This window comes from Maribacter cobaltidurans (assembly GCF_002269385.1).
In the GTDB taxonomy this organism is placed as follows: Bacteria; Bacteroidota; Bacteroidia; order Flavobacteriales; family Flavobacteriaceae; genus Maribacter; species Maribacter cobaltidurans.
In genome coordinates this window covers 2206137-2263498 of record NZ_CP022957.1, presented here as the reverse complement: position 1 = coordinate 2263498, position 57362 = coordinate 2206137, and the positions used below count along the sequence as shown (strand labels likewise).

The 57362-nt window shown below is 39.1% G+C and carries 59 protein-coding genes (2 of these 59 cut by a window edge); 23 read left to right on the top strand and 36 right to left on the bottom strand.

What is annotated here, in order from left to right:
* Positions 1 to 366, bottom strand: partial view of an SLC13 family permease gene (locus tag CJ263_RS10000; protein ID WP_094997133.1) — the 5' end (the start) only. 1104 nt of this gene lie to the left of the window's left edge; only the first 366 of its 1470 coding nucleotides appear in the window; its start codon is at positions 364 to 366; its stop codon lies beyond the left edge, outside the window.
* Between the two features lie 14 nt (positions 367 to 380).
* Positions 381 to 770 carry a DUF423 domain-containing protein gene (locus CJ263_RS09995; RefSeq protein ID WP_094997132.1) on the bottom strand — a complete coding sequence of 130 codons (390 nt, stop codon included), beginning with the start codon at positions 768 to 770 and terminating at the stop codon, positions 381 to 383.
* A 160-nt stretch (positions 771 to 930) separates the two neighbouring features.
* Between CJ263_RS09995 and CJ263_RS09990 the strand changes: the two genes are divergently transcribed.
* Together CJ263_RS09990 and CJ263_RS09985 are read left to right on the top strand one after the other, a co-directional pair.
* Positions 931 to 2304: a saccharopine dehydrogenase family protein gene (locus tag CJ263_RS09990; RefSeq protein WP_094997131.1), complete on the top strand. Its 1374-nt coding sequence runs from the start codon at positions 931 to 933 to the stop codon at positions 2302 to 2304.
* A 52-nt stretch (positions 2305 to 2356) separates the two neighbouring features.
* Positions 2357 to 2827 (top strand): Lrp/AsnC ligand binding domain-containing protein, encoded by a 471-nt coding sequence (locus tag CJ263_RS09985; protein WP_094997130.1) that lies wholly within the window; start codon positions 2357 to 2359, stop codon positions 2825 to 2827.
* A gap of 51 nt (positions 2828 to 2878) precedes the next feature.
* Here the strand turns inward: CJ263_RS09985 and CJ263_RS09980 are convergent, their stop codons facing one another.
* The 3 genes from CJ263_RS09980 to CJ263_RS09970 all read right to left on the bottom strand — a co-directional run bounded on the left by CJ263_RS09980 (position 2879) and on the right by CJ263_RS09970 (position 8413).
* On the bottom strand, positions 2879 to 3574 hold the full coding sequence (locus CJ263_RS09980; RefSeq protein WP_094997129.1) for a zinc metallopeptidase: 696 nt from the start codon (positions 3572 to 3574) through the stop codon (positions 2879 to 2881).
* 145 nt (positions 3575 to 3719) lie between these two features.
* Positions 3720 to 4820 (bottom strand): alanine dehydrogenase, encoded by a 1101-nt coding sequence (gene ald / locus CJ263_RS09975; RefSeq protein WP_094997128.1) that lies wholly within the window; start codon positions 4818 to 4820, stop codon positions 3720 to 3722.
* 386 nt (positions 4821 to 5206) lie between these two features.
* Positions 5207 to 8413: a leucine--tRNA ligase gene (locus CJ263_RS09970; protein ID WP_094997127.1), complete on the bottom strand. Its 3207-nt coding sequence runs from the start codon at positions 8411 to 8413 to the stop codon at positions 5207 to 5209.
* A 98-nt stretch (positions 8414 to 8511) separates the two neighbouring features.
* Here CJ263_RS09970 and CJ263_RS09965 point away from each other — a divergent pair, with 98 nt between their 5' ends.
* From CJ263_RS09965 to CJ263_RS09940, 6 genes are all read left to right on the top strand, one after another.
* Complete coding sequence (locus CJ263_RS09965) at positions 8512 to 10482, top strand: T9SS type B sorting domain-containing protein (RefSeq protein ID WP_094997126.1); 1971 nt, start codon at positions 8512 to 8514, stop codon at positions 10480 to 10482.
* A 151-nt stretch (positions 10483 to 10633) separates the two neighbouring features.
* On the top strand, positions 10634 to 11512 hold the full coding sequence (locus CJ263_RS09960) for a cell division protein FtsX (protein ID WP_094997125.1): 879 nt from the start codon (positions 10634 to 10636) through the stop codon (positions 11510 to 11512).
* A 9-nt stretch (positions 11513 to 11521) separates the two neighbouring features.
* Positions 11522 to 11785 carry a DUF3098 domain-containing protein gene (locus CJ263_RS09955; RefSeq protein ID WP_094997124.1) on the top strand — a complete coding sequence of 88 codons (264 nt, stop codon included), beginning with the start codon at positions 11522 to 11524 and terminating at the stop codon, positions 11783 to 11785.
* A gap of 1 nt (position 11786) precedes the next feature.
* Positions 11787 to 12584, top strand: a complete 798-nt coding sequence (locus tag CJ263_RS09950) for an undecaprenyl-diphosphate phosphatase (RefSeq protein ID WP_094997123.1) — start codon at positions 11787 to 11789, stop codon at positions 12582 to 12584.
* 18 nt (positions 12585 to 12602) lie between these two features.
* Positions 12603 to 13304 (top strand): tRNA pseudouridine(55) synthase TruB, encoded by a 702-nt coding sequence (truB, locus tag CJ263_RS09945; RefSeq protein WP_094997122.1) that lies wholly within the window; start codon positions 12603 to 12605, stop codon positions 13302 to 13304.
* 77 nt (positions 13305 to 13381) lie between these two features.
* Positions 13382 to 14107, top strand: coding sequence for a hypothetical protein (locus CJ263_RS09940; RefSeq protein WP_094997121.1), 726 nt, complete (start codon positions 13382 to 13384; stop codon positions 14105 to 14107).
* Here the strand turns inward: CJ263_RS09940 and CJ263_RS09935 are convergent.
* From CJ263_RS09935 to CJ263_RS09905, 7 genes are all read right to left on the bottom strand, one after another.
* Positions 14090 to 14701 (bottom strand): thioredoxin family protein, encoded by a 612-nt coding sequence (locus CJ263_RS09935; protein ID WP_094997120.1) that lies wholly within the window; start codon positions 14699 to 14701, stop codon positions 14090 to 14092. The genes CJ263_RS09940 and CJ263_RS09935 overlap by 18 nt on opposite strands.
* A gap of 131 nt (positions 14702 to 14832) precedes the next feature.
* Complete coding sequence (locus CJ263_RS09930; RefSeq protein ID WP_094997119.1) at positions 14833 to 15201, bottom strand: hypothetical protein; 369 nt, start codon at positions 15199 to 15201, stop codon at positions 14833 to 14835.
* Positions 15202 to 15306: 105 nt separating this feature from the next.
* A complete protein-coding gene (locus CJ263_RS09925; protein WP_094997118.1) occupies positions 15307 to 16188 on the bottom strand; it encodes a YitT family protein in 882 nt (293 codons plus the stop codon).
* 20 nt (positions 16189 to 16208) lie between these two features.
* Entirely contained in the window at positions 16209 to 17615 is a 1407-nt protein-coding gene (locus tag CJ263_RS09920) for a TolC family protein (RefSeq protein WP_094997117.1), read from the bottom strand.
* 2 nt (positions 17616 to 17617) lie between these two features.
* Positions 17618 to 18970: an HlyD family secretion protein gene (locus tag CJ263_RS09915; RefSeq protein WP_094999204.1), complete on the bottom strand. Its 1353-nt coding sequence runs from the start codon at positions 18968 to 18970 to the stop codon at positions 17618 to 17620.
* A 4-nt stretch (positions 18971 to 18974) separates the two neighbouring features.
* On the bottom strand, positions 18975 to 20648 hold the full coding sequence (locus CJ263_RS09910; protein ID WP_094997116.1) for a peptidase domain-containing ABC transporter: 1674 nt from the start codon (positions 20646 to 20648) through the stop codon (positions 18975 to 18977).
* Positions 20641 to 21327, bottom strand: a complete 687-nt coding sequence (locus CJ263_RS09905) for a TetR/AcrR family transcriptional regulator (RefSeq protein ID WP_094997115.1) — start codon at positions 21325 to 21327, stop codon at positions 20641 to 20643. Before CJ263_RS09905 ends, CJ263_RS09910 begins: the two co-directional genes overlap by 8 nt.
* Positions 21328 to 21572: 245 nt before the next feature.
* Between CJ263_RS09905 and CJ263_RS09900 the strand changes: the two genes are divergently transcribed.
* The 4 genes from CJ263_RS09900 (at position 21573) to CJ263_RS09885 (ending at position 23876) form a co-directional block, all read left to right on the top strand.
* A complete protein-coding gene (locus tag CJ263_RS09900; protein WP_094997114.1) occupies positions 21573 to 21950 on the top strand; it encodes a hypothetical protein in 378 nt (125 codons plus the stop codon).
* A 106-nt stretch (positions 21951 to 22056) separates the two neighbouring features.
* Positions 22057 to 22629: a DNA-3-methyladenine glycosylase I gene (locus CJ263_RS09895; RefSeq protein ID WP_373288301.1), complete on the top strand. Its 573-nt coding sequence runs from the start codon at positions 22057 to 22059 to the stop codon at positions 22627 to 22629.
* Entirely contained in the window at positions 22616 to 23197 is a 582-nt protein-coding gene (locus CJ263_RS09890) for a hypothetical protein (protein WP_094997112.1), read from the top strand. The genes CJ263_RS09895 and CJ263_RS09890 overlap by 14 nt, the downstream gene beginning before the upstream one ends.
* Positions 23184 to 23876, top strand: coding sequence for a DUF2490 domain-containing protein (locus tag CJ263_RS09885; protein WP_229702403.1), 693 nt, complete (start codon positions 23184 to 23186; stop codon positions 23874 to 23876). The genes CJ263_RS09890 and CJ263_RS09885 overlap by 14 nt, the downstream gene beginning before the upstream one ends.
* On the opposite strand, the gene aat is transcribed toward CJ263_RS09885, so the two are convergent.
* On the bottom strand, positions 23865 to 24521 hold the full coding sequence (aat, locus tag CJ263_RS09880) for a leucyl/phenylalanyl-tRNA--protein transferase (RefSeq protein ID WP_373288300.1): 657 nt from the start codon (positions 24519 to 24521) through the stop codon (positions 23865 to 23867). The two genes, CJ263_RS09885 and aat, sit on opposite strands and share 12 nt — an antisense overlap.
* A 115-nt stretch (positions 24522 to 24636) precedes the next feature.
* Complete coding sequence (locus CJ263_RS09875) at positions 24637 to 25011, bottom strand: DUF3127 domain-containing protein (RefSeq protein WP_094997110.1); 375 nt, start codon at positions 25009 to 25011, stop codon at positions 24637 to 24639.
* 124 nt (positions 25012 to 25135) lie between these two features.
* Here CJ263_RS09875 and CJ263_RS09870 point away from each other — a divergent pair, with 124 nt between their 5' ends.
* A complete protein-coding gene (locus CJ263_RS09870) occupies positions 25136 to 26284 on the top strand; it encodes a sensor histidine kinase (RefSeq protein ID WP_094997109.1) in 1149 nt (382 codons plus the stop codon).
* 2 nt (positions 26285 to 26286) lie between these two features.
* Entirely contained in the window at positions 26287 to 26643 is a 357-nt protein-coding gene (locus tag CJ263_RS09865) for a flagellar basal body-associated FliL family protein (protein ID WP_094997108.1), read from the top strand.
* Here CJ263_RS09865 and CJ263_RS09860 read toward each other — a convergent pair.
* The 3 genes from CJ263_RS09860 to greA form a co-directional block, all read right to left on the bottom strand.
* Positions 26633 to 27022: an HIT family protein gene (locus CJ263_RS09860; RefSeq protein ID WP_094997107.1), complete on the bottom strand. Its 390-nt coding sequence runs from the start codon at positions 27020 to 27022 to the stop codon at positions 26633 to 26635. The two genes, CJ263_RS09865 and CJ263_RS09860, sit on opposite strands and share 11 nt — an antisense overlap.
* A gap of 254 nt (positions 27023 to 27276) precedes the next feature.
* Positions 27277 to 29106, bottom strand: a complete 1830-nt coding sequence (locus CJ263_RS09855; protein WP_094997106.1) for an HNH endonuclease — start codon at positions 29104 to 29106, stop codon at positions 27277 to 27279.
* 382 nt (positions 29107 to 29488) lie between these two features.
* Complete coding sequence (gene greA, locus CJ263_RS09850) at positions 29489 to 29965, bottom strand: transcription elongation factor GreA (RefSeq protein ID WP_094997105.1); 477 nt, start codon at positions 29963 to 29965, stop codon at positions 29489 to 29491.
* 133 nt (positions 29966 to 30098) lie between these two features.
* Here greA and CJ263_RS09845 point away from each other — a divergent pair, with 133 nt between their 5' ends.
* Positions 30099 to 30536 carry a Rieske (2Fe-2S) protein gene (locus CJ263_RS09845; protein WP_188669438.1) on the top strand — a complete coding sequence of 146 codons (438 nt, stop codon included), beginning with the start codon at positions 30099 to 30101 and terminating at the stop codon, positions 30534 to 30536.
* Positions 30537 to 30591: 55 nt separating this feature from the next.
* Here the strand turns inward: CJ263_RS09845 and CJ263_RS09840 are convergent, their stop codons facing one another.
* On the bottom strand, positions 30592 to 32766 hold the full coding sequence (locus tag CJ263_RS09840) for a TonB-dependent receptor (protein WP_094997104.1): 2175 nt from the start codon (positions 32764 to 32766) through the stop codon (positions 30592 to 30594).
* A gap of 725 nt (positions 32767 to 33491) precedes the next feature.
* Here CJ263_RS09840 and CJ263_RS09835 point away from each other — a divergent pair.
* Positions 33492 to 35921, top strand: a complete 2430-nt coding sequence (locus CJ263_RS09835) for a hybrid sensor histidine kinase/response regulator (protein WP_094997103.1) — start codon at positions 33492 to 33494, stop codon at positions 35919 to 35921.
* Here CJ263_RS09835 and CJ263_RS09830 read toward each other — a convergent pair.
* The 9 genes from CJ263_RS09830 to CJ263_RS09790 all read right to left on the bottom strand — a co-directional run bounded on the left by CJ263_RS09830 (position 35918) and on the right by CJ263_RS09790 (position 42644).
* Positions 35918 to 37288, bottom strand: coding sequence for a sigma-54-dependent transcriptional regulator (locus CJ263_RS09830; protein WP_308423224.1), 1371 nt, complete (start codon positions 37286 to 37288; stop codon positions 35918 to 35920). The genes CJ263_RS09835 and CJ263_RS09830 overlap by 4 nt on opposite strands.
* Before the next feature lie 182 nt (positions 37289 to 37470).
* Positions 37471 to 37773 (bottom strand): hypothetical protein, encoded by a 303-nt coding sequence (locus CJ263_RS09825; RefSeq protein WP_094999200.1) that lies wholly within the window; start codon positions 37771 to 37773, stop codon positions 37471 to 37473.
* 289 nt (positions 37774 to 38062) lie between these two features.
* Positions 38063 to 38371 (bottom strand): hypothetical protein, encoded by a 309-nt coding sequence (locus tag CJ263_RS09820; protein ID WP_158657126.1) that lies wholly within the window; start codon positions 38369 to 38371, stop codon positions 38063 to 38065.
* A gap of 146 nt (positions 38372 to 38517) precedes the next feature.
* Positions 38518 to 38820: a hypothetical protein gene (locus CJ263_RS09815; protein ID WP_094997101.1), complete on the bottom strand. Its 303-nt coding sequence runs from the start codon at positions 38818 to 38820 to the stop codon at positions 38518 to 38520.
* Between the two features lie 203 nt (positions 38821 to 39023).
* Positions 39024 to 40562 (bottom strand): DUF4301 family protein, encoded by a 1539-nt coding sequence (locus CJ263_RS09810; protein ID WP_094997100.1) that lies wholly within the window; start codon positions 40560 to 40562, stop codon positions 39024 to 39026.
* On the bottom strand, positions 40559 to 41122 hold the full coding sequence (locus CJ263_RS09805) for an AAA family ATPase (protein ID WP_094997099.1): 564 nt from the start codon (positions 41120 to 41122) through the stop codon (positions 40559 to 40561). The genes CJ263_RS09810 and CJ263_RS09805 overlap by 4 nt, the downstream gene beginning before the upstream one ends.
* Positions 41083 to 41715: a nicotinamide riboside transporter PnuC gene (gene pnuC / locus CJ263_RS09800; RefSeq protein WP_188669437.1), complete on the bottom strand. Its 633-nt coding sequence runs from the start codon at positions 41713 to 41715 to the stop codon at positions 41083 to 41085. Before pnuC ends, CJ263_RS09805 begins: the two co-directional genes overlap by 40 nt.
* Positions 41699 to 41959: a hypothetical protein gene (locus CJ263_RS09795; RefSeq protein WP_094999199.1), complete on the bottom strand. Its 261-nt coding sequence runs from the start codon at positions 41957 to 41959 to the stop codon at positions 41699 to 41701. The genes pnuC and CJ263_RS09795 overlap by 17 nt, the downstream gene beginning before the upstream one ends.
* A 43-nt stretch (positions 41960 to 42002) precedes the next feature.
* A complete protein-coding gene (locus CJ263_RS09790) occupies positions 42003 to 42644 on the bottom strand; it encodes a 4'-phosphopantetheinyl transferase family protein (protein WP_094997098.1) in 642 nt (213 codons plus the stop codon).
* A gap of 79 nt (positions 42645 to 42723) precedes the next feature.
* Between CJ263_RS09790 and ahcY the strand changes: the two genes are divergently transcribed.
* The 4 genes from ahcY (at position 42724) to CJ263_RS09770 (ending at position 46806) form a co-directional block, all read left to right on the top strand.
* Positions 42724 to 44040, top strand: a complete 1317-nt coding sequence (gene ahcY, locus CJ263_RS09785) for an adenosylhomocysteinase (RefSeq protein WP_094997097.1) — start codon at positions 42724 to 42726, stop codon at positions 44038 to 44040.
* Between the two features lie 152 nt (positions 44041 to 44192).
* Positions 44193 to 45488: a M20/M25/M40 family metallo-hydrolase gene (locus CJ263_RS09780; protein WP_094997096.1), complete on the top strand. Its 1296-nt coding sequence runs from the start codon at positions 44193 to 44195 to the stop codon at positions 45486 to 45488.
* 14 nt (positions 45489 to 45502) lie between these two features.
* On the top strand, positions 45503 to 46024 hold the full coding sequence (locus tag CJ263_RS09775; RefSeq protein WP_094997095.1) for a 5' nucleotidase, NT5C type: 522 nt from the start codon (positions 45503 to 45505) through the stop codon (positions 46022 to 46024).
* Positions 46024 to 46806 (top strand): hypothetical protein, encoded by a 783-nt coding sequence (locus CJ263_RS09770; RefSeq protein ID WP_094997094.1) that lies wholly within the window; start codon positions 46024 to 46026, stop codon positions 46804 to 46806. Before CJ263_RS09775 ends, CJ263_RS09770 begins: the two co-directional genes overlap by 1 nt.
* Before the next feature lie 155 nt (positions 46807 to 46961).
* Here CJ263_RS09770 and rpmA read toward each other — a convergent pair whose 3' ends face one another.
* The 3 genes from rpmA to CJ263_RS09755 form a co-directional block, all read right to left on the bottom strand.
* The gene (rpmA, locus tag CJ263_RS09765) at positions 46962 to 47222 is read right to left on the bottom strand and encodes a 50S ribosomal protein L27 (RefSeq protein WP_094997093.1); all 261 of its coding nucleotides are present in this window, start codon (positions 47220 to 47222) and stop codon (positions 46962 to 46964) included.
* A gap of 42 nt (positions 47223 to 47264) precedes the next feature.
* Positions 47265 to 47966, bottom strand: a complete 702-nt coding sequence (rplU, locus tag CJ263_RS09760; RefSeq protein ID WP_094997092.1) for a 50S ribosomal protein L21 — start codon at positions 47964 to 47966, stop codon at positions 47265 to 47267.
* A 98-nt stretch (positions 47967 to 48064) separates the two neighbouring features.
* Positions 48065 to 48520, bottom strand: coding sequence for a DUF4199 domain-containing protein (locus CJ263_RS09755; RefSeq protein ID WP_094997091.1), 456 nt, complete (start codon positions 48518 to 48520; stop codon positions 48065 to 48067).
* 169 nt (positions 48521 to 48689) lie between these two features.
* Between CJ263_RS09755 and CJ263_RS09750 the strand changes: the two genes are divergently transcribed.
* The 3 genes from CJ263_RS09750 (at position 48690) to CJ263_RS09740 (ending at position 52676) form a co-directional block, all read left to right on the top strand.
* Positions 48690 to 50012, top strand: a complete 1323-nt coding sequence (locus tag CJ263_RS09750; RefSeq protein WP_094997090.1) for a M16 family metallopeptidase — start codon at positions 48690 to 48692, stop codon at positions 50010 to 50012.
* 7 nt (positions 50013 to 50019) lie between these two features.
* The gene (locus CJ263_RS09745; protein WP_094997089.1) at positions 50020 to 52092 is read left to right on the top strand and encodes a M16 family metallopeptidase; all 2073 of its coding nucleotides are present in this window, start codon (positions 50020 to 50022) and stop codon (positions 52090 to 52092) included.
* A gap of 161 nt (positions 52093 to 52253) precedes the next feature.
* Complete coding sequence (locus CJ263_RS09740; protein WP_094997088.1) at positions 52254 to 52676, top strand: hypothetical protein; 423 nt, start codon at positions 52254 to 52256, stop codon at positions 52674 to 52676.
* On the opposite strand, the gene CJ263_RS09735 is transcribed toward CJ263_RS09740, so the two are convergent.
* The 6 genes in view from CJ263_RS09735 to mutY are tightly spaced (at most 25 nt apart) and all read right to left on the bottom strand, a layout consistent with a single transcriptional unit that may run on beyond the window.
* Positions 52669 to 53808 carry an MBL fold metallo-hydrolase gene (locus CJ263_RS09735; RefSeq protein ID WP_308423223.1) on the bottom strand — a complete coding sequence of 380 codons (1140 nt, stop codon included), beginning with the start codon at positions 53806 to 53808 and terminating at the stop codon, positions 52669 to 52671. The two genes, CJ263_RS09740 and CJ263_RS09735, sit on opposite strands and share 8 nt — an antisense overlap.
* A complete protein-coding gene (locus CJ263_RS09730; RefSeq protein WP_094997086.1) occupies positions 53808 to 54755 on the bottom strand; it encodes a pyridoxal-phosphate dependent enzyme in 948 nt (315 codons plus the stop codon). Before CJ263_RS09730 ends, CJ263_RS09735 begins: the two co-directional genes overlap by 1 nt.
* A gap of 12 nt (positions 54756 to 54767) precedes the next feature.
* The gene (gene gldD / locus CJ263_RS09725; RefSeq protein WP_094997085.1) at positions 54768 to 55322 is read right to left on the bottom strand and encodes a gliding motility lipoprotein GldD; all 555 of its coding nucleotides are present in this window, start codon (positions 55320 to 55322) and stop codon (positions 54768 to 54770) included.
* The gene (locus CJ263_RS09720) at positions 55312 to 56640 is read right to left on the bottom strand and encodes a gliding motility-associated protein GldE (RefSeq protein WP_229702402.1); all 1329 of its coding nucleotides are present in this window, start codon (positions 56638 to 56640) and stop codon (positions 55312 to 55314) included. The genes gldD and CJ263_RS09720 overlap by 11 nt, the downstream gene beginning before the upstream one ends.
* Before the next feature lie 23 nt (positions 56641 to 56663).
* Positions 56664 to 57128, bottom strand: a complete 465-nt coding sequence (locus CJ263_RS09715) for a single-stranded DNA-binding protein (RefSeq protein WP_094997083.1) — start codon at positions 57126 to 57128, stop codon at positions 56664 to 56666.
* A gap of 25 nt (positions 57129 to 57153) precedes the next feature.
* Positions 57154 to 57362: the final stretch of an A/G-specific adenine glycosylase gene (mutY, locus tag CJ263_RS09710; protein WP_094997082.1), read on the bottom strand. The gene runs 841 nt beyond the window's last position; only the last 209 of its 1050 coding nucleotides appear in the window; its start codon lies off the right edge, out of view; it ends in the stop codon at positions 57154 to 57156.

Sequence of the window (57362 nt, the reverse complement as noted above, 5' to 3'; positions counted from 1 at the left end):
AATAATTTTTCGGATATCGGCACCGATCAAATGAATTATGTTCAGGGCGATTCTTTTGTGCAGGTTCCATTTTTCAATGGCTATGGCGATGACGAACCCCCCCATGTACAGGAATACGTACTTATGCCCAAAAGACCCAGAAGTGGCAGAAAGGTCCAACCCCCCGGAGAGCGGAAAAAGCACAATTGGCAAAAGTGCCGTCACAGCAATGGGAATCGCCTCTGTTATCCACCAGATGGCAATCCATGCGGTTGATGCCAAGACAGCGTTTGCTTCTTTTGACAATCCTTCTGGATGAAAAAAAAGAAGAATCAATACAAAGGAAAGAGGCCCTAATATAAGTCCCAATAGTTTTGCCTTATTCATACCTTACAAGGAGTTTAATTTAATTTGGACCTATACAATTGATATCCTAGATATCCCCACGCCGCAAGCAACAACGAACCACCAATAGGGGTAATAAACCCGATTGACTTAAAGTCAAAGGTGGTGATACTGTTCAAGGCCAAAAAATAAATAGAAAAAGAAAAAAAGACCACTCCGGTCAGAACCAATCTATAAACAATTCGTTGTGTCCTTTCTGAGATACCCGGTAAGATTCCTAAAATAAACAGGAAAAAAGCATGGTACATTTGGTAACGAACACCCGTTTCAAAAGTGCTCACAGCATCAGGTTCTACCAATTTCTCCAATCCATGTGCTCCGAAAGCACCTAAGGCAACCGCCAAAAAACCAAGAACGGAAGCGGTAATCATAATTCTTTTCCTCATATGCTCTTATATCAAAATAAATTCATTTTTAATTTCAATTTACACATTTGTTTTACAATCATTCAAAGTTGATTTTATAACTTTATCGATATATATTTTTATATATATAACATATTGATACTTTAGTAAACTGAATTTAAACCAAAAGTAACTAATAAGCATGGTGCGCAAAATTTTGATTGTCGGGGCAGGAAAATCCACTTCTTTTTTGCTGGATTATTTATTGGAAAAATCAGAAACTGAAAATATAAAGATTACCATTGGCGACCTGGATACCTCTGCCATTTCTGAAAACATCAAGTCGCACCTCAATTGTTCCGTAATTGCTTTGGACATCTTTAAGGACAATGAAAGGATATCCGCCATACAAGAAGCGGATTTGGTCATTTCCATGCTACCCGCCAGATTCCACATCAAAATTGCAGAAGATTGCCTTACCTATAAAAAACACTTGGTAACCGCATCATACATAAGTCCGGAACTCAATAAATTAAATGAAAAAGTTAAAGAAAGCGGTTTGGTATTTATGAACGAAATTGGTCTGGACCCTGGCATTGACCACATGAGCGCCATGCAGGTAATTGACCGTATACGAGAACAAGGGGGTAAAATTTTGTTGTTCGAATCCTTCTGCGGTGGACTGGTAGCGCCAGAGTACGATAACAATCTATGGAATTACAAATTCACCTGGAACCCTCGTAATGTAGTACTTGCGGGACAGGGTGGTACGGCCAAGTTCATTCAAGAGGGCACATATAAATATATTCCATATCACAAACTGTTTCGTAGGACCGAATTTTTTGAGGTGGAGGGTTACGGTAAATTTGAAGGATACGCTAATAGGGATTCTTTAAATTACAGGGAAGCCTATAGTCTACAGGATGCCTTGACCATCTACAGGGGAACCATGAGGCGTGTGGGTTTTTCAAAGGCTTGGAATATTTTTGTCCAATTGGGAGCTACGGATGACACCTATACCATTGAAAGTTCAGAAGATATGACCTATAGAGAATTCATAAATCTCTTTCTTCCCTACTCTCCAACAGACTCCGTGGAACTGAAATTAAGACACTATTTAAAAATAGACCAGGACGATAGTACATGGGAAAAACTCGTGGAACTCAACCTTTTCGATAATTCGAAAAAAATTGGAATTCCCAATGCCACTCCGGCTCAAGCACTCCAAAAAATATTGGAAGACCAATGGACCTTGAAGGATAAGGAAAAGGATATGATCGTGATGTACCATAAGTTTGGTTATGAGCTCAAGGGCGAAAAAAAACAAATCGACTCCAAACTGGTGGTTATTGGTGAGGACCGTGTCCATACGGCCATGGCAAAGACCGTAGGTTTACCCGTTGCAATAGCCGCATTAAAGATTTTAAACGGGAAAATCACTACACCTGGGGTCCAAATTCCTATTGCCAAAGAAGTCTACGAACCCATTCTAAAAGAACTTGAAACCTTGGGCGTCAATTTTAAGGAATACGAAGTCCCTTATTTGGGATATAACCCTGATTCCGTAGCAAGTTAATCACATATTCAAGGTATTTATGTAATTTTGATTTCAATTTGAAATCGTATTCATGAAGTCGGATAATAAAATTGCCAAGATAGACGGTATTGACAAAAAAATACTAAGGTTTTTGATGGAGGATGCTAGAAAACCGGTACTGGAAATTGCCCGAAGCATCGGTATTTCCGGGGCGGCCATACACCAAAGGTTACGTAAGCTGGAAGCTTCGGGACTTTTAGCCGGTTCCAAGTTCATTATCAACCCCAGGGCCATGGGCTATACTACTATGGCGTATATCGGTATTTATCTGGACAAGGCCATGAGCAATCCGGCCGCGGTGAAACAATTGGAAAAAATTCCAGAAGTATTGGAATGTCACTACACTACAGGGAATTGGTCGATTCTAATTAAAATTCTCTGCAAGGACAACGAACATTTGATGCATGTGCTCAACAAGGAAATCCAACAAATTGAGGGAGTTTCCAGAACAGAAACCTTTATTTCATTGGCCCAACAAATAGACAGACAGATAACCATATAAAAAAAGGCCATCCCGTTTTGGGAAGGCCTTTTTAAACTTTCATATTATCGGTTAATCGCGTCCACCAAAAACCTGAAGTCCCCAATAGACCAATGTAGCCAAAGAACCGATAGCAGCTACCAAATAGGTTCTGGCCGCCCATTTCAAAGCATCTTCAGAGCCTTTGTATTCGGACGGTGTAAGCATATTTTTGTTCTTTAACCAGGCCAAGGCACGATTACTGGCGTCATATTCAACAGGTAGGGTAATGAAGCTAAACAGCGTCGCCATTCCCATCATGATCAAACCAGCTACGGCCACCCAATATCCAAATCCTACACCTGCTGCAGCCCCTAGCATCAATCCTCCAAAAACGACCCATGTAGACATTCCTGATGTTACACTGACTACGGGAACCAATTTAGATCGCATGGTCAACCACTCATAGGCCTGAGCATGTTGCACGGCATGACCACATTCATGGGCCGCCACTGCAGCGGCAGCAGCGTTGCGTTGACTGTACACGCCTTCACTCAGATTTACGGTTTTATTCTTAGGGTTGTAATGGTCGCTCAACATTCCAGGAGTGGAAACCACTTTTACATCACGGATGCCATGGTCCGCCAACATTTTTTCGGCAATCTCGGCCCCGCTCATGCCATTTTGTAAATGTACCTTGGAGTAATGCTTAAATTTACTTTTTAAGCGGCTGCTAACTAGCCAACTGACCAAAGCAATGGCACCGATTAATATATAATATCCCATCATAACGTTTCAATTTTTAGTTTCAATAAATATACATAAGATTCCTATTGAATGCGGAATCATCTATTGAAAAGCAAAAACCCCGCCAAACCCAATAAATGATATTATTGCGCCTGATGGGGCTTTTTTAAACTGACATTTTGTACCGTTATGCGAAAACTTCCTTCCAGCCAAAGGCCTCAATAATTTCCTCGTAAACCACTTTGCCGGAAACAATATTCAAGCCTTTGTTAAGGGAAGCATCCCTTTTACAAGCCTCTTCCCAACCCAAATTGGCCAATTTTAAAGCGTAGGGCAAGGTAACATTCGTCAAGGCCATGGTAGAAGTATAAGGCACGGCCCCGGGCATGTTTGCGACGGAATAATGAACCACGTCGTCAATAATGTAAATGGGATCTTCGTGTGTGGTAGGCCTTGTAGTTTCAACGCATCCGCCCTGATCAACTGCCACATCCACGATTACGGTCCCGGGTCGCATTTCTTTCAACATATCCCTTGTAATCAAGTTAGGAGCCTTGGCACCCTTTAGCAATACACCTCCAATTATTAAATCGTGGGTCTTGATATGTTTTCTGATATTGAATTCGTTAGAAAATTCGGTTACCACATGGGGTGGCATTACGTCGTTCACATAGCGTAAACGCTTCATGTTGATATCCAAAATGGTTACGTGCGCTCCCAAACCAGCTGCCATTTTAGCAGCTTGTATACCAACAACTCCTGCTCCTAATACCAATACCTTCCCTGGCGCCACACCTGGCACACCTCCTAAAAGTACACCTCGGCCTTTGACAGGCTTTTCCAAATATTTTGCTCCTTGCTGAATGGCCATTCTTCCCGCAACTTCAGACATTGGGGTGAGTAACGGCAAGGTACCCTCTTCATCCTCAACGGTTTCATAGGCGATGCAAATGGCCTTTTGTTTGATCATGGCTTTGGTCAACGCTTCGCTGGAAGCAAAGTGAAAATAGGTAAACAGGATTTGTCCTTCCTGTATGAGGTCGTATTCTTCTTCTATAGGTTCCTTGACCTTTACAATCATCTCGCTCATGGCGTATACCTGTCCAATGGTATCCAGAATAACCGCACCGGCCTGTTGATAATCCTTATTGAAAAAACCGCTACCTTCCCCTGCTTCGGACTGTACATACACTGTATGGTTGTTCTTTACCAATTCAAAAACTCCGGCCGGTGTCATACCAACCCTGCTTTCGTTGTTCTTAATCTCCTTTGGAATACCCACTATCATAATGGTCAATTTTTAAATTACGGGGTAAAGGTGCGATAATTTTAATTTTTAAGGAATAAATATTCGATAAAAGGAGGGGTTAATTCAATTAAAGTCTATTTTTTGACAACATACCCCATTAAATTTAGGGGGGTATGTTTAAAATAATTTGTTTTTAAAACAAAATACCCTCCAAATTCAATAGAAAGATTGAAGAAGGAGAGTATGATATTAAAAAATCTACTGCGGCCCATTTCAATTATAACATACTGCCTCCTCGAGCACAATAGAGAGGTAACCCGATTTTTCCAATATAAAATTAGGTCTCGAATTGAAGTTTATCTAGGGCGTAGTCGAAAGACTCGACCTAACAAAAACTAATATACTTCGCTCTACTTAAAAGCGCGCTACCCTACGATGTTCACAATTTTACCAGGGACCACAATGACCTTTTTGGGCGTTCTTCCCTGTAATTGTTGTTGGGTTTTTTCATGGGCCATCACGGCAGCTTCAATTTCCTCCTTGGTCATCTCCATAGGCAGTTCCATTGTAAACCGCATTTTACCATTAAAGGAAATAGGATACTCCTTGCTGCTTTCTATCAGGTACTTTTCCTCAAATTTTGGGAAAGGAGCTGTAGCAATGGATGTAGTATGTCCCAATTTCTCCCAAAGCTCCTCCGCAATATGGGGAGCATATGGAGAAACCAAAATAGCCAAAGGTTCCAAAATTGCCCTGCTATTGCATTTTTGCGCGGAAAGTTCGTTGACACAAATCATAAAGGTTGATACCGAAGTATTAAAACTGAAGTTTTCGATATCCTCCTCTACTTTTTTTATGGTCTTGTGTAGGGTCTTGAAAGCCTCCCCCGACCCCTCCGAAGGAGGGGTGTCCGACACGAAGAATTCTCCATTAGGACCGGAGTGATAAAGCCTCCAAAGTTTTTTCAAGAAAGAATGTACCCCAGTAATCCCTGCCGTATTCCAAGGCTTGGATTGCTCCAGGGGCCCTAGGAACATTTCGTACAACCTTAGACTGTCCGCTCCATATTCTTCACAAATGGCATCAGGGTTGACCACGTTGTATTTGGATTTGGACATTTTTTCGACTTCACGACCGACAATATAATTTCCTTCTTCATAAAAAACTGAATTGTCGAACTCCTCTCTCCAATTGAGAAAACCTTCTTTGTTAAGCTCTTCAGAAGCATTTACCAGAGAAACATCTACATGAAGGGCTATTGGAGTTAATTCAAAAACATTCTGTGATACATTTTTATCTATACCATTAATACTTTTATAATCAGAAAATTTCTGTTCAATCCAGTTTTCAAATTCTATATAATCTTTCGTTTGTTCGACAATTTCAAACTTCTCTTTAGACAAAATCAATAGAAAATCAGGTTGAACCGGATAGGCTCTGGTTTTGTCTTCCTTCTCCAAATCTTGAGGTGTGTTGTAATGGCTAAATGAAACCCAAAAACCATATACAAAAGCACTCGTCCCGGTAATCATTCCCTGATTGATCAACTTTTTGGCAAACTCGTCCTTGGGGACCAATCCTTTATCGAACATAAACTTTTGCCAAAAACGGGAATACAACAAATGCCCCGTAGCATGTTCGCTACCGCCAATATATAGATCCACATCCTGCCAATAGTTAATGGCCTCCTGGGAAAAAATTTCCTCATCGTTATGCGAGTCCATATAGCGATTGAAATACTGGGAACTTCCGGCCCAACCCGGCATGGTGTTCAATTCTAATGGAAATACATTCTTATGATCAATACGTTCATTATTCACTACTTCCGCCTTGAGGCTATCCCAGGCCCATTCCGTAGCATTGCCCAAAGGAGGTTCCCCTGTTTCTGTTGGGAGGTACTTTTCCACTTCGGGTAAGGTAATGGGTAAATACTGCTCTTCAATCATCTGAGGCATACCATCCGCATCATAATAGACCGGGAAGGGTTCGCCCCAATACCGTTGTCTGCTAAAAACCGCATCGCGCAAACGATAATTCACCTTTCCTTTTCCCTGTCCTATTTTTTCAAGTTCAAAAATGGCGTGTTTTACCGCTTTTTTGTAGGGAAGCCCGTTCAAGAAATCGGAATTGGCGATTACGGTATTATCCTTATCGGCAAAAGCTTCCTCTGAAATATCCACCCCTTTGAATATATTGGGAATAGGAATATCAAAATGTTTCGCAAAATCATAATCCCGCTGATCACCACAGGGAACGGACATCACAGCGCCAGTTCCATAACCCGCCAACACATAATCCCCAATCCAAATGGGCACCCGCTCTTTGGTGAAGGGATGCTCAGCATAGGCGCCCGTAAAGGCACCTGTGATGGTCTTAACATCCGCCATGCGATCTCGTTCAGAACGTTTCGCCGTAGCCTCGATGTAGGCCTCAACCTCATCCTTTTGTTCAGGGGTCGTGATTTTGGACACCAGTTCATGCTCCGGTGCCAAAGTCATAAAAGAAACTCCGAAAATGGTATCGGGCCGGGTAGTGAAGACCTCTATTTCGTATGGGTGATTGAGCGGAGTCGAAATCACATTTTCGTCACTTCGGCTACGCTCAGTGACCGTATTGTTCAAAACTTTGAAAGTGACAGAAGCTCCTTCAGAACGCCCAATCCAATTGGTCTGGGAGTCTTTAAGTGGTTGCGGCCAATCGATTTTATCCAGCCCGTCCAACAAACGTTGGGCGTAGGCCGTTATCCGCATACTCCACTGGGTCATTTTCTTCCGAATCACAGGATGGCCACCACGCTCTGAAACCCCGTTTACAATTTCATCATTGGCCAAAACCGTACCCAAGGCAGGGCACCAGTTGACTTCGGTATCAGCTAAATACGTAAGTCGATATTTTAAAAGTAAGGCCTGTTTTTCCTTGGAGGAAAATGCATTCCATGTTTCCGCAGTAAAATCAGGAGTATCGTCATCACATATCGCATTCACCGTGGTATTTCCTTCTTTTTCAAAAATCTGGATCAAACTTTCTATGTCTTCTGCCTTATCTGTATCAATATTATACCAGGAATTGAACAATTGAATAAAAATCCATTGGGTCCATTTATAATAACTGGGGTCCGAAGTACGTACTTCCCGGCTCCAATCAAAGGAAAAGCCAATTTTGTCAAGTTGCCTCCTGTAACCTTTAATTATATTGTCTCTATAACCGTTATCATTAATAGACACCTTTTTTGATTTGTCTATTAATGCTACTTCTTTAATGCTTCCATCCTCATTTACGTACTTCGATAGAATATTTCCTTTCGTATCTAAACACCCTTCAATATTAATTTCTGTGGTATTTCTTGGATGCTGCCCTGTTTGGATTGCGTATTGCTCCGCCGGCAATCCAAATGAATCATAGCCTTGCGGATGCAACACATTAAATCCTTTATGTCTTTTATAGCGCGCATAGATATCACTGGCAATATATCCTAGCGGATGCCCCACGTGTAACCCCGCTCCAGAGGGATAAGGGAACATATCCAAGACATAGAATTTTTCCTTTTCGGAATCATTTTCTGCCTTAAAAGTTTGGTTTTCCGCCCAATATTTTTGCCACTTGGCCTCAATTTCGTTGAAATTGTAATTCATCATCACAGTACTAAAAGTTTGACCGGTACGGGTTGCACTTACTAAAAGTCGCCACTCTAGGCCAGAATTTCGTTAGGGCACAAAAATAGGCCTATTCGATGAAAGTTGAAAAGATAATGACGAATTACAACCTTGATTCTGTACCGCTAAAAAATGGACGCTTTCTATACCAAAACCGTATCTTTATTCCTGTGAATACAGCAAGTCCCAAATACTTACTTTGTTTTCTCCTGTTCCTTGCATTGACCTGCATAGAAGCTAAGGCACAACTGGGGTTTTGTACTGGGAGTTCCGGAGACCCTATTTTCACGGAGGACTTTGGGTTTGGTACCACTGATGGCCCTGAACTTCTGCCCGGCACCACGACCTATAATTTCACCACGGGAACTCCCAATGACGGGGACTATACCATTTCTAGCACTACCAATTATTTTGATTGGCAAAACGTGGAAGACCATACGCCAGGCGACACTAATGGAAAGGCCTTTATCGTTAATGCCAGTTTTACGGCCGGGGAGTTTTATCAAAGAGAGGTGGTAGGCCTTTGCGAAAATACCACCTATGAGTTTTCATCTTGGTTGGTAAATTTACAGCCCCAAGGAGGGTGTGAGGGAAATAGTATCCCTGTAAACGTACGGTTTCAGATATGGGATGAGACGGACACAAATCTTCTGGCTCAGGGCGATACGGGCAACATACCGGACAGAGCGTCCGCTACCTGGGAGCAATATGCCCTTGTATTTCAAACACTTCCGGGACAGACTTCCGTCATCCTTAAAATGCGAAACAACAGTAATGGCGGCTGCGGTAACGATTTGGCCATTGACGACATCGTCTTTAAATCTTGCGGCGATTCCGTCACGGTCAATACAGGCTTGGGCGAGGATAACCTAATTAGCTGCGAAAATCAAGGATCGGTTTCTGCGACTTTGGTGGCCAATCCAGACAATTCCATATTCTCGACCCATGCTTACCAATGGCAACAAAGTACGGATAACCAAAATTGGACGGATATTGCTGGTGAAACGTCCAACACCTACATTACCCCATCAATTAACACTACCCGTTTTTATCGTGTAAAGGTTGCAGAGGATCCCATAAATGTGTCCAACGACCTGTGCAATGTTCTATCCGATGTATTTGAAATCAAAATTGTAGCTGTTCCTCCTCCACCTATTAGCAATGGGGATGTTACCGTTTGCGAAAATGAAACCGCCATGTTATCCGTTCAGAGTCCGGATACATACACGGTAAATTGGTACGACGCCCCGTCTGGCGGAAACCTTCTTTTGGAAAACAGTTCTACGTTCTCCCCAACGATTGCGGGAACCTACTATGTAGAAACCAACTCCACCGAAATTACATGCCCATCCAACTCCAGAACGGCAATTACCTTGACCTTTAATCCGTTACCACAGGTCTTTGACAGCAACCAATCTTTTTGTGAAGGTGACATGGCCTTATTATCGGCAGAAATCGACAATGTAAGCTATGCCTGGAGTACCGGAGAAACCACCAAGGAAATTACCGTAAATACGCCTGGGGAGTATTCGGTAACCGTAACGGATATCAATGGCTGCTCCAACACCAGAACCATTCAATTGGAAAAGATAGATGTCCCCCAACTGGAAACCATTACTTCCGATGGACGTTCTATCAATATAAAAACCAAAAACCAAGGAGATTTTGAATACTCGTTGGATGGGATCAATTTTCAGGACAGTCCCATCTTGACGGACATAACCGGAGGACGATACACCATATCCATACGTGACAAAAATAACTGCGGTGTTATTACATCGGAATATATTCATGTGGTTGTTCCTAACTTTTTCACCCCCAATGGAGATACGTATAATGAGGTGCTACAACCCGAGGGCATAGAATTCTTTGATCAGGTAGAGTTTTCGATATTTGACAGATATGGAAAGTTATTGAAGTTCGCCAAGGGTGATAACGCTTCTTGGGATGGTAACTTTATAGGCTCGCCCATGCCAGAAGCCGATTATTGGTATCGTATTAAATTGGACACTTTGGTTCTAAAAGGACACTTTTCACTAAAGCGATGATAGTTATAGGTTTTATGATTCATTTTATCTGTTAGTTTTTATTTTAAAAATCGGTCAGATATAATTCCCTATTCAACTTCTAGTTGAGTATCACGATTTGTTATGGCTCATTTCATATTACTTTTCTATTTTTACATCACTATCGGTTACTATGAGCAAAGCATTTGAAAGATATCAAAGACGAAAATTGATTTCGTCCTATTTCTCGGTCGTATTAAGTATTGCCTTGGTACTATTTCTATTGGGTATTCTAGGGCTCTTGGTACTGAACACCAAAAAAATGGCCGATCGTTCCAAGGAACAGATTACCATATCTGTCTTCTTAAAGGAGAATGCCAAGGAAATAGAAGTGGAGCAATTGCAAAAGACCTTGGCCATGTCAGAATACACCAAATCCGCCACCTATGTTTCCAAGGAAGAGGCGGCCGCTCAACATAGTAAAGAAATTGGTGAGGATTTTGTGGACTATTTGGGTTACAATCCCCTAAAAAATTCCATTGATGTTAAATTGAACGCTGACTTTGTCACTTCAGAGAAGGTAGCGGAAATCGCCGCCACACTTGAAGAAAAAAGCTATGTGGACGAAGTGAGCTATGATCGTGTATTGGTTGGCATGGTAGCCAAAAGCGTAGAAAAAATAGGCTTTTGGATCTTGGTTGCCAGTGCCATTTTCACCGTAATTGCGGTATTGCTCATCAACAGTTCCATACGGCTTTCCATTTATTCCAAACGATTTATCATCAAGACCATGCAAATGGTAGGTGCCACCAAGAGTTTTATTCGCAAGCCATTTATCTGGCAGAACATAAAGTTGGGAATGTTGGGGGCCCTCATTGCTCTTATTGCCATAGCGGGGGTCATCTATTATGTAAACACCAATTTTCAAGATCTGGGACTTTTGGAAGACCCCTTGATACTCGTAATTCTTTTAGTAGGTGTTTTTCTTTTGGGGATGATTATTTCCTTGCTCAGCACATACTTTGCCACCCAACGTTTCTTAAATTTAAGAACAGACGAATTATATTATTAAATTTGCCCCATGAGCAAAAAGAACAAAGTTGAACAAAGCCCAAAACATGAATTTATTTTTCAAAAGAAAAATTACCTTTTCATGTTCATAGGATTGGCGTGTATGTCATTGGGCTTTATCTTGATGAGCGGCGGAGGTAGCGATGACCCTAATGTCTTTAACCCGGAAATCTTCAACTTTAGAAGGATACGGTTGGCACCTACCCTGGTTTTAATCGGACTGGGAATAGAGGTCTATGCCATTCTTTTGAATCCACATAAAAAGAAAGCATAATTTGGATATCATTGATGCAATTATTCTCGGAATAGTTCAAGGACTGACCGAGTTCCTACCCGTTTCCTCAAGCGGACATCTAGAATTGGGCAAGGCTATTTTGGGAGACAACTCCGTTCCCGAGGAAAGTTTGTTATTTACCGTGATTTTACATTTTGCTACCGCATTAAGTACCATTGTGGTCTTCAGAAAGGATATTTGGGAGATTATAAGGGGGCTATTCCAATTTAAATGGAACGAGGAAAGCCAATTCACTGTCAAGATCATCGTTTCCATGTTACCGGCCGTTTTTGTGGGCCTATTTTTTGAGAAGCAGTTGGAAGCCTTTTTTGGGGGGAATGTCATGTTCGTTGGTTTTATGTTGCTGATTACTGCGGTACTCTTATATTTTGCCGATAAAGCAAAGGATACGGGTAAAAAGGTAGGTTTTGGAAGTGCATTGATCATTGGTATCTCACAGGCCATTGCCATGCTACCAGGTATATCCCGAAGCGGGGCCACTATTTCGACTTCCGTCTTATTGGGCGTAGACAAATCAAAATCCGCACGTTTTTCCTTTTTAATGGTAGTACCTCTTATTTTTGGTAAGATTGCAAAGGACCTTATTGGAGGAGAACTCAATTTTAATGGCGAAAACAATATGGCCATGGGTGCAGGTTTTTTGGCGGCCTTCATTGCAGGATTGGTCGCTTGCACCTGGATGATACAACTTGTTCGCAAAAGCAAACTTTCTTATTTTGCTATCTATTGTCTAGTCGTTGGTTTAATCGCCATACTATTTGGTGTGACCAATTCTTAATTCACAAAAAATCTCATAATGGAAGCATTGACCAAGGATGATTTTTTGAATGGTCAAGTATTACTAATCGATAAGCCCCTAGGTTGGTCTTCTTTCCAGGCCGTGAACAAACTAAAATGGGCGATCAGAAAAAGATTCGGACTTAAAAAGATAAAAATAGGCCATGCCGGAACACTCGATCCGTTGGCCACCGGTCTTTTAATTATATGCACCGGAAAATTCACAAAAAAAATCCCGGACTATCAAGGTCAGACCAAAGAATATACGGGCACAATTACTTTGGGCAGCACTACGCCCTCCTTTGATTTGGAAACCGAAATAAGCGAATGTTTCCCTACAGCACATATTACCGAAGACCTAATCACTAGAACCACATCTCAATTTATAGGGGAAATTGAGCAGGCCCCTCCGGTCTTTTCAGCCATTAAAAAAGATGGAAAGCGCTTGTACGAGTATGCCAGGGAAGGCAAGGAGGTCTCCGTTAAAAAAAGGAAAGTGCTTATTAATTCCTTTGAAATAACCGATGTTAGACTCCCCGAAGTAGATTTTTTAATCTCCTGTAGCAAAGGAACTTATATACGTTCCATTGCCCACGATTTTGGAAAGGCCCTAGATTCGGGCGGGCATCTATCCAAGCTCAGAAGAACCAAAATAGGTGATTTTAACGTAAATATAGCCCAAGACCCTGAGGTCTTTTCGGAACGAATGTTGCAGAAATAGATAAATCGGCACAATTTTATTAATTTCCCGTTCATCGATTTGCTGTAATATTTTTAGAAAATATAGGTTATATACTCATGAATCTCAACAGACAACAATTATCTTTTTTGATTACCCTTTTTTCCATGGGTATTGTTGTCTTGGTATTATACAACATTCATCTAGGTGGCCAAGCGGATGAAGAAGATGATTATGTGGTAGAAATGGTCCTAGAGGAACCCGAGGAACTTACGGAGGAAGAGGAAAAGATTTTGGAAGAACTTGCAAAGACAGAGGCTATAAAAAGTCATATGGCATTCAATGAAACGGCCAAACCCAGCTACGGTAGTCCAGAACCTTTACAGACGTTGGAGGAAATCATGGAAGAAAGGGCGATGGAAGACAACGGCGAAATAGCCGAAAACCTCTTATCCGATGCCGATTTTGTGCAGCGTGTAAAGGAATTGGCCCAAAAAAGGGAGGAAAAGAAACAAATGTTAGGAGAAAAAGAGGCCCAAAAACAGGAATATACCAATAACCTTGCTGAAAGAAGAACCTCCGTGTCCTTCTCGTTGGTAGACAGAAATGGTTACCGTTTGCCTCCTCCTATTTATACCTGCATAGAAGGTGGGAAAGTGGTAATCAATATTGAGGTTAACAACCTTGGTCAAGTTTTGGATGCCAGTTTTAATGAAAAAAGCTCGGGAACATCCAATGGTTGTTTGGTAGACAATGCTATCGCCTATGCCTACAAAGCACAGTTCAGCACTTCCGATAAAGCTTTGCAGAAAGGCACCATTACCTACTTATTCCAAGGAAAGTAAGTTTAATAAGTCTTGCAGTATACTCTGCCCCTTATCCTTATTATACCAAATTTGAAGACTTTCCCTAAACTCCGCTGTTAGGGCTCCATGCTCTTTTTTAAAGGCATCCACCAAATGGGTCGCTTTTGTTGAACGGGGACCCCAAGTTCCTAAAACCCTTTGAGTTTCCGGTTCAAGCTGTATAAGCTTAGGAATGGACATTGCACCGTTCGTTAAAAAATGGCGCATAAGTTCCGGATGTTCATCCCTAATAACAACCTTTAACGTTATATTGGGATTAAGCTCGCTTATCTTATTCATTACGGGTAAGGCTGGTGAGGCATCCCCACACCAACTTTCAGTCAAAACCAACCAATTTACTTTTACGTAAACTGATTTTATCTTATTGATTACCTCGTCATCAAACCTTAGTGTCTTATCCCATCGCTGCATTCTCTTGGCATTCAACTTAGTATAGTTCACATAGGCTTCTGAAGTATCATTACCTGTAGACTTCCCTTCTATTGCCATGATTTTTACCAGATTTAAATATTGGTGATAAGAAATGGCATTCGATAAAGCTTGAGTCAGAGAAATTTTCGTAGTAACGTCCATATCGTTTATTTAGAAATTGATTGGTTGAAAATATATCCTATACCTTACAATCCACCTAAAGCCAATTATAAAAAAAGGCTGGTCTTTACAAAAAGTAAAGACCAGCCCCAACTAACCAAACCAAACTAAACTCAAATTCCCTTGTAGGGATTAAAATTCTTAGGCAAATAAAGGGAGGTATCAAAATCTAGAATAACCTCAACTTCCTCCTCTATCGGTTGTAACGAATCGATATCCAATTCCATTCCCATATGGGGGTCAAAATCCGGTGAAAGGTATAAATATGGATTGAACCCCAGGTCCACCTCATCTTCTACATCAATCAAGAAAAGTTCCTGTTTTTTAGAGATTTGAGAATGACTAGAAGTATTACAGTCCACTAAATCACAATTCGTTGTCATCTTATTATTTTCGGTTTTAAAGCTATGACCAGATTCCCTAGCATGAACCATGGAAAAAGTTACACCTAAAATCAGCAATAAATAGAAATTCTTCTTCATAAAAAATTATGTATTAATTCCCGACAAAGATAATCTCTAAGAAAAAAAATAAATCATATACTTTGTTAATTGGGTGTTAAACTTTCTTTTTTAATAGTATTACTATCATTTTATGCTTCGCTTCTTAATCATACCCCCTCGAGTATCGTTGATCTTACTCATTACCACAAATGCTTTTGGGTCTATCTTATTGATTTCTATATTAAGTCGGCGAATTTCTAATCGTGTTATAACCGTATAAATTACATCATATTCGGTATGTTCACCATGTCTTCCATAACCTCCTTTTGCCTTGTAAAGTGTTAATCCTCGACCCAACTTTTCTATAATCATGGACCTTATTTCCTCGCTTTCGTCGGAAACAATCGTCACCCCGGTATATTCCTCAATACCCTCGATTACAAAGTCCAATGTTTTGGATGCAGACAAATACGTCAACATGGAATATAATGCCGTTTCAATGGATAAAAGATATGCTGCTCCCAAGAAGACCAAAATATTTATTAGGATAATAATGTCCCCAATTGTGGTTCCCAGTTTTCTGCTCAAATAAATAGCCAACACCTCGGTACCATCCAATACACCTCCCCCTCTAACGGAAAGACCGATACCCGCACCCAAGAAAAACCCACCAAAAACGGAAACCAATAACTTATCTTTTGTAATCTCCGGGAAATCGACAAAGACCAATACAAGTGCCAAACCAAGAATAGCTATAGCGGTTTTTAAAGCGAACAATTTGCCTATAACCTTGTATCCAAGTACTATAAATGGAATATTCACCATTATGATGAGTAGGTACAACGGTACTTTCGCGGTCTCCGCAATAAGTAAAGATATTCCCGTGGCTCCGCCATCAATAAATTTATTTGGCAGCAGAAAACTTTCTAAACCAAAGGCAGCCAAGAAAATTCCAGAAACCATGAAAAAGGTGTCCAAGATAATCAGCTTAATGTCCACAGACCTTTCATTCTTGTCTTTCTTCATAATCTCCCCATTATTTGATTTTATAAATTTTCCGGGTTCACGGCAAGACTATTAAAAAGCTTTGCCTTGGCCGTATAATATTTGTTCTGGACGGCATTCTGCTTCAATATTGCATCTATGAGTTTGCTTTCCCTGGAATTGATAAGGAAGAGGGAACTTTCGCCAAAACTGAATTTTCGTTCCTCGGCGGTCAACATGCTCTGATAGTTTGTAACAATATCCCGAATCAATTGGTTCTGATTTTCAAAAGAATCCAATTCATTATAGATAGCCGTTACCTTATTTTGAATAGCAACCTCTGCATTGTCAAATTCCAGCTGGGCGTCCATCAATTTTATTTTTGCCAATTTCAAATCCCCTCTTTCCTTCCTTAAGAACAACGGCAACTGAAAGGTGACTCCTCCCTTATAATACTCCGTTTGAAAGGAATTTATAAATTCCGGAGTTTCTGTAAGCAAATTATACTCAACATCGATGGTAGGAAGAAGTTTGTTCGTCTTTAGCCTTTTATCCACAATGAGTCCGTCCACCTTAAAACCAAGACTTTTCAGCTTTGGATGGTTTTCCAAGGAGAAACTGTCCAAAGGTTTGCCCAATATTTCAAAGGTTTGATCTATCTCCATATCCAGATTTTCCTCTGGAACTACATTGGGTTGCAAATTCACCGGAATATTCTCACCTAACCATAGGAAATTGGATAGTTCCATGGATTTGTTTACCAGATTAACCCTTGCCTGTTCCAATTCAAGGGCCCGGTTTTGAACGGCAATTTTGGCCTCTACGGTATCTATAGCTGCTATATCTCCTGCCAAGGCACTTGTACGAATTCCCACAAAGCGTGTTTGCGCATTTTCTAGGAAATCCGAATACACCTTACTATTTCTATACGCCTGTAACCAATCGAAATAGGCCAAGGAAGCATCAAATAAAATCTGGTTTACCAATAAATCCCGGTCGGCCTTACTCTGTTCCCTAAAGAACTTGGCTCTTTTTAGCGTCGCCATGCGTTCATTGATCCAAGAACCCCGCCCCAAAGACAAAGATACCCCTGCACTATAGAGCCCATCCTCAGGAACCGATTCATCAGAATTAATGTAAGCTCCTTCATTTTGCTCAAAGTTCCCCTTTAGCTCTATACCGTACCATGTAGGAATCTTAAACGTGGCATTAAGCCGGTCATAGTACTCTGTTCCCTTAAAATCCTTACGCTCATAATCCACATCTATTTTTGGATCAAAGCCTCCTCTGGCCTTGAGCAAATTTGCCTGCCCAGTACTAAGAGCCAGTTCTGCCTGCTTTGCAATGGGATGGAACCTTTTTACATAGCCAAGGTATTCATTGAATTTAAGGACCAATGTATCGGTCTGTTGACCGCTAACCAAAAAACAACTACAAAATAGCAGGCTCAGAAAAAAATACTTGTTCATACCTATTTTTTGACCGGTTCAGCTTGTGCTCCCTGTGGTTGGTAATAGTTTGGAGGGAATCCATTTAACTGTCTCCATAGCTCAAACCAAATGGGAACATCCTCCAATAAAGCAATTGTCCTTACTCCAGACCCAACCCTAATAGCTTCGGGCCATTGATGGTCCTCCTCGTCCGGGGCCACGAGCACGCGATATTTTCCGTTAGGACTTATAAAGGTTTCTATAGCTACCACTTTACCACCATAAGTTCCATAGGATACGTTGGGCCATCCGCTAAAAACAATTACGGGCCAGCCATCGAACTGAATCCTGATTTTTTCTCCCAAATGAATTAAGGGCAAATCTATGGGGTCTACGAAGGTCTCTACCGCTACCTCATAATCTGAAGGCATTATGCCTACCAAACGATCGCCTTCCTTAAAGGTTTCCCCGATACCTGCCTGAATGGCCTTGTTAATAAAACCATTTTGTGGTGCACGGATATAATATAAATCGTTCCGTATTTCGTAATTGGTCACTTCACTCTCCAATTTATTGACCTGTGCCTCAGAATCAAATTGATTGGACTGTGCTGTAAACATTTCACTTTGGGCCTTTGAGACCTTATCTGTATACTCTGCCTGCACCCTATTGATTTCCACCTCGGAATTGATGACCTCGTTCTTGGCCGCCAAAAGTTTATTTTCCTGGGATATCAATTTTGCCTGTGCCTCTTGGAGTTTCATTCGTTTCTCTTCAACATCGGTAACTGCCTTTAACCCTTCACTTTCCAGTTGCTCAGTACGATTAAACTGTCTTTGGGCTATTAGAATATTCGTCTTGGCCGCTTCAAGGTCGATACTATCGCTCTGCACCTTCAATTTGGCCTGCATCAATTTATTTTGTGCTTGCTGTAATTTCAATTTTCGTTCATTGATCAGTGCCGCTATTTGAACGTTTAACGCCTTAACCTTACCTTGGTATGAATTTACCGAGGCCTCCTTAGCTTTAAGCTGATTACCGGTTCTTTCGACCAATCTCGGATCAAAATATTCATTTTTAATTTCCGAAATAAAAAGTATGGTATCCCCTTTTTCTACATAGTCTCCCTCTCTTACGAACCACTTCTCGATTTTACCTGGAATAGGGGATTGAATTGTCTGGGGACGTTGATCCGGAGTCAATGTCGTTACGGAGCCCGATCCAGAAATATTTTGAGTCCATGGCAAAAAAAGGATGATCACCCCAATAAGTGCGAACGCAAGAAGAAACCTATTAAAGTGCTTGTAATGCCTTTGATGAAAAACCTTTTTCACGGAGTCAAAGTGCTCTATGGAAACTTTTTGGTTTAGTTTATTGTATGAGATATTCAACATAACCTTACTTATATTTTTCGTTAACAACCTTACCTTTTTCCAAGGTAACCACCCCATTACAGTATTTGGACCACAAGTCGCTTTCGCTAACGACCAAAAGGGCCCAACCGTTACCGGGATCTGTTAAAAACTGGATTATTTTTTCAGCTTCGTCCCTAGCTATTTGATCCAATGGGTCTTTGAGCACGAGTAGTTTTGGTTTGTTGACTATACTTCTAGCCAATACGATTCTTTTGGATATGGTGTAAGGTATCTGTTTCCCTTCAGGGTAAATAATAGTCTGAAGCCCATGGGGCTGTTCCTTTACAAAACTGGTGAGCCCAACATTGTTTAATGCCCAATAGATTTGTTCCTGTGAAATAGATTTGTCACCAAAAGTAATATTGTCCAGAATTGTTCCCTCAAAAGGGGATTCCTCCAGCAATGATTGCCCAATATGGGCACGATAATAATTTAGGTTCATGCCCTTTAAGGAGGCATTGTTCACGTATACACCGCCGGAATCCGGTTCCAAAATTCCAGCCACCACCCTAAGGAAACTAGTTCTACCGGAATTACGTCCTCCTTTGAGATGAACAATGCTTTGTGGGGTAATTTTTAAATTAATACCGTTAAGTACACCTTTTCCGGTGTCGGGCAGACGGTAATGAACATCCTCCAGTTCTATGGTGAAGCTTTCGCCTTCAGCAAATGGTCTCTCTCCTTCCTGCGACTCCAATTCCTTATCTACAACCTGTCCCATTTTTTCCAAAGAAGTAAGGAGGTCATAAAATGTCTCCAGTCCCAATATTAATTTTTCGACTGAATTTATAACCAATAGAATAATGATTTCAGCGGCCACAAACTGACCTATGTTCATCTCCTGGTTCAATACCAGTAATCCTCCAATCAAGAGCAATCCAGCAGTTACCAATACCTTAAACCCAATCATCTGGGCGTATTGAATCACCAAAATTCTAAAATGGCTTTCCCTAGCATCCAAGTACTCCGAAACCAGCCTGTCATTTTTATTGATGGCATGGGAAGTTTTACCAGAGAGCTTAAAGCTTACAATAGATCTGGCAACCTCCTGAATCCAATGTGCTACCTTATACTTGTTTTTGGATTCCTCCAAACTGGTATCCAGGCCTTTTTTAGCGGTAAACTTGAACACGATGTAAATGAGCCCCAATAATAGAATACCGTAAATAATAAAAAAAGGATGATAAAAGGAGAGCAATAGCAACCCAAAGATAATCTGAAGGAGGGCCGACGGAAAGTCTATCAAAACCTTGGAAAGTGACTTTTGTATCGTCAAGGTATCAAAAAAACGATTGGCCAACTCCGGTGGATAGTAATTGTAAAGTTCGCTCATCTTTATTTTGGGAAATCTGTAGGCAAATTCAAAGGAAGCCCTTGTAAATATTTTTTGCTGAAGGTTTTCGATGATTCTTATTTGCATGAGTTGCAATATTCCAACGAAGACAACCCCCAAGGTTACAAGGACTACAAGTACAATCCATGAAGTACTTATTTGGGCACCCTGTATAAGATTGATTATCGCCTGTATACCCAAGGGTAGCGATAGACTCACAAGGCCTGCAAAAATGGCATAATAGAAAATTTGAAAAACATCACGCTTATCCAAACGCAACATGCCAATAAGCCGTTGCCAAGTGGTCAATACTGTTTTAGCCATTAAGGTTTTGATTTAGTACATTGAAAACAAGATTGGTCAAATATTCAGTAGGAGTGACCTCCCCTCCACATTCCGTCATGGACGAAAAATGGTCCTTGAGAAAATGTTGGTGCAACGCACCACCTAAGATTGTACTTGCTAAACTGGAAGGATATTTATAGTTTGGATTGAACTGTTTTATCATCTCGCTTAACCTGCGCGCCAATCGTTTGTAACTGGCAAAATACCCTTCCTTATCTTCTTCGTCCACTTCCTTGGTAAGATAAGATTTGGAGTATTCATTGATGACGATTCTATTCAGCAAAACTTCATTGATATGGGAAAAATTGGAATCCTCGGTAATTTCCCTAGTAATCATATATATGGCCTTGGTCAATTTTTCAGTGGGTTCGGGAATATTATGTGTGGCAAAAACAAGTTGATACTCCATCCAGCCCCAATACCAAGAAGTTAAGTATAGTAAGAGTTTGTGTTTGTTCTCAAAATAACGATAAATGGAACTTTCATTGGATCCAATTCTTTCACCTAATTTTCTAAAATTAAACTTCTCAAAACCTAGCTCCCCCATCATAACAATGCTCATCTTTACAATAGACTTTCCCAGTTCTGAAGATTCCGGATCTTTAACATACAATTTATCGTTTACGCGGATTTTTACGCCTTGAAAGAGTTCTTCCATCTCCTTATTTTAATAATTTACACCCGCTAAGATAATAGCATTACTATTAATTTTTAAAAGTTTAACTTTTTTTAACAAAAGTGATACTCTTATGTTTATCTTAATTTTTATTTTTGAATTGGAAATTTGACAGTATCGATTTTGAGAATATGATAATATTTAAAGGGGAAATTCCTAACTATCTATTTTCTATATCATTTTAACTGTTTTAACAACCTATATATTAACCCTAAATTGATAGCACAATGAAACATTTACTCTCTTTTTTAACATTATTTTTGGTATCCTTTGCCGCTACTAGCCAAACTGACACGGCTGATATTAAGGTTGGGGATATTTTCACCATACAAAAAACCACTAACCTTCCCTTTGACCATATTCATTTCCCAAGGGCAAATTTTATAATAAAGCGTGGAGGAGTGGCCAATTACAAAGGTCTTGATGATGTCAAGGTAAAAGTGGTCAAAGTATTGGGTGATGACATGGTCAAACTTACATCGGTCAGTGGGAAAAAATTTTTTAACACCTACAAGTATGTTAAAGCCGATATAGCAAATGCCCTGGAAGACGGAGAATTGCAATTCCTTGATTTGAGAAACAAATCTACCGTTGCCACCAACTAGGTGCATTTTCAATAAAAACGAAAACAAAATTCCCTTCACAACTATTATGTGGGGGGAATTTTTACATTTGTTCCTATTTGGATGTACTATCTTAACCCTTATGGAATTGAACCAAAATAAATTAAAACGTTGTGGCTGGTGCTTAGGTGATTCCCTTTACGAGGCATATCATGATACGGAATGGGGCGTACCCGTAAAAGACGACTCAAGCCTATTCGAATTCCTGATCTTGGAAACCTTTCAAGCCGGGTTAAGCTGGATAACTATCCTAAGAAAACGGGAAAATTTTAGGGCTGCCTTTGACAATTTCGACTACAAAAAAATTGCCGCCTACAAGCAAGAAAAAATTAACGCTCTTTTAAAGAACGAGGGGATAATCAGAAATAAGCTAAAGGTAAACGCAACGGTATCAAACGCCACTGCCTTTATGGAAATTCAAAAAGAATTTGGAAGTTTTAGCAAATACTTCTGGGCGTTTGTTGATGATTCCCCCATTAAAAACAGCATTTCCCACTACAAGGATGCTCCCGGAAACACCCCACTTTCGGACATAATCAGTAAAGACTTAAAAAAGAGAGGCTTCAAATTTGTGGGCAGTACCGTAGTCTATGCCATGATGCAGGCCACGGGGATGGTGAACGATCATGAAACAAGTTGTTTTAGATATGAAGAAGTATAGCATATTTTTTTTCGTAATCCTTTTAGGGACATTTATGAACGCCCAAAATAAATATGAAAGGGAATATAGAATTAGAAAAACTCAATTTCCATCTGCGGCCTTGCAACTTATAGCAGAGAAGTTAGAAGATGCCAGACGTATAAAATTTTATCGCGAAACGGATAGCGCCAAAGTTAGTTATGAAGTCAAATTTAAAAAGGACAGGTTATGGTATAGCGTTGAGTTTGATGATAAAGGAGTACTGGAGGACGTTGAAATTTTAATAAAAGAAGTGGACATACCCGAAGAAACATTCCACAAAATCACCGATTATCTCAGCAGTTCCTTTACTAAATATCGCATTAAAAGAATTCAGCAACAATACCCAGCTACCCCCAAGAAACCATTGGACAAAACAATCAATAATGCATTTCAAAATTTGATTTTGCCAACCATTAACTATGAAATCATGGTAGGGGGTAAAAAGGATGTTGGTTATTATGAATATGAGTTGCTTTTTGGGTCGGATGGTAGTTTCAAGAAATCAAGGAAATCCTTACCTCCCAATTATGACCATGTCTTGTATTAAGAAAACGACCATACTGCTTTTTCTCATTTTCTTGATGGTACCAACAATACACTGGGCACAGGATAATCTTACGGGCTATTGGAATCCGCAAGTGGCCATCAATTATGACGTTACCCCAAACTATTCCCATAATTTTTCTATTGAAAACCGCTCATTTTTTTATAGGGATTCCGATGTTCAACTTACTGTAAGACAGATGGATGTCAACCATTTTTCAAATCTCAGGACACGGGACAACCAGAGTATTGGCTTTGGAATAAAATACAGACTTAGGAATTTATTCAATAACGAAGCGAACAATGAACTGAGGCTAACCCAACAATTCAATGTCACCTTTAAAAAAGGTAGCATCCGATATGGAAATAGATTTAGGGCGGAACAAAGGATTACCCGTGAAAATACCGTACACAGATTTCGGTACCGTTTCGCTGTGGATTTTCCATTGATGGGTGAAAAATTGGATGTTGGTGAACCCTATCTGGTCATCTCTACAGAATCCCTTTTGAGCGTAGGAAAATCCATGACCCCAGAATACGATCAAAGGATTACACCAAAACTGGGTTGGGTCCTTAGCCCAACGACCAAATTTCAAATAGGAGGAGAATACCGAGCGGAAAACTACACAGGGAGTTTAGAAAATGAACTCTTCTTTTTAACTGAACTCGTACTAAGCCTTTAATTGTTCCATAAAGGATTCCCGGGATACTTCCCTAGCACCAAGGCTGGCCAAATGGTCCGTATACAATTGGCAATCTATAAATCGGTACCCTTTTTCCTGTAAATCCTTTGCCAAATGTATAAAAGCGAACTTTGAAGCGTTGGATCTCTTACTAAACATACTCTCACCACAGAATACATGACCCAAGTCAACACCATAAAGCCCCCCTACCAAATCTCCATTCTCCCAAACCTCATAGGACTTTGCAATTCCTTTTTTATGTAATTTGGTATACGCATTTTTCATTTCCTTCGTAATCCATGTGCCCGCCTGCCCTTCTCTCTTAATCGAAGAACATTGTTCTAAAACTTCATTGAAATTCATATTTACAGAAAGGCTAAATTTATCTTCCCTGATTACCTTACGCATACTTTTCGAAATTTTTATATCCTTTGGATATAATATCATTCTAGGGTCTGGACTCCACCACAGGATTAGGGAATCTTCGTTGAACCAAGGGAAAATTCCACTTTGGTATGCAAGCAGCAATCTTTCTGGGGACAAATCGCCACCTACTGCCAATAAACCTTCTGAGTTAGCATTCTCTACCGGAGGGAAGTAGATTTCCTCTCCTAAAAAACAAATTGAACTTCTTCCCTTTTGCAATTTTGAAAATTTTTTATTTTCAAAATAACAAATTGGCCAAAAACGTAAAAACTTGTTTAACTTTTTATGGCCAAACAAGTTTTATTAACCGGTTATATTGAATGTTCCCGAAATTTTAAAAAGGAAGGTCGTCGTGATCTTCTTCATTAAGATTGTCTGCGGGTTCAAAGGCTTCCATAGGTGGTACTGGCGGCATGCCTTCAGGCTGGGAAGGTTGAAGATTTTCTATTCTCCATCCTTGTATGGAATTGAAGTATTTTATCTCTCCCTGTGGATTGGTCCACTCCCTTCCTCTTAAGTTAATGCCAATTTTAACATCTTGGCCCACAGCGTAGTTATTCAACAAATCACATTTGTCCTGAACAAACTCGACCATGATATGTTGAGGATATTGTTCATCTGTGGTCACAACCACTTCTCGTTTTCTAAAACCGTTGTTTCCAAACGTTTTAGTATCTCCTATTAATTTAATTTTTCCTTCTAATTCCATCTTGATACTCTTTTACTACAGAAACCAAAAGTAAACAAAATGAGTGGGGAATAAAACAGTAGGTCGATCAATACACAACAAATATTTACATTTTAGGTTATCTTTAATAGAACAAAAATTTTGGATGAATTTTAGTCCTAAGAACAAGACTTCCAATATATTCCTTGTAATTGGCTCTTTTATCGTAGTGAGCTTGATTCTATGGAACACCAATAGTTTTTTTAAGACTTTTAAGGAAGAGGAGCGTTTAAAAATGGAGATTTGGGCCACGGCCCAATCAGAATTCCTGCAATCTGCGGAAAACGTGGATCTGGGGAGTCTTCATTTAAAGGTATTTCAAAACAATACCTCAACACCTATGATACTTATAAACAAGGACAGCTCCATCCGCGTGAACAATATTCCACCGGAGCTGGCTTCGGATTCCTTGTATATTTCCAAAAAATTACGACAGTTCCAGGACGAAAACATACCTATTTCCATAGACCAACAGGGAGAACATTTGGCAACCCTGTATTACGGAAATTCCGAAGTTTTAAACAAATTGAAGTTCTACCCCATCGCCTTACTTTTGATCATCCTACTTTTTGGGGCCGTTATTTATTTCTTGTTCAAGACCAACAAGGCCTCGGAACAAAACAAGCTTTGGGCAGGTATGGCAAAGGAAACCGCACACCAAATTGGAACCCCGCTTTCCTCCCTTCTTGGTTGGAACGAAATATTAAAAACCGAAAATATTAATCCCGACATCACCAAGGAAATTGAGAAGGACATTGCCCGCTTGCAGACAATTACGGAACGGTTTTCCAAGATAGGTTCCCTTCCTACACTTGACAAGTGTGATATTGTCAAAGAGACAAAGAATGCTTATGATTATCTTAAAAGGAGGAGTTCTAAACTGATTCACTTTTCCTTTAAATCTGATGTGGAAAGTACACCTGTACTTCTGAACAAATCCCTCTACAATTGGACCATAGAGAATCTGGTCAAAAACGGTATCGATGCAATGAAGGGTAAAGGAAGCATCGCTATTGAAATAGTACCCAATGGAAAATTCGTGAACATTCTTATAGCCGATACCGGTCATGGAATCTCCAAAAGTAATTTTAATACTATTTTTAACCCTGGAGTAACTACGAAAAAACGAGGATGGGGCTTGGGCCTATCCCTTGTTAAAAGAATTGTTGAGGAGTATCATAACGGAAAAATAAAAGTGCTTTCCTCAGGAAAAGAAGGAACCATCATGCAAATCACACTTAAAGTACATCAATAGTCATGGCAAAGGAAAAACTTAAAGTAATTAAGGAAGCAGAACTAACGAATAATTGTCCCGAGTGTTTTAATCAGGATTTAAAGCTCACTTTTTATCAAAAGCATACTTACGGTGCCTTCTTCCATAAGACCACCAATGAAATAACGAACCAAATAGTGTGCAGAAAATGCAACTCTATGATTTATCCCGTTAAATGGACCGATGATATTGAACGTATGTTCGATTACTATCAAAAGACCGTGGTTCCGGAAAAGAAATCAACAAAACCTACATTCCTGTTTTTTATAATCCTTTTGCTGATGATTGCGGTTGTGGGTATTGGAGTCTACTTCTTTCTTGGAGGTACCATTAAAGTTTAGAAGCGATGGCTTCGGCTACCTTTTTGAATTCTTCTTCCGATAATTTTACCTTATTTTGAAATGTGGCGTCTTGCATAGAATTCAGTGGAATCAAATGCACATGGACGTGCGGCACTTCCAGACCGATGACCGTTAGACCAACCCTTTTACAATCCACTGCCTTTTCAACGGCCTTTCCTACTTTTCTGGAGAATGCCATTAATCCCATATAGGTTTTTTCATCCAAATCCAGGATTTTATCTACCTCCACTTTGGGTATGCAAAGCGTATGCCCTTTGGCATTGGGATTGATATCCAAAAATGCCAAATAGTTCTCGTCCTCTGCAATTTTATAACAGGGTATTTCACCGTTGATTATTTTAGTAAAGATGGTTGCCATGGTTTTAATTTTTAAATAAAAGTACGATGGTTTAATTTAACTTTTAACGGTTGAGCTATGAATAGTACGAGAGCAAACTGACTTTTGCTTTCCACCACGCACATAGCGAAATCTTTTGTTTTGATTTATTTTTTTGTCCAGAGCAAAATCCAATAGATTTTGCGGACTTCATAAAAAGACGCTAAGCCTGGCGTTTAGAACCTAAGCCCGTATTGTTTATAGGTTTTGTTGTAAACAGTTTTTGTCCGCATGTTTTATTTTTTTGGTTTATTAAATTCAATTCCATCGAATTTTTCTTCGACTTCATTTTTGTTTAAAATATGAGTTTCAATATGCTTTACCGCCTCATCAAAACCGCCTTGAAAAATGCCATTGATGTATTGTAACACTTTCAACTTGCATTCATTAAATTCTTTGATTTGATATATGTTATGAGCCAAAAGAAAGGATAAAACATCTTTGTATATACCATACGCTAGAGGAAAATAACTTTCATAAAAATCGAAAACTTCTTTTTGTTCCTCTTTACTTAGAAAGTCACAATCATAACTTAATCTTATAAGATGAAATGCATAATTTAAATTGTTAAGACTCATATAATTCTCCGTTAAGGGAGGATGCTTGACAAAATTCATTATAAATTTAAATTCCTTTTCAAAGGCATTTGTTACTTCAAAACCTCTACGTTTAAGTCTATCATAAATTGGCACACTAATTAATATTTCATTAATATCTCTAAGTGCTCCTTGTCTTTTATCAGAGTATATATTGTCCAAGTAATAATGAAAGTTATTCTTTATGCAATCGAAAAGCATTAAAGAAAACCCAACTCTATTAAGATTTGGTATGTTAGCTGAGTTGAAAATGAGCTTCAGTTCGTTTTTTTCTGATACAAATAATTTAGTTGGTATTTCATTTATTACATATTTAATATCAAAAATTACATTCTTTAGTTTATGTCTTCCGATAACATCGGTTATGCAATGTGAGATTATTTTTGTTTTCAAAATAGAGTTTATAGCTCCCTTGTTTCTTCTACAACATTTTTCCCATTTTATATTACTACCGCAAAAACATAAAGAATTTTTCTGCAAGGTATTGTTTAGATTTATAGAGTACCTCCTCGAATCATCTAAGGGCATCTGAAATTCAACATATGAATTCTTATTAGGACCAGTTGATGTAAACTTAAATTGGCCATTTGGATCCCCTTTTTCTTTGACTTCAACGGCTATATCTCCCACAGCTTTTATGTATCCCGGTTTTATCTCTACAGAGGTTTTATTTTTTGTTTTAAACTCGAACAGTTTAGTTTCAGAAAGAAAAATATCTCCTCCCTTAATAAGCATTCCGTAGTTAACTTTTCGAAATGTTCTGTCTACTTTACCAAAGAGAATTTCAGTACTTTTTGACTTTAAAGTAAATCCACTTTTAGCGTCTCCATAAATTCTACCAGAATTATATTTGAGGTTTATTTTGCTTATATTAATGATGTTTGGATGAGTAATTTTAATTTTTAAATCAATTTGATATTTTTCACTTCGTATTGATATTTCACTACCTATAAACTCTATGTCGAAGGCGGTCACGTTCCCAATCCATTCATTATTATCAATTGAGGCTACCTCTCGACCGTGCTGGTCAAAAAAATTGGCTATAATCCTTGGTGGAGTATTTTTTATTTCTGGCGGTAGTATTTTCAGTATAACTTTATTGTCAATTTCTATTAAATTATTGGTATCAATAAAAACACATTTACCTAAGGAAATATGAAATTTGTTTCGAACACTAATATCCATTAAATAGCGTGAATTACCATGTTCTAAGGAAAATGGATTTTTTCTATGTTCAAAAATTTTCTCTTTTGACCATAAACCTTTAGTGACTTTTAAATGGCAGCTACCACATAGCAGGGCGATTTTATCCACTTCATGAGTCCTCGCATCGGCAAACTCGGGTTCTATATGCTCATACTCGTAAATAGCACCACCACACACTACGCATCCAAAACCACATTCCTTTCTAATTTTTCTCTTGGTTTCAGATGGAATATTTCTGCTTAAGCCATATTTGTTAGTATGCATCCTTTTCTTAAGATTTATAACATAAAATCAACAATGTTTACCCAATTATTCAAAATTTCTATTTGGTGAATTTAAATTCTTTACAAAAATTAGCTAAACGTACTAAGTTACGTTTATATCCTTTTTAGAAGTAAATTACTTATTTTCTGGTGTTCATTGGTGGCCCCAAAATAACAGCAACTTGGTATCCTTAGTTTAAATGTTATCTATTCCTTAATATTCTTTCTAAAATAAGGCAAATGAATGTCAAGGGGAGGAATATGAAATTTGGTTGCTCTTTTTATTTTGATTGGAGTTCCATAATCCTCCAGAAAAGAAATCAGCAAAAAAAAATCCCACCATAATAATTATGATGGGATTCAAATTAGGTGATTCTAATTTATTATTCCCGTGTAATTTCCAGAATATCGAATTTCATGGTTCCGTTGGGTACCGAAATCTCAGCTGTATCTCCAACGCTTTTCCCCAACAATCCTTTTCCAATAGGAGAGTTCACGGAAATTTTGCCCGATTTTAAATCGGCCTCACTTTCAGCAACCAATTTGTATTTCATTTCCATACCATTGGTCTGGTTCTTCAATTTTACGGTGGAAAGTACAAGCACTTTAGAGGTATCCAATTGGGACTCATCAATTAATCTTGCATTGGCCAATGTAGCCTCCATTTTTGAAATTTTCATTTCCAAAAGACCCTGTGCTTCCTTCGCGGCATCATATTCGGCATTTTCTGACAAATCGCCCTTATCCCTGGCTTCTGCAATGGCTTGGGAAGCTTTGGGGCGCTCTACATCCCTTAAATAATTCAATTCTTCCTTTAGCTTTTTTAGTCCCTCTGCTGTATAGTATGATACGTTACTCATTGTGTCGTCGTTTTATAAATAGCAAAATCCTCTATAACAGCCGTTTCCATACGACTTATTTAGAGAGGATTTAACACAAATATATATAATTTTACGCAAATTTGCGTTAGCATTCCCCAAACATTAACAGGACATGAAACGATTTATTGGCCTTTTTTTCTTGCTTATTTTTTTGGCATGTGATAACAATAGCACCAACAGAAATCCATATTTACAAGAAATAAGCTTTAGGTTCGATGCCAACCTTAATCTTCCCTTGTATAGTCCGTTGACCAATACGGGCAGTGCCGTTTTAATAACCCAGGATGGTGTCGGTACCCGAGGGGTATTTATTATCAATGCCGGTTTTAACCAATTTCGTGCCTTTGAGGCAAGCTGCCCCAACCATGCACCCAATGAGTGTTCCACCATGACCTTTAACGGACAAGTGGCCACCTGTCCCTGTGAAGATTACGAGTACAGTCTTTTTACAGGGCAAATGCTGAACAGGCCAGATGATGGAAATCGCTATTACGATATGTTGGAATATAGAACCAGTTTTGGCGGGAATAGTGTTACGGTAACCAACTAAACATAAAAACCCCAAACAACCAAAGCGATTGCTTGGGGAATTATTGATTATCAAATTAAAAATTAACCGTAGCTCCCAGCAAGAAATTAATACCCGCTTGAGGATAATAGCCAGCACCTTCAATTGTGGTGATTACCCCTGGAACAGAAAAGTCATCATCATAGGTGAAAAAATATCCATTGGAAACGATATCCGCATCGAACAGATTATTGACCAAGCCAGAAAATACAATGCTCTTTAAGAAACCATTGAAGGCAACTTCATATTGAACGTTTAGATCTGTTTGGGAATAGGCATCCAAAACAGAAGCTTCGGAATCAATATTGCCCATATACTGTTTCCCCACATATTTTGACAATACCGAGACCTGAAAAGCATCCGTAGGGCTATAAGTAATTATGTTGCCCGCCACAATATCCGGAGAATAGGCTATGTTCGTATTCCCTAGATTTTCCAACGCACCGTCTCGCTGAAATAAGAAATCTTGATTTTTATTGGTACTTAGGGCCAAGTTGGGTCTCCAAGTAAATTTGTCGCTAAATCTTATTTGGGCGTCAACTTCCAATCCTAAACGATAACTATCTCCCACATTGGCTCTTAAGGGTGCCCCAACATCGTTCAGTTCCCCGGTCAGCACCAATTGATCTTGATATTTCATATAATACACATTGGTGTTCAATTGAACATCTGGATTAATATAGCGCCAACCCAGCTCCCAATCGTTCAATTTTTCTGGTCTTGGATTTCCGTTTTCATAATCGTTCCGATTTGGTTCGCGATTGGCACGGGCATAAGAGAAATAGAAATTATTGTTTCGGTTTAAATCATAAGTGACACCGGCCTTGGGATTAAAAAAATTAAAGGTATCATCCACCAAACCTGTGTCTTCTCCATTGGCCTGATATGCCACGGTCCTATATTGTAAATCCCCGTATAAAGACCATTGGTCGCTTAGATTGTAATTGGCCTTGGAATATATATTGAAGTCCGTCTTTTTGGAGGTGTCATCATAGTACCGATCTCTATATGCGCTATTACTGGCAAATTCTGACCAAATGACCTCGCCAAAGTGGTCTCCTTCATACTTGTTCCAGCCTCCTCCCAAGATTAGGTTAAGATTGTCCTTATCATAAGTGGCAGAAAAAACGGTTCCATAAAAATTGTTGTCCAACCAACGTCTTCGAATTAAATCGGTCGTATTTACTTCCTCACCATTAACGATCAAGGGTTCAAAACCATAGGTCTCAAAATCATCATCTTCCCTATATTGTTCAAAAAATCCCCTGCCCCTCGTATAGTGCAGTGCAATATTTGTACTCCAATAGTCCGATAGCTTTTCGTTCCATAGAAGCTGGGAGTGATCCTGTTTGTAATCGTCTACCTCATTGTCATAAAACTGGGTATTCCCGTTTTCGTCGGTATAAATTCCCGATGGGTTAAATGTACGATCGGTTTCTAATGTGTTGGCATCAATACCATTCCACGCTTGATACGTTATTTCATGACCGCCAAAAAGCAAGGCTTTTATAAGCGTATTGTCATCTTTATAGGCCCCTTGCAAAAAATAGGAATCCAAATCCGAAGAAGCCCTATCGATATAACCATCGGAATTGATCCTGGATAACCTACCAGAAATCTCGACCATATCGTTTAAAAGACCGGTACTGAATTTAATGTTGCGCCTAAACGTATTGAAACTACCGTAGGAAGATGAAATCTGTGCATAGGCATCTTCTGAAAAACCATCGGTCAAGACATTTAAACTTGCTCCGAAAGCCCCCGCACCATTGGTGGAGGTTCCTACACCACGCTGCAATTGTAGACTTTCTGTAGAGGAGGCAAAATCTGGCATATTGACCCAAAACGTACCTTGTGACTCGGCATCATTGTAAGGAATTCCGTTGATGGTAACATTAACCCGGGTAGCATCGCTACCCCTTACGCGTATTCCCGTGTAGCCCACTCCGGCTCCGGCATCGGAAGTAGTTACCACGGAGGGCAAGTAGTTCATGAGGATTGGAACATCCTGACCCAAATTTCTGGGTTTAATTTGTTCCTTGGTCAGGTTTGAAAAGGTAACAGGTGATTCCTTGGTTACTCGGACTGCGGAGACAAAAACCTCATCCAATACTACTTTTTTACCCTCTAGGGAATCCGTTGGTTGTTGTTGGGCCAAAGAGCCCATTGTTAGCCCCAAAAGGGCCGTTGTTGTGAACATAGAGTATTTCATTCGTAAAAGTGTTTACGAATAAAAGGGGCTATTATTCTGAATTAAAATTGATTTTTGTGAAATTAAATCACGTAACATTCAATGAAGATCGCGCTCATAGCATGTTGGCTACTGCACCATCTCGTGCCGCGTTCAAAAGGCCCTAAGGACTTTTTTCTGTGGCCGTCCCTTGGCAGCATTATCCGCCCAGGTTCATTGGGTATAATCTCAGCTTCCTCCAAAATTGGAATCGGCACCCCTTTGAGATGGGACAAATGTAAACCAGTTTTTCTAATTTATTGAGTTCTTTCCAAAAAAAATACTGCTATTATAACTGAGATTATGAAACAAAAAAAGGAGCTGCCTAAGCAACTCCCTTCACAACCAACCAAAAAACAACTTTTCTAAACTTTCTAATAACCATAGAACCAATTTTCTAAAACAAGAATGGTCCAATTATAATTATCGGGGAAACGAGTTCAATTCAAAATCATAGTTCATTTGTTGGTTCCTTCATAGTTAATAGTTAGTGTTTCTATAAAGGTTCATTTATATTTTCAGTGGGTACCCCCTTATTCATTTTCCTTTTACATTTAGTAAGACACACAAGTATCTAAAAGGTCACTTTTAGAAAGAAAAAAATTAGAATTATGGTATCATGAAACCAATACCTTGATATTGATTCAAAATGAAGATTTAACACCCCTTTAAAACTCATAATCTGATTTAGTTCGTAACTAGTATGAATGGAAACGTCCAAGAACAAGTTTACCTTTAAAATTGTTGTTAGTTATCTCTTGCTACTGGTTTTGGCTGGAATTGTTACTTATTTTGTGTATTCTGAAGTAGGTTCATACCTGAAAAAAGAGGTGGGTGAAAATGGTGATTCCAAATTACTAAGGACCGGTTCCCTAATAACACAACTCTATGAAGCAGAAGGATTATCCAAACTTGCATTACAGTCCAAGGAGAAAAAGGATTTTGATAATTATATTCTCAAGACAGACTCCATTACCAAAGACATAGACCAATTAAAAATCTCCACTACAAGTGACTATCAAAAAAAGCTATTGGACAGCCTTCAAATACTATTAGAAAGAAAAGTAGCCAACAATAAAGTATTAAGAACACTTAAAACGAAAGATAAGACAAGTACAGCCATTCAAAAGGCCTTGAAAGAGTTTGACCAATTAGAGGAATCCTTGGGAGTTATTACACCAAAAGGTATAGCGCCCAACATAGACGAATTATCTCCAAAAGCACAGTCGGTTATAAGGGATATAGCCAAATACTTAAATGAAAATGTACCTGAAAATAACAAAGGAGAAAACGCCCTAGAGGCCGATAGCGTTTTACAAGCTTCAAAAGCTCTTCTGGAGGAAGTAGAAAAGGAGAACAGAATCAATGAAAACAGTTTAGCCCTTAGGGAAATAACCATTATTAAAACAGATCTGGAACTGTCTCAACAACTGCGAAGTATTCTTACTTCCTTTGAACAGGAAATTTTGGTAAATACTATCAATGAGAACATTAAGAAAGAAACTGCCCTGAATAGAAGTATAAGATTAGCTATTATTGCCGCAATTCTTGGCTTTATAGTAGTAGGCATATTTATTTTTATTCTCAACAGGGATTTTTGGAAGGCAAGTCTTTATCGGCAAAAACTGGAGAAAGAAAAAAAATATTCCGAGGCACTTTTAAAGAGTAGGGAACAACTTTTAGGAACAGTGAGTCATGACCTAAGGACGCCGCTTAATGCCATAATAGGGTATACCCATCTCTTGGAAGAATCTAACATTTCCCAAGCCCAGAGCAGACATCTTGGACATATTAAATCCGCCACAGATTATGTAAACAATTTGGTAAACGACCTACTTGATTTTTCCCAATTGGAAGCCGGTAAGATGACGCTAGAGAAGGTTCCTTTTTCACTATATTCCCTACTGATGGAGACGGTAGAGGATTTTAGGACCATACATGAAAAGAAAGATTTAACTACTACACTTCATATTGATAAAGCACTTAAAAGGAGCATTATAAACGACCCTATCAGAATCAGGCAGATTGTTTCAAACCTGTTGGGAAATGCTTACAAATTTACCAACCAAGGAGAAGTTCGTTTAGAGGCCTTACCATGTGACCATGGAAAAAAAGTAAAAATCATCATATCTGATACAGGAATTGGAATTTCAAAAGATGAGCAGCAACAAATCTTTAACGAATTCACACAAATCAAGGACAAAGATTTAAAAAAGTATGGAGGATATGGTTTAGGGTTGACCATTTCTAAAAAACTTACCGAATTATTGGGAGGGACCATTGGACTAGAGAGCGATTTGGGCAAGGGCAGTACATTTACCTTAGAGTTGCCTGTAACATATTCCAAGGAAAAGGAAGTACCTAAACCTAAAGAGGTTCGAGAGTTTCCGCTTGCTGGCTTTAAAATACTAATTATAGACGATGACCCTTCTTTTTTACAATTATTGGGGGAGATGCTAAAAAGTGAAAATATAAAAACACATCTCTTTACAGATTTTCATCAAATAAAAAAAGACAGTCCTTTAATCTATGACTTGGTCCTAACGGATATTGAAATGCCCCAAGCTACAGGATTTGAGGTCGTAAAAAAATTAAAACAGGAATCGTATTTTCATTACAAGGACCAACCGATTGTTGCCATGACGGGCAGACGAGATATCAATAAGACTTTGTTTTTGAAGAAAGGATTTAATGATGTTCTTATAAAACCATTTACAAAAACTGAAATCCTGAATACTGTATATGGATTGATATCAGTACCTAAAAAGGAAGATGTCATTACCATCGAGAACGAGAACCACAATACTTCTATGTTCCAACTTACATATATAAAATCCTTTTTAGGTGATGACGAAGAATCCGTTCAAGAAATTTTAAAAACATTCAGGGAAGAGAGTTCAAGAAATTTGGAAGAACTGGAACACGCCCTAATTGCCAAGGATTACAAAAGCTTAGGGGCAATTTCCCATAGAATGCTTCCTATGTTCCGCCAATTACAAATTACTTCATGTATACCGATACTGGAAAAGTTTGAGAAAAACAACGAAGAGAACCTCAAAACACTGGCCCTACAACTAAAATCCCTTAAAGGGAAAATGGTGCAGCTAAACGCTCAATTGGATAAAGAATTGAACTAAATATCCAAGTTGTAATGGTGGATTCTATTATATAAAGTCTTTCGGGTTACTTGTAATAATTTAGCCGCTTTGGATTTATTGTAATTTGTTCTCTTCAAGGCATTTAATATTTGTTCCTTTTCAAATTCCTCCTTGGTCAAGTTTACCGAACTAGCTGTTATTTCAGAAGGAGCAAGCATTTCTGAGGGTAGCACATCGGGTATAATTTCATTGCCATCAGTGAGCAAAACAGCCCTTTTGATAATATTTTGTAGCTCCCTGATATTACCGGGCCAATGATAGGTCATAAATATATCCCAAACCTGATTTGAAAAATCCTGAATGTTCTTTCCCAGCTTTTGGTTGGAGACTTTTAGAAAATGATATGCCAAAACAGGCAAATCTTCCAATCTCTCTATTAATGAAGGAATTTGCAGTGAAAACTCATTTAATCTATGATAAAGGTCCTCTCTAAAATTACCTCTACCTACAGCCTCCTTTAAATCTTCATTAGTTGCCGAAATGATTCGGACATCTACCTCAATTTCCTTATTACTGCCTATGCGCTTGATTTTTCTTTCCTGTAACGCCCTTAGCAGTTGAATTTGGTTTTGATAGGAAAGATTGCCTACCTCATCCAGAAAAAGGGTGCCACCACTGGCGGCTTCAAAGCTACCTACCTTATCAGAAACAGCTCCGGTAAAACTCCCCTTCAAATGGCCAAAGAATTCACTAGCCGCCAATTCTTTAGGTATTGCCCCACAATCCAAAGCTACGAACGGCTTGTCATGCCTTTTACTTTTATTATGTATTGATTTGGCGGTCACCTCTTTACCCGATCCACTTTTACCGATAATGAGAACGGACATATCCGTTGGTGCCACCAAAGAAATATATTCATCCAATTTTTTTGTAGCCGAACTCACAAATTCCACATTCTTCCCCTCCTTTCCAGAATTTAAATCATCATCTGTATTCGACTCGCTCTCCTTAATATCCTTGGATACGAATGAGGAAGCTCTTTCCCCTTTGTCCAATGCCTTTTCTATGGTCTGTAAAATTTGGTCTGGGGTAAAAGGTTTAGAGACATAGTCAAAAGCACCTTGTTTCATTGCCTCTACGGCGGTTTGAACTTCTGCATATCCGGTCATTACAATAATCGGAATATTCTCGCCAATTGAGGCAATGAGTTGGATTCCATTTAGATCGGGAAGCCTAAGGTCGGTCAATATTAAGTCTGGCGCGTTTTCCTTAATTTGTTTTGATCCATCTTTACCCGAGGAACTCAGGAATACCTCATATCCTTTTTTTGTAAAAAAACGTTGGAGCATCTTGGCAAATGAGGTATCATCCTCTATGATCAAAATCTTGGGCATATTGGTCTTCATTCAGAAATATTGGGGTCATATAAAATTAGTGGAAGCCGACCAGTATTCATTTTAAAATTATCATAAAGATTCATCCCTTTATTCATTGAGTCAAAAAAATAGGAAAAGGCGACAAAATGCCGCCTTTTCCTGACCAAACCAACTTGATACAAACAAGTTATATTTTTAGTTTGTCTTTAGAATTACATATCTAACCAATTTCCTTGCTCATCAGCATAAAGAATACCCTGAGTACCATCTTTCAAAACCACATCCAGCTTGTATTGTTGCTTATCGTTCACATAAGCCTTATTTATAGTTGCAGTGGGATAATTTGTGGATACCGCATTGGTAACCGCCTCTGGAAGTTCGGATGTATCTATTTCAGTAAAATCTGCAACTTTGGCCACCATTTGCGTAACATCCGCTTGGGCTATCTCGGTTTGCTGACCAATTACTTGTAAACTTCCTATAGCCAGTGCTCCTAATAAAAATAACTTTTTCATGATTTTTAGAATTTTAATGTTAATAATCACTTTCATATTCAGCTAATAGGAAAGCAAAATGATGCCAATCTTCGCAATTCTAGTTAATCATTTCATTTTTAAACATTTACAAAATCGCCCTGTATATATTCTTTGGGTAATTCTGTATCGGAAAACAGCGTAGTGTGTATCTATTACACACTGGTGAATTCATATTTAAACAGGTTGGCAGGTTTCAAAAATCCTTTTTGAGTTCAAGGTTTTCAAAAAAAAAGCTGCCGAAGCAGCCTTAAATAATCTTGAGTATTCTTTATTTCGTCTTTTTGGTAATCCAATTTCCGTATGGGTCTATATAAACGGTTCTTCTGGTACCACTTTTTAAAACCATAATCAATTTGAATACCCCTCTAGAATTTCTGTAGGCGGCACCAAGCTTGGAAGTAGGATATTCTTTTAAAATTTCCTCAACCACGGCAGGTGTCAATTCGCTAGATGGAATTTTTTTATAATCATCGTTGATTCTCTCTTTGGGTATTAAACTATCGTTTTGACTATACATGGCTTTCACGTTCATGGTTAATCCAATGGCCAAGAGAGATATTATCATGTACCTTTTCATTTCAAATTATTTTAAGTTCACAAAAAGTTTACTCTTTAAGTACGAAGGGAAAGCACCTTTAGATGTTGGGAGAAGTGGTTTTTATATTTATTTAACGTAAAAAAAGCCGCCAAAGCAGCCTTTCCTAACAAACTATAGAGAACAATTTACATCTCTATCCAATTCCCATCGGAATCGGCATAAAGTTCCATACTACTACCATCTTCCGTAGAGACTTCCAATTTGTACGTGCCTTCCTCGTTCACATGTGCCTTATTGATGGTTGCTCCTGGATAATCAGTTTCTAAAGCGGTAACGACTTCATCCGGAACATCCGAAACGGCAATTTCCTTATAATCTTGGACCATCACTTCTTCCATAATTCCATCATGGAAAATTATCGGCGTGGCCGCCGTACCTATGGTTAATCCTCCTATGGCTAAAGCTGTTGCTAATACTAATTTTTTCATCTTGACTATTTTTAAGTTAAACTTCTATAGTCCAACATTGAAAAAACAATGCCATGATATTTTGACCCTTAAAAAAACGATTAATTCTTTGTTTTTTAATCAGTTACAAAATTACCTAACACTTTAGTACATGTATAATTATGTGGTTATAACAAAAAAAGTGTGTATTTAATACACACTTTTTTTGTTATTATAATTGCAAATTAAGCTTGATGCGAATCTTTTAACAAATCCAATACTGTTTTCACAGGGTTAAAGGTTACCAAAGGCACCTCTACCATAATGGTATTCCAATGGGCCATTGCCCCATTCCATAAACCAGGTAATTCCAAAGCTTTTAGTTCTTTACCGTCCTTAGTCTTTCCTGTTATAAAACCTTGTTTGCTATCCACGAAATCCATCAAATTGTACTTGTTGCCATTAAAATCCCTAATTCCGCAAACCAAATCCACTGGGTTGAAATGAGTAGAATTCTGCAAAATGTTCACCTGTTCTTCATTATTCATATCTATTTGAGCAGATTCTATAATTTGTAAGGAGATTTCACCTTTTGCATTTTTAATCCAGAAAGGTCCCCCACCAGGTTCCCCTTCATTCTTTACCATTCCACAAATTCTAATGGGTCTATTTATTTTGGACTTTAAAAGGTTTATTTTTTCTTCCTCGGACAATGAACCAAATCCTTCCTTGAATTTTACGTTTAATTCATTCTCCAAAAACTCTTTAATCTCTACTAAATCGGCTTGGGTAGCATTGGCATCATCCAACATTTTGGCATATTTAAAAGCCTTGTCCTGTACTTTTAGTAAAATTCCGGCTAATGTTTTCTTGCTGTCCGCTACGGCCTTGGCACCTTCCATAACGGCGACATTATCAATATTTTTAATAAAGATGATATCCGCGTCCTGTTCGTTTAAATTTTCTATTAGAGCTCCATGGCCTCCAGGTCTGAACAAAACAGATCCGTCTGGATTTCTAAATGGTTTGTTCGCCATATCCACCGCAATAGTATCCGTAGAAGGTTTTTGAAATGAATAATCAACAGCAAATGAAGTCCCGGTGTCCTTGGAAACTCTATCGCCTACCTCTTTAAGTTCGGATTGAAACATTTCTTCATGCTGCTCAGAAATGGTAAAGTGTAAATTTGAGGCATTAGAGGAGCTTGCATACAAGGCACCCTCCTTTAAATGTTCTTCAAAAGGGGTCGCCGTATTTTCACCGTATTTATGAAATGGCAATAGGCCCTTTGGATAAAATCCGTAATTCAAGGCATTCTCGCCCAACAATTCTCGTACAAACAGATAGACTTTTTCCCCTTCTGCATCAATTGAATCAGGCAACCTACTCATGACTTTATCGTAGAAGGGCATTTTATCCATTCCTTCCGACAGTATTTTTATATCCTTATCGCCTTTGCGTTCTAGATAAGATTTTAAAGTTTCTTTCTTGGGGTTATAATTATCCAAAAAAGCAAATAAAGCCTTGAACATGCGAGAGGCCGCACCAGAAGCTGGAACAAACTTGAGTACATCCAAGTCTTTAACCCTGTTTTCGTACAAGGCGATTAAATCTTGTTCTTCTTGATCAGTAAAACGATATATACCATTTCCAACAACAGCCGCACTCTGCAAATCCACGAAAGGTATGCCTTCTTTAAACGTGTTGATTTGGTCCAATACTTTCTCTTTGGCAATTCCTTTTTTTGCCATTTGATTTTTGTCCTGTTCTGTAAATTCTATCATTTTCCTAGTAAATTATCTATATGTTCTACTGCAAGCTTAAGCCGCTCTTTTTTATTCCCTTTTAAGATAATAAAATTGCGATTATACTTCTCTAAAGTCGCCCTGAAATATTCAAACATTTCCTCTCTTTCATTGGGTTTATCGCGTAAATCGTCCGCCTCCCAAGGAATATCTATATAGGTTAGCAGATATAGGTCATACGTGTTTTCAATGGCATACTTTTCTAATGTAGGGTCGCAATCCCCAACATAATAGGCCTCTGAATATACCTTTGTTTCCAGTAAATCAGTATCGCAAATGAGAATCTCTGTAGCTTTTTTGGTCAGGTCGTTTTCCAGTTGCATTTGGCCTTCGGCGATAGGTAACAAATCTTCTGGTTCACAGGTCTTACGTTCGTTGTTCCATTTGTTTTGAAGGTATTCCCTTGCGTACTCTGGAACCCATACCGTATTATAATGTCTAGCGAGTTGTTCGGACAAGGTGGTTTTTCCCGTCGACTCCGGGCCAAAAAGGACCACTTTTAAGATGTCTGACGGTTGTTGTCTATACTTTTCTTCCATTCAAAATAACCTTGGATAGCCAAGATGGTAAATATAAGATATTGTAGGGAAAGCATGCCCCAACCTCTATAGGCATAGAGTGGTACCGTTATGATATCGGCTAAAATCCAAAGTGTCCAATTTTCCAGCTTTTTAAGAGCCATATACCACATTCCCGTAAAAAATACTCCGGAAGTGAAAATATCTATATAGTTGGAGGGACCGATTTCTACATCAAAAATTCGATAGACCACATAAGTAACAATCATGGTCATAAGAAAAAGGCCAAACCCAATAATCTTCTCTCTAGTATTAGTTCTGGAAATATGAACCACTTTTTTATTGTTCCTTGTCCTTGCCCAGTTCCACCATCCATATATGCTCATGACCGAAAAATAGAAATTCATCATCATATCCCCCATCAGCCTATCTCGATACAATAGATAGACCGTGAGGACAGTAGCTACCAAACCTGTGGGGTACACCAGAATATTTTCCTTTTTGGCGTACCATACACTTAGGATTCCGGTCACAAAAACAATCGCCTCAATCACGATAATAAATGTCTCCTTATCCTTGTAAGGTCCTAGGAAAAAATCAAAAATGAGGCTCATATGCGCTCCTGTCGGATTTTACCATTTTCATATATAGTAAGCCCTTGTCCATAAGTTCAAAAGCAGTTTTGATTTCGGTTTTCAGAACATCCATCACCGTATCATACGGTCCAAAAACCTGAGTACTTAATGGATTCTCCAGAATGACCAGTCCAGAATTTCTCAGTTTTTTAATAAAGTTGATGATGTGTTCCTCAAAATCGTCCTGTAAAGGGGAAAAGGTAAGTTCTACGGATATGTCCATGAAATTATGTTTTGGTAAAGATATTTGATTATTGGCGCAAAAACTATCCCGTTTTTTGCCTGATGCCATAAACAAGGGTAAAACCTTCAAACTCCATAAAATGCACATGGTAATGGGAGACCTTCCCATCATAAATAATCTCAGCGGTTGTTTGATTTTCAGAAAAGGAGAAATCGGTCACATGAATATGATGTAAAAAACTAATGCCCTGTTGACCGTAGATTTTATAGAGCGATTCTTTTGCTCCCCAAACTATGGTTAGTTTACGAACGATGGCCTCCGTATTTGCTAAGGTTCTATACTCTTCAAAAGGAGTGAATTTATGTGCAATCCTTAGAATCTTTTCCCTCTTCTTTTCTATATCGATACCTACTTCTTCAGATTTACTTATGATAATTCCTGTAAAATTATGGGAGTGCGTAATCGAAATTAAATTACCGTCTTTCAAATGGGGCTTCCCAAATTCGTCATAGTACAAATCTTTATCCTCGTATCCATAAAGCGCCATTAAATGTCGAATGCTTAAAAAGGCCCTTCGGTGTAATTCGGATTTCATGCCATCGTATCGCGATTGACAATGGTCGGATAACTGAATACCCTTTGCCAAATCACCCTCAGTTTCCCCTACCTTCCAGATAGCGATAAAAGTATCCTTGTTAACGGTTATGGTTTTGTAAAGTGGCATTAATTCAGTGGTATTTAGTACCTTTGCTGCTCATAAAAAGCTTGATGCTTAGATAACGAAAGTAAAAAGAAAAATAGATATGAGCACCACCACCATTCCATATGTTCCCTTTAAGGTTAAGAACATTAATCTTGCTGCTTGGGGCAGAAAAGAAATAGAACTCGCCGAGGCTGAAATGCCAGGTTTAATGTCTTTACGAAAAGAATATAAAAATGAGCAACCCCTAAAAGGTGCCCGTATTGCAGGATGTTTGCATATGACTATTCAGACTGCCGTGCTCATCGAAACACTTATTGCTTTAGGTGCAGAAGTGACTTGGAGTTCCTGTAACATATTCTCCACCCAAGATCAAGCTGCTGCGGCAATTGCAGAAGCGGGTATCCCCGTTTATGCTTGGAAGGGCATGACCGAAGAAGAGTTCAATTGGTGTATAGAACAAACCTTATTCTTTGGTGAAGACAGAAAGCCTTTGAACATGATTTTGGATGATGGCGGAGATTTAACCAATATGGTTCTTGATAAGTATCCGGAATTGGCAGGTGGAATCAAAGGATTATCAGAAGAAACAACAACAGGTGTTCATCGTTTATATGAGCGTGTAAAAAAAGGAACTCTTCCAATGCCCGCTATTAACGTAAACGATTCTGTAACCAAATCAAAGTTCGATAATAAATACGGTTGCAGGGAAAGTGCGGTGGATGCCATAAGAAGGGCAACAGATACTATGCTTGCAGGCAAAAAGGTTGTAGTAGCCGGTTATGGTGATGTAGGTAAAGGGACGGCAGCTTCTTTTAAAGGAGCTGGCTCCATTGTTACCGTTACGGAAATTGATCCAATTTGCGCACTACAAGCCTGTATGGATGGCTTTGAGGTTAAAAAATTGGAGACTGTCATTGGTAATGCCGATATCGTTATCACCACCACTGGAAACAAAGATATCATACGGGGGGAACATTTTAAGGCACTTAAGGACAAGGCCATTGTTTGTAACATAGGTCACTTCGATAATGAAATTGACATGGCTTGGTTAAATAATAACTTTGGAGATACCAAAGATGAAATTAAGCCTCAAGTGGATAAGTATACTGTTAACGGCAAGGATATTATTATTTTGGCCGAAGGTAGGCTCGTAAACTTAGGATGTGCTACGGGTCACCCAAGTTTTGTAATGAGTAATTCTTTTACAAACCAGACTTTGGCGCAAATTGAGCTTTGGAAAAACCATGGGAATTACGAAAACAAAGTTTACATGCTTCCCAAACACTTGGATGAAAAGGTGGCGAAGCTTCATCTCTCAAGACTTGGAGCCGAATTAACAGAGCTTAATGAGGAACAAGCGGAATATATTGGGGTAACTGTAGATGGTCCTTTTAAACCGGATTATTATAGATATTAAGAACCCAGGAATAACTTTAAGACCCTTGCAGAAATGTGAGGGTTTTTTATTTTTAGCATAAGGCTTTAATTATAATGTAATATGGTTTAATTTCCACCTAGTGAATCATTTTTAATAACTATCAATTTCTGAAATTGACTGAGAAAACATATATGAGAAAAATTTATCTGGGAATTCTTACAATAGGATTATTTTTTAATTTGGGCCTGGCCCAAGAAGATGTTGCTATTGAAAAAAAGTACACCAAAGAAATAGACCGCTTGGCAAAAGCGAAAAAAGTAAAGGCTGCCTTTAGTTATATAGAGAATCAAAAAAATGAAACTACCGAGAATCATATAACATTGACGGAAATCTTGGCACCTCCCTTTAAAGAAGACAAAAGAGGCGTTGCATTTTCTAAAATGCTGGAAGAAGCGGGAGTGGACAGTCTTTGGACCGATAAAGTTGGTAATGTAATCGGATTGAGGAAAGGAACTTCTGGAACTTCCGGCTATGTTGGCATAGATGCCCATCTCGATGTTGTATTTCCAGAAGGCACCGATGTTACCGTAAAAAAAATGGGAGATACCCTAAAGGCGCCAGGTATCGGCGATGACACCAGAGCTTTGGCCAATCTTATTTCCATGTTAAAAGCGATGAACAAAGCGGATATAAAAACGGAAAAGGATGTGCTCATAGTAGGATCCGTTGGTGAAGAAGGATTAGGTGACCTACGGGGTATGAAATACATATTCAACGAATCGGGAATGGACATCGATTCTTGGATAGCCATTGATGGAGGCAGTATGGGAAGATTGAGCAATGCTGGATTAGGCTCCAAAAGATATAAATTGGTAGTGAAGGGAAAAGGAGGCCATTCGTGGGGAGCCTTTGGACTGGCCAACCCACACCACGCCTTGGGCAAAGCCATTGATCTGTTTTCCCAATCCGCTTGGGACTATACCTCTGGAGACATTTCCAAAACCAGTTTTAATGTAGGTCGAATAGGAGGTGGTACGTCCGTAAATTCCATCCCTTTTGAGTCATGGATGGAAGTGGACATGCGAGCCATTAGTCCAAAAAACCTAGATGAAATTGAGGCTATATTCAAATCCTCCGTAGAAAAAGCTATTAAAGAATACAATGCCAGTGGTGTAGCTGGCGAAGTGACCTATGAACTTATTAAAATTGGGGACAGGCCATCAGGTGAACTTTCTGCGGATGTCCCTTTAGTACAAAGAAGTATGGCCGCCACCGAATATTTTGGTGCCACTCCCTCACTGGGAAGGGGCTCTACGAATATCAACATTCCCGTTTCTAAAGGCATACCTGCAGTATGTATAGGCAGAGGCGGTTCTGGTGGAGGGGCGCACTCTCTTCATGAATGGTATATTAATGATGAACCCAGTGAGGAATCTATAAAACTTGCCCTATTGATTACTTTGGCACAAGCCGGATTGAGCAAATAAAAAAAGAACCGAGTATGACAATTTATGTGGATATGGACGAGGTATTGGCAGATACCTATGGCGCCCATATTGATATTTACAACAAAGAATTTGATGGTAATCTTACAGAGGATTACTGTATGGGAAAGGAAGTTTGGCATGTGGTGCCCGAAGCACATCAGGAAAGTGTTAGAAACCATGCCAGAAGGAGGGGATTCTTCAGGAGTTTAAAACCGATTGCCGACAGCCAAGAAATCCTAGAGCAACTGGCTGAACAATATAAGGTCTATATCGCTTCTGCCGCTATGCAATTCCCTAATTCCTTGGAAGAAAAAAGCGATTGGCTGGATGAACATTTTCCCTTTATTCCTTGGCAAAATAGAATTCTATGTGGTCACAAGCATATTTTAAAAGGAGATGTTTTAATCGATGATAGAAGTTATAACCTCACACATTTTGATGGTAGACCGTTACTTTTTACTTCTCCACATAATATCCATACCACAGGTATTGAACGGGTGAATTCTTGGCAAGAGGTTGCCGAAAAACTTTTATGATGTTCTATAAAAAGATCAAACTTTATTTTGCCCCATATAAAACTCAGAAAAGAAGTAAAAAAGAACTCCAAAAAATTATAGAAAAAATTGTTGAAGAGAAGTTAAGGGAGATTGGCTTCTTTAAGTCTAAAAACGATTTTTATTTTAAACATCTGGATGTGGATAGGGAGGCATTTATTTCATTTCATACATCCATGAATTTCACGGGTACAATTCTCTCCTATAATCCTATTATTGGGTTTATACATAAAGAGGTAGAAAAGATATGCAAAGAAGTCGCTTTCGAATATTATGGAGAAAATTTCCTTTATAATACTTGGACAGAATCTTTAGGTTACCTCACTAAAAAAAATGAGTATATCACATGGAAGTTTAAATTAAAATCCAGCGAAAGAGCAATACTTAAAAAGGTCGATTCCATGATGTCTACCATCAGAAAGTCTGCACTTCCAGAATTGGAATTATGCTGCAACGATGAGTATTTATTTGAGGTTCTGGATAAACATAAGTTAGGCTTACAAATTAATAATAGAATAAAAGCTCCAATCCTACTATTAGTAATGAACAAAAAGAATCAAGCATTGCAATTGGCCCACCAAAGACTCTTGCAAGTAAAACCTTCGCAAAAAAACGAAGATGTTCAGGAACCTGAGCAATTTAAATCACCTGAAGAGGCCTGGTCGTTTTTCAAAAGGGATAAAGATCCTAAATATTACTATTATTACTCACAGTTTTTCAAACGTTTTAAATCTTATTTGGAAGTTAACCAAAATCATTGTTGACCTTCCCTTTTGATAAATGTTAAGTCATTACTTTCAATATTATCTATTCCTTTTCCTATATCAATTTTATAAGAACATTTTTTCCAAAATCTAAAATTTTACATAAAAAAAACCCTCACAATGTGAGGGTTTCATTTTTTATAGAGAACTATTTCTTAAGCTTCAAACGGCTCAATGGAAACATAGGATTTTCCTCCCGCTTTTTTCTCAAACTTAACCATGCCATCTACACGTGCGTGCAATGTATGGTCTTTACCTGCGTAAACATTCTCACCTGGATTGTGTTTAGTACCACGTTGTCTAACGATAATGTTTCCGGCAATAGCTGCCTGGCCTCCAAAAATCTTAACGCCTAATCGTTTCGATTCTGATTCCCTACCGTTTTTAGAACTACCTACACCTTTCTTATGTGCCATAATTTTAAGGTTTTATATTGTTATACTTTGAAAGTACGGCGATTAAGCCTTACCTCCGTCTAATTCGTCTTGCCATTTCTTCAACTCGTCCCACTTGCCTTCAGCAGCCAATTTAGCTTGTGCTGGCCAAGTATCGGTTACATGATTGCCACGTACATCAGCGATTATTTCAGCAATTTTCTCAGGAGTGGATTTTGCCAATTCCGCATAAGTTGAAATACCGGCGGCATTCAAGGTTTCTGCAATTTTTGGTCCAATACCTTCAACCTTTTTAAGGTCGTCCGATTTTGATTTTGCCTTGGCTGCTTTTGGCTTGGAAGCAACAGATTTTTCTACTGGAGCCGCTTTACCTTCAGCCTTTGGTTTTTCAGGAGCTGCTTTTTTGGCGGCCGGTTTGTCCTCCTTTTTAGCAGGGGCTGCCTTCTTGGCGCCTTTTGCAACAATAGACTCGATTACAATCTCTGTTAAAGATTGCCTATGTCCATTTTTCTTCCTGTAACCTTTACGTCTTTTCTTGTGAAAAACGATTACTTTGTCACCTCTTAGGTGCTTAATGACTTTAGCCTCTACAGCGGCTCCGTCTATAGCCGGGGCGCCAACGGTTACGTTCTTACCATCATCCAAAAGAAGAACGTTGTCAAAAGTTACCTTTTTTCCTTCCTCTGTCTGTAAACGGTGAACGTACACTTTTTGGTCTTTCGCAACTTTAAATTGCTGCCCTGCCATCTCTACAATTGCGTACATATCGTTAAAAATGTATTGTTAATGCCCAGTGGATTTTTTCCAAAGGCGGGTGCAAATATACTGCTTATTCCTTAACGTACAAGGGTTTTTTTATGAATTTAGCTACTCCTTCGCTTTAAATTATTGGAAGATTTAAATAATTGCATGAAGGCCAATGTAAGCACCAAGGTAGTAACAAAACCCATTGTGGCGACGACCAAAAAAACTATGGCCTCAAAATTCTCGTATTCCTTGGCCCATTTTGTGGAAAGTTCCTCTAAAAAACCAGGGGCCAATTCCGTGGAATACAAAGCAAAAAACAAGGTGAAAATAATCGTAGCGATACCTCCTGTTATCAGTCCGCCCATAAAACCCTTGCCATAATCAAAAGTTTCAGGTTCCTTTATCTTAAGGTATTTTATGGTTTCATATACGCCAAATCCTGTAATAAGGGCATTGAAGAGACTATAAAATACGTTGGTATGCAGCCCCAATAACGCCAGAACCAAAAAGTACGCTATGAGACATGCACTGGTTACTATGCCGAATCTAATCGGGAGGGTTAAATTTTTCATGAGAATCCTGTTTTTCCCTTTAAGTTAAGAAATCTTTTATGATAATTTGGCCTCATAACTCCAAAAATCCAACTGTTATTTAGGATTAACCTTACAAAAGCTTATTTTAGTGTAACATTCAATATAAAATTCACCCATACCATTTAAATAAAAACTAAACACTGAAAAAATGAAAAAACATGTATGGTTGGCTACAGGCCTTCTTTTTTCTTGCTCCACTATTTTGGCGCAAGAAGTAAAATATGAGGAATACGACCTGGACAATGGTCTCCACGTAATCCTGCATCAAGACAATACCGCCCCGGTGGTCACCACATCAGTAATGTACCATGTTGGAGGCAAAGACAGAACGGAAGGTAGAACAGGATTTGCCCATCTATTTGAGCATCTATTGTTCGAGGGAACCAAAAACATTGAAAAAGGAAAGTGGTTCGAGATCGTTTCCGCTAACGGCGGTAAAAACAATGCAAATACCTCTCAGGACAGAACCTATTATTATGAAGTATTCCCTTCCAATAACCTAAAGCTAGGCTTATGGTTAGAATCCGAGAGAATGCTGCACCCAGTTATCAATCAAAATGGAGTAGATACACAAATTGAAGTAGTGAAAGAGGAAAAAAGGCTACGATATGATAACTCACCATACGGCCAATTACTTCCTGTACTAGGAAAAAATCTTTTTGAAAAGCACCCTTACAAAGACCCAAATATTGGTTACATGAAAGATTTGGACGCAGCAACCTTGGAGGACGTTGTTGCCTACAATCAAAAGTATTATGTACCTAATAATGCCGTACTCGTAGTGGCCGGGGACATTGATGTTGATGATACCAAGAAAATGATAAAGGATTATTTTGGGCCTATTCCAAAAGGAGCGGAAGTTACTCGAAATTATCCCCAAGAAACACCCATCACTACAGAAAGAAAAGCCACAGCCTACGATCCCAACATCCAAATACCGGCAGCAGGATTGGCATATAGGACACCTGGTTTTAAAGAAAGAGATGCCTATGTTTTGGATATGATATCCACTTATTTGAGTGATGGCCCTACGTCAAAGCTCTACAAAAAAATGGTAGACGACCAAAAGCAGGCATTACAAGTTGGCGCCTTTAATATTCCGCAAGAGGATTACAGTATGTATCTTGTATTTGCGTTACCAGTGGGCGAAACTTCCACGGATACACTTATATCCGAAATGGAAGAGGAAATTGCCAAAGTGCGAACTGAGCTTATTTCAGAAAAGGACTATCAAAAACTTCAAAATAAATTTGAGAATCAGTTCGTGAATTCAAATTCAAGTGTGGAAGGTATTGCAAATTCCTTGGCTAGAAATTATATGCTTTATGATGACACCTCATTGATAAATAAGGAAATAGATATTTATAGGTCAGTGACACGTGAAGAAATCATGGAAGTGGCCAACAAATACCTAATGCCAAATCAACGAGTCATTATAGATTATTTACCCGAAGAAAAACCTTCAAATTAAAACTGAAATGAAAAAATTATATATACTATTTTTTACAGTCCTAGCTACCTTAGTGTCACAGGCACAAGTAGATAGAACCAAAATGCCTGAACCTGGACCAGCTCCAGAAATCAATCTGGAAGAACCTCAAAGTTTCAATCTCAATAATGGATTAAAGGTAATGGTTGTGGAGAACCATAAATTGCCAAGGGTATCCATTCAATTGACCATAGACAACCCTCCTATTTTGGAAGGCGACAAGGCCGGTGTTTCAAGCTTAACGGGGTCATTGATGGGAAAAGGATCCAAAAACATCCCTAAGGACGAGTTCAATGAAGAGGTGGATTTTCTTGGGGCCCGACTTAATTTTGGTGCACAGAGTGCTTTTGCAAGTTCACTTTCCAAGTATTTTCCCAGAATGATGGAGTTGATGGCCGATGCCGCCATTAATCCAAATTTCACCCAAGAGGAGTTTGATAAGGAAAAGGACATTTTAATTACGGCCCTAAAGACAGAGGAAAAAGATGTGTCGGCCATTAGTGGAAGGGTTCAAAGGGCATTGGCTTATGGAAAAGACCATCCATACGGTGAATTTACCACGATAGAGACGGTTAACAATGTTAAGCTAGATGACGTAAAGGCCTTTTACAGGGATTATTTTGTGCCGGCGAATGCCTATTTGGTAGTAGTGGGCGATGTTAATTTTGACGAGGTAAAGGAATTGACGGAAAAATACTTTACTCCCTGGACCAAAGCTGTCCCCCCTTCTTATACCTACAGCAAACCTAAGGATGTCTATAATACGCAAATTAGTTTCGTTGATATGCCCAATGCCGTACAGTCTGAAATAGTGGTACAGAATATCGTTAACCTTAAAATGAAGGATGATGATTATCTGGCCGCCTTGATAGCAAACCAAATCTTGGGAGGTGGTGGAGAAGCCCGACTTTTTCTAAACTTGAGGGAGGACAAAGGGTATACCTACGGTTCCTATTCCGCTATTGGAGATGATAAATATGAACCTTCAAGATTCAGGGCCGTTGCCAGTGTTCGTAATGCCGTCACGGACAGTTCAGTAGTTGAAATTCTGAAAGAAATCGATAAAATAATTACGGAACCCGTGTCCAAAAAGGAATTGGAAAACACCAAGGCCAAATATGCCGGTAGGTTTGTAATGGCTCTGGAACAGCCACAGACCATTGCCAATTATGCACTGAACATCGAAAAAGAAGGATTACCAAAAGATTTTTACAAAACCTATCTAGAGCGTTTGGAAAATATAACGGTGGAAGATGTTCAAAAAGCGGCCAAAAAATACTTCAGCTCCTCTAATGCCCGCGTTGTGGTAGCCGGTAAAGGCAGTGATGTTTTGGAGAATTTGGAAAAGGTAGAGTTTAAAGGGAAGAAATTACCCGTTCTATTCTACACCAAAACTGCAGAAAAGACAGAAAAACCAGATTATAATGTAGCTACCCCTGAAGGTCTTACAGCTGAAAAAGTGATTGAAAAATACATCGAGGCCATAGGCGGAAAGGATAAATTGGAAAGTGTAGATTCCTATTCCATGACAGCCGAGGCCGAAATGCAAGGGATGAAACTCAACCTGGAACTTAAGAAAACATCCAAGGACCAGTTTATGCAGGATATTACCATGATGGGTAATTCTTTAAGTAAGCAGGTGCTGGATGGCGATAAAGGCTACACCGTGGCCCAAGGTCAACGCAAGGATTTTTCTGAAGAAGAAATCATTAAAATAAAGGAAGAATCTGCTCCCTTCCCTGAACTTAATTATCTGGCTGCAGGAGGTATTTCATTGGAAGGAACCGATATGGTAGGTGATAAAAAAGCATACAAAGTGAAAATCACCGACAATAAAACTGCTTTTTACGATACCGAAACCGGCCTTAAACTGCAAGAGGTAAATGTTTTAGAGATGCAGGGACAGACCATGCAACAAACCTTGGTTTTAAGTGACTATAAAGAGGTTTCCGGAATATTATTTCCCTATAAATTAACCCAAAGTATGGGAACCCAGAATATTGAGTTCATTGTTTCCGAAATCAAGGTCAACGACGGGGTCACTCCTGCGGATTTTGAATAGTATTACCTTTGTAATGATTTTAAGGGGCCCATTTGATTTTCAAGTGGGCTTTCTTATTTCACATTTTATAACTGGAAGTTTAGAGTCTATAAATCATAGGTTATTGCCCTATTTGGTATCTTTGCAGAATTATTAACACGCTTCTACTTAAGAATAGAAATATGAAAAAATATCTTATACCAATCCTAAGTTGCTTAGTACTTTTCATCTCCTGCAAGGAAGAAAAGAAAGAAAAAGCTCCTACACAAATGGAACAAGTTATGGCCATACATGATGAGGTCATGCCCAAAATGGGACAATTGGGAAAATTAGTTGGTCAATTAAAACCCATGGCAGATTCGCTAGGTGCAGATTCTCCAGAAGCTAAGGCGATGAGAGATTTACAGGATGCCAATAAGGCTATGATGGATTGGATGCAAAATTTTGGTAATAGATTTGAGCCAGAGGAAATTATGGAGGGCAAGGAACTCAGTGAAGAAAAGAAACAATGGTTAGACGAGGAAGAGGTTGAGGTCAAAGAGGTCAAGGAAAAAATCAATTCCAGTATTGCCAACGCAGAAGCCCTATTGGAAAAAGCTAATTAACTTCATTCCACCATTTTTCCTCGTCTTCCCGTAGTGAATCCAAATAAATGAATTCCCCAATTCTGGGTGTACTAATTGGCATATTCAATTCCTTTGCTTTTTGGGTTACCCGGATTACAGGATCGGTCCATGAATGCATTGCCAATTTAAAGGCACCCCAGTGAATGGGCATAATCATCTTCGCCTTTACATCAATACCGGCTTGCGCCGTTTCCTCGGGCATCATATGTATTTCCTTCCAGAGTTCATTATACTGTCCACATTCCATCATAGCGAAATCAAAAGGTCCATATGTATTCCCTATTTCCTTGAAATGGCTTCCATAACCGCTATCCCCACTAAAAAAGATATTGGTGCTGTCCATTTGAACGACCCAACTACTCCATAAAGTTTTGCCCCTATCCGCTAATCCACGTCCGGAAAAATGTTGGGCAGGTGTACATTTTAAAGAAACCTCTTCAAAAAGAGTATCATCCCACCAATCCATTTCGATAATATTAGCTTCGGGCACACCCCATTCCCTCAAGTGTGACCCCACTCCCAACGGAGTAAAAAACATTTTTACTTTATCCCTTAACTTAAGAATGGACTTATAATCTAAGTGGTCATAATGATCATGGGATAGGAGGACCATATCAATTGGGGGCAATTGCTCTATCTCGATAGGCAAGTGTTCACTAAATCTTTTTCCACCCAATAAAGGATGGGGAGCAGGGACAGGTCCAAACATAGGGTCGATTAAAATATTCTTACCATTTTTTTGAAACAGAAAGGCGGAGTGGCCAAACCATATAAGTCTTGCGGCTCCAGAATAATTGGCCAATTCCAAAGAATCTACTTTTACCGTAGGGAGATTACCATTGGGTCTAGTATTTGATTGCGAAGCGAAAAAGCCACGCATCCCCTTTATGTAATCACTGAATCCCATACTCATCTTTACCCCACCAAGGTTTTCAAAAACACCATTTTTATAGTTTGGGGATTTTGAGAAACGCTCCTTTTTTGTGTCCGGAATGGTACCGCCAAACTCCGGATTCAGATTTACAAAAAGTGCCACCAGAACAAAAAGTATAACCAGTATACTTATAATCGTTATCAACATACGTTTTAATATCCGTTTTAACCGTTTCACTAAAAGGGCAATTGATTCAAATCCACATTACCTCCAGAAATTATCACCCCGACCTTTTTATTTTGATAGTCCGATGCATTCTCCTGATTATCCCTTATCAACGCTGCCAAAGCTACGGCACTTGAGGGTTCTATTATAATTTTCATTCTTTCCCAAACCAATCGCATTGCCGAAATTATTTCTTCCTCCGTGACACAGACAATTTTGGCAACATGTTCTTTGATTATAGGAAAATTAACATCGCCCAAGGTGGTTCTTAATCCATCTGCAATAGTGTTTACGGTTTCGTTTCCTTCAATCTTTCCAGAAATCAATGACCTGTAGGCATCATCGGCTTCCATGGGTTCTCCCCCGATTACCTTACAGTTCTTGCCAAAGTATTTTGCAGTAAGGGAAGAGCCGGCAATAAGTCCACCACCGCCCACGGGACAGAAAATCACATCTAAATCCGGCTGTTCGTTCAATAGTTCCATGGCAGCGGTTCCTTGACCAATTATCACGTTCAAATCATTGGATGGATGTAAAAAAGTGGCACCGGTATCGTGGGATATCTTATCGGCCATGGTCTGTCTTGCTTCAACGGTTGGCTCACATTCATATATGATACCCCCATAAGTCACGACCCCTTCCTTTTTAACTTTAGGTGCGGATGTAGGCATAACAATATGGGCCGGAACACCTAGGCTCTTAGCAGCCAAGGAAACGGCTTGGGCGAAATTACCGGAGGAATGGGTCACCACACCCTTTTTTCTTTCTTCATCCCCAAGTTTTAAAATCGCATTGGTGGCACCCCTAATTTTATAGGCACCTGTTCGTTGAAAGTTTTCACATTTAAAGAAAACCTTACAACCCAGTCTTTTGTCGATTAGAGAAGAAGTTAATACGGGAGTTGCATGAACAAATGGAACTATTCTTTGATGACATTTAAGTAGCTCTTCCTTGTTCATGGCTTGCTTGTTTTATTTCCATTCCAACGTTTCTATGATACCCCTTATATCGTTTTGAAGGTAGGCCGCCGCGGGTAAAATGGAATCATAGTTTGGCTTGGTATAAAAATAGACAGATCCTGTTAAAAAATGTTCGGTACTATCGGTTACAAAGAACTGGGACTGGGAAGCGGCATTTCCCTGAACTTCGAACAAGGAACCATAGACCTTTTTATCAGGGTTTACATAGGGTTGTTCCACTATATTATCAGCTTTTACGGCATGTTCATAACTAAGACGCCTGGCATCTGTAATGAGTTTTTCCAGATTACCATCGACTTTTTTATAACTTAAGAAAATGGCACCCTTCATGTCTGGGTATATCAAAGAGAATGCGTTTTCCGAATCAAGATCCGGTGTAGCTAGCCCGTTATATTGAAACTTAAAGTCATTCATCTCCAAGTTCGAAAGGGGACCTTCCGGGTATTCCAATCGTATTTGAGCCTTTGGTTTAGGGATGGCCTGATCCTCACATGCAAAAAAAAGAAAGCTGCAAATAACAAGCAGGGACATTAGTTTAAGCTTCATGTGGCAATGTTACTTTAATTTGTTTCAATCTTTTTTTATCAAAACTTTCCACTACAAATTTATAATCTTGGAACACTACTTCCTCTCCCCTTTTTGGAAAACTTCCTGCCATTTCCAGTACAAAGCCTGCTATAGTTTCAGATTCACCCTTGTTATCCTCAAAAATATCCTCATCAATCGGTTTAATGACCCTATAAAAATCCTTGAGTGTCGTTTTTCCCTCAAATACGTAATTATAGTCATCCAATTTGGAAAAAACCAAATCCTCGTCATCGAACTCGTCGCTTATATCCCCAACTATTTCTTCAATAATATCTTCCAATGTTACAATACCGGAGGTTCCACCGTACTCGTCCACTACGACTGCCAAATGATTCTTCTTTGCCTGAAAATCTGCCAATAAATCATCCAACTTCTTGTTCTCTGGCACAAAGTAGGGCTCCCTTATCAAGGACATCCAATTAAACGACTTGCGATCCAGATATGGTAAAAGGTCCTTTACATATAATACGCCGAGTACGTTATCAACATTTTCCGAAAAAACAGGAATCCTAGAGTAGCCGTTCTTTTTGATTTCCTCCAGTATTTCAGGAAATTTCATTTGCTCATTCAATGCAAAAATGTCAATCCTAGGTCTCATTACTTGTTTGGTATCCGTATTTCCAAACGTAACGATACCCTGTAAAATCTTTTGTTCCTCTTTAGTGGTGTCCCCATGGGAAGTGAGTTCCAAGGCTTGCGATAAATGATCAACGCTCAGGTTGGATTTTTCCTTCCCCAACTTGTTATATAGGAAAATAGTACCGGCACGCATTGGAAGGCTTAGAGGTGAAAATAAAAAGTCCAACACTTTCAATGGATACGCCATAGTATTGGAGAAACTAAGTCGGTTTCTATTGGCATAGACCTTGGGCAATATTTCACCGAACATCAAAATCAAAAAGGTGGCCACTACCACTTCCAATAGGAACCTAACGGAAACAATATTGAACAACACCGTATTTACTTGAGAGAAAAGAGTGTCCCCAATTAAATTAAAAATCAGCACAACCCCAATATTAATGGCATTGTTGGCAATAAGTATGGTCGCCAATAGCTTTTTTGGACGCTCCAACAACTTAATCAAGATGTTGCTTTTGTCCGTTTTTTGCTCCTTTATTTCATTTATTTCCGTAACCGAAAGTCCAAACAAGGCCACCTCAGCACCAGAAATAAGTGCGGAGCACATAAGAAGAACGACCAACATGGCAATATTTAGTGCAAAAACACTATCCATCACCATAAAATTCAAGGTCAGTGGTAAAGGGTCAGGATCCAATTAATATATTTTAATGTCCAATTTTAGAATGGTAAATCGTCATCTTCATCCTGTCCTAAAGGTGCAGGAGTCTTAGGTGGTGTCCTTTCATCATCCTGATTAGGTTGTGATTGGGTAGATTGTCCGGAACTAGTGCCCATGCCACTTTCCTGTTTTGTTGTCAAAAAGGTAAAATCCTGCACGTGCACCTCAGTGGTATACCTTGTATTGCCGTCCTCACCCTGCCATTGCCTGTTTTTAAGACGTCCTTCTACATACACCTTATCTCCCTTGCTCAAATATTTTTCACAGATTTCCGCAGCCTTGTTTCTTACAACAATATTATGCCAATCCGTATTGGTAACACGCTCTCCTGTTTGTTTATTGGTATACGTTTCGTTGGTAGCCAATGGAAACCTACCTATACATCCCCCACCTTCAAAATAGTGCATCTTCACTTCGTCCCCTAGATGCCCAATTAGCATCACTTTGTTTAATGTACCGCTCATATCTTTTTTATTCTGTTCAAAAGTACTAAAATTTAAATGTTTTCATGAACTCCGCAATCAATACGGGCACCGGATATTTTTTTAGATCGGAAACCGCAATTCCCTCTTGCAGTTCAATAACCTCCTCTACAATCCAAAATTTGGTGTGCAAGTGCTGATGGGATAATTTGTGAACAATAAACTCTTTATTATATAAGCTCATTTGGGGTTTTCCTTTTAAGTTCAAAATTTCCC

What these genes read in the sequence shown, in the direction of transcription:
- CJ263_RS09820 (WP_158657126.1), bottom strand. Translation starts at nt 38,371, where the DNA reads ATGAAAAGGTACATGATAATATCTCTCTTGGCCATTGGATTAACCATG.
- greA (WP_094997105.1), bottom strand. Translation starts at nt 29,965, where the DNA reads ATGAGTAACGTATCATACTATACAGCAGAGGGACTAAAAAAGCTAAAG.
- CJ263_RS09840 (WP_094997104.1), bottom strand. Translation starts at nt 32,766, where the DNA reads ATGAAATACTCTATGTTCACAACAACGGCCCTTTTGGGGCTAACAATG.
- CJ263_RS09965 (WP_094997126.1), top strand. Translation starts at nt 8,512, where the DNA reads ATGAAAGTTGAAAAGATAATGACGAATTACAACCTTGATTCTGTACCG.
- CJ263_RS09740 (WP_094997088.1), top strand. Translation starts at nt 52,254, where the DNA reads ATGAAAAAATATCTTATACCAATCCTAAGTTGCTTAGTACTTTTCATC.
- CJ263_RS09900 (WP_094997114.1), top strand. Translation starts at nt 21,573, where the DNA reads ATGAAACATTTACTCTCTTTTTTAACATTATTTTTGGTATCCTTTGCC.
- CJ263_RS09770 (WP_094997094.1), top strand. Translation starts at nt 46,024, where the DNA reads ATGTTCTATAAAAAGATCAAACTTTATTTTGCCCCATATAAAACTCAG.
- rplU (WP_094997092.1), bottom strand. Translation starts at nt 47,966, where the DNA reads ATGTACGCAATTGTAGAGATGGCAGGGCAGCAATTTAAAGTTGCGAAA.
- CJ263_RS09940 (WP_094997121.1), top strand. Translation starts at nt 13,382, where the DNA reads ATGAATCTCAACAGACAACAATTATCTTTTTTGATTACCCTTTTTTCC.
- ahcY (WP_094997097.1), top strand. Translation starts at nt 42,724, where the DNA reads ATGAGCACCACCACCATTCCATATGTTCCCTTTAAGGTTAAGAACATT.
- CJ263_RS09730 (WP_094997086.1), bottom strand. Translation starts at nt 54,755, where the DNA reads ATGAACAAGGAAGAGCTACTTAAATGTCATCAAAGAATAGTTCCATTT.
- CJ263_RS09890 (WP_094997112.1), top strand. Translation starts at nt 22,616, where the DNA reads ATGAAGAAGTATAGCATATTTTTTTTCGTAATCCTTTTAGGGACATTT.
- ald (WP_094997128.1), bottom strand. Translation starts at nt 4,820, where the DNA reads ATGATAGTGGGTATTCCAAAGGAGATTAAGAACAACGAAAGCAGGGTT.
- CJ263_RS09745 (WP_094997089.1), top strand. Translation starts at nt 50,020, where the DNA reads ATGAAAAAATTATATATACTATTTTTTACAGTCCTAGCTACCTTAGTG.
- CJ263_RS09815 (WP_094997101.1), bottom strand. Translation starts at nt 38,820, where the DNA reads ATGAAAAAATTAGTATTAGCAACAGCTTTAGCCATAGGAGGATTAACC.
- CJ263_RS09775 (WP_094997095.1), top strand. Translation starts at nt 45,503, where the DNA reads ATGACAATTTATGTGGATATGGACGAGGTATTGGCAGATACCTATGGC.
- CJ263_RS09810 (WP_094997100.1), bottom strand. Translation starts at nt 40,562, where the DNA reads ATGATAGAATTTACAGAACAGGACAAAAATCAAATGGCAAAAAAAGGA.
- CJ263_RS09985 (WP_094997130.1), top strand. Translation starts at nt 2,357, where the DNA reads ATGAAGTCGGATAATAAAATTGCCAAGATAGACGGTATTGACAAAAAA.
- CJ263_RS09780 (WP_094997096.1), top strand. Translation starts at nt 44,193, where the DNA reads ATGAGAAAAATTTATCTGGGAATTCTTACAATAGGATTATTTTTTAAT.
- gldD (WP_094997085.1), bottom strand. Translation starts at nt 55,322, where the DNA reads ATGAAGCTTAAACTAATGTCCCTGCTTGTTATTTGCAGCTTTCTTTTT.
- rpmA (WP_094997093.1), bottom strand. Translation starts at nt 47,222, where the DNA reads ATGGCACATAAGAAAGGTGTAGGTAGTTCTAAAAACGGTAGGGAATCA.
- CJ263_RS09870 (WP_094997109.1), top strand. Translation starts at nt 25,136, where the DNA reads ATGAATTTTAGTCCTAAGAACAAGACTTCCAATATATTCCTTGTAATT.
- CJ263_RS09855 (WP_094997106.1), bottom strand. Translation starts at nt 29,106, where the DNA reads ATGCATACTAACAAATATGGCTTAAGCAGAAATATTCCATCTGAAACC.
- CJ263_RS09990 (WP_094997131.1), top strand. Translation starts at nt 931, where the DNA reads ATGGTGCGCAAAATTTTGATTGTCGGGGCAGGAAAATCCACTTCTTTT.
- CJ263_RS09845 (WP_188669438.1), top strand. Translation starts at nt 30,099, where the DNA reads ATGAAACGATTTATTGGCCTTTTTTTCTTGCTTATTTTTTTGGCATGT.
- CJ263_RS09750 (WP_094997090.1), top strand. Translation starts at nt 48,690, where the DNA reads ATGAAAAAACATGTATGGTTGGCTACAGGCCTTCTTTTTTCTTGCTCC.
- CJ263_RS09925 (WP_094997118.1), bottom strand. Translation starts at nt 16,188, where the DNA reads ATGAAGAAAGACAAGAATGAAAGGTCTGTGGACATTAAGCTGATTATC.
- CJ263_RS09935 (WP_094997120.1), bottom strand. Translation starts at nt 14,701, where the DNA reads ATGGACGTTACTACGAAAATTTCTCTGACTCAAGCTTTATCGAATGCC.
- CJ263_RS09910 (WP_094997116.1), bottom strand. Translation starts at nt 20,648, where the DNA reads ATGGCTAAAACAGTATTGACCACTTGGCAACGGCTTATTGGCATGTTG.
- CJ263_RS09960 (WP_094997125.1), top strand. Translation starts at nt 10,634, where the DNA reads ATGAGCAAAGCATTTGAAAGATATCAAAGACGAAAATTGATTTCGTCC.
- CJ263_RS09825 (WP_094999200.1), bottom strand. Translation starts at nt 37,773, where the DNA reads ATGAAAAAGTTATTTTTATTAGGAGCACTGGCTATAGGAAGTTTACAA.
- CJ263_RS09860 (WP_094997107.1), bottom strand. Translation starts at nt 27,022, where the DNA reads ATGGCAACCATCTTTACTAAAATAATCAACGGTGAAATACCCTGTTAT.
- CJ263_RS09915 (WP_094999204.1), bottom strand. Translation starts at nt 18,970, where the DNA reads ATGTTGAATATCTCATACAATAAACTAAACCAAAAAGTTTCCATAGAG.
- CJ263_RS09885 (WP_229702403.1), top strand. Translation starts at nt 23,184, where the DNA reads ATGTCTTGTATTAAGAAAACGACCATACTGCTTTTTCTCATTTTCTTG.
- CJ263_RS09955 (WP_094997124.1), top strand. Translation starts at nt 11,522, where the DNA reads ATGAGCAAAAAGAACAAAGTTGAACAAAGCCCAAAACATGAATTTATT.
- CJ263_RS09715 (WP_094997083.1), bottom strand. Translation starts at nt 57,128, where the DNA reads ATGAGCGGTACATTAAACAAAGTGATGCTAATTGGGCATCTAGGGGAC.
- CJ263_RS09790 (WP_094997098.1), bottom strand. Translation starts at nt 42,644, where the DNA reads ATGCCACTTTACAAAACCATAACCGTTAACAAGGATACTTTTATCGCT.
- truB (WP_094997122.1), top strand. Translation starts at nt 12,603, where the DNA reads ATGGAAGCATTGACCAAGGATGATTTTTTGAATGGTCAAGTATTACTA.
- CJ263_RS09805 (WP_094997099.1), bottom strand. Translation starts at nt 41,122, where the DNA reads ATGGAAGAAAAGTATAGACAACAACCGTCAGACATCTTAAAAGTGGTC.
- CJ263_RS09980 (WP_094997129.1), bottom strand. Translation starts at nt 3,574, where the DNA reads ATGATGGGATATTATATATTAATCGGTGCCATTGCTTTGGTCAGTTGG.
- CJ263_RS09905 (WP_094997115.1), bottom strand. Translation starts at nt 21,327, where the DNA reads ATGGAAGAACTCTTTCAAGGCGTAAAAATCCGCGTAAACGATAAATTG.
- CJ263_RS09875 (WP_094997110.1), bottom strand. Translation starts at nt 25,011, where the DNA reads ATGGAATTAGAAGGAAAAATTAAATTAATAGGAGATACTAAAACGTTT.
- CJ263_RS09835 (WP_094997103.1), top strand. Translation starts at nt 33,492, where the DNA reads ATGGAAACGTCCAAGAACAAGTTTACCTTTAAAATTGTTGTTAGTTAT.
- CJ263_RS09920 (WP_094997117.1), bottom strand. Translation starts at nt 17,615, where the DNA reads ATGAACAAGTATTTTTTTCTGAGCCTGCTATTTTGTAGTTGTTTTTTG.
- CJ263_RS09830 (WP_308423224.1), bottom strand. Translation starts at nt 37,288, where the DNA reads ATGAAGACCAATATGCCCAAGATTTTGATCATAGAGGATGATACCTCA.
- CJ263_RS09995 (WP_094997132.1), bottom strand. Translation starts at nt 770, where the DNA reads ATGAGGAAAAGAATTATGATTACCGCTTCCGTTCTTGGTTTTTTGGCG.
- CJ263_RS09970 (WP_094997127.1), bottom strand. Translation starts at nt 8,413, where the DNA reads ATGAATTACAATTTCAACGAAATTGAGGCCAAGTGGCAAAAATATTGG.
- CJ263_RS09795 (WP_094999199.1), bottom strand. Translation starts at nt 41,959, where the DNA reads ATGGACATATCCGTAGAACTTACCTTTTCCCCTTTACAGGACGATTTT.
- CJ263_RS09865 (WP_094997108.1), top strand. Translation starts at nt 26,287, where the DNA reads ATGGCAAAGGAAAAACTTAAAGTAATTAAGGAAGCAGAACTAACGAAT.
- CJ263_RS09755 (WP_094997091.1), bottom strand. Translation starts at nt 48,520, where the DNA reads ATGAAAAATTTAACCCTCCCGATTAGATTCGGCATAGTAACCAGTGCA.
- CJ263_RS09930 (WP_094997119.1), bottom strand. Translation starts at nt 15,201, where the DNA reads ATGAAGAAGAATTTCTATTTATTGCTGATTTTAGGTGTAACTTTTTCC.
- pnuC (WP_188669437.1), bottom strand. Translation starts at nt 41,715, where the DNA reads ATGAGCCTCATTTTTGATTTTTTCCTAGGACCTTACAAGGATAAGGAG.